Source organism: Amantichitinum ursilacus (assembly GCF_001294205.1).
Lineage (GTDB): Bacteria > Pseudomonadota > Gammaproteobacteria > Burkholderiales > Chitinibacteraceae > Amantichitinum > Amantichitinum ursilacus.
This window is the reverse complement of record NZ_LAQT01000035.1, coordinates 1-50,487: the sequence shown is the minus strand read 5'-3', so window position 1 is coordinate 50,487 and position 50,487 is coordinate 1. Positions and strand designations below refer to the sequence as shown.

41 protein-coding genes and 2 tRNA genes are annotated in these 50,487 nt (G+C 60.6%); 15 read left to right on the top strand and 28 right to left on the bottom strand.

Features of this window, described 5'->3' with window-relative positions; translation table 11 throughout:
* Window positions 1-258: 258 nt before the first annotated feature.
* The 11 genes from WG78_RS19250 to WG78_RS19200 all read right to left on the bottom strand — a co-directional run bounded on the left by WG78_RS19250 (window position 259) and on the right by WG78_RS19200 (window position 12,722).
* Complete coding sequence (locus WG78_RS19250) at window positions 259-1,314, bottom strand: alkane 1-monooxygenase (protein ID WP_152969306.1); 1,056 nt, start codon at window positions 1,312-1,314, stop codon at window positions 259-261.
* Between the two features lie 212 nt (window positions 1,315-1,526).
* Entirely contained in the window at window positions 1,527-2,675 is a 1,149-nt protein-coding gene (dgoD, locus tag WG78_RS19245; protein WP_053939463.1) for a galactonate dehydratase, read from the bottom strand.
* Window positions 2,672-3,304, bottom strand: a complete 633-nt coding sequence (locus WG78_RS19240) for a 2-dehydro-3-deoxy-6-phosphogalactonate aldolase (protein WP_053939469.1) — start codon at window positions 3,302-3,304, stop codon at window positions 2,672-2,674. The genes dgoD and WG78_RS19240 overlap by 4 nt, the downstream gene beginning before the upstream one ends.
* Window positions 3,305-3,320: 16 nt before the next feature.
* The gene (locus WG78_RS19235; protein ID WP_053939462.1) at window positions 3,321-4,085 is read right to left on the bottom strand and encodes an SDR family oxidoreductase; all 765 of its coding nucleotides are present in this window, start codon (window positions 4,083-4,085) and stop codon (window positions 3,321-3,323) included.
* A complete protein-coding gene (locus WG78_RS19230; protein WP_053939461.1) occupies window positions 4,082-4,999 on the bottom strand; it encodes an aldose 1-epimerase in 918 nt (305 codons plus the stop codon). Before WG78_RS19230 ends, WG78_RS19235 begins: the two co-directional genes overlap by 4 nt.
* Entirely contained in the window at window positions 4,999-5,904 is a 906-nt protein-coding gene (locus tag WG78_RS19225) for an SMP-30/gluconolactonase/LRE family protein (RefSeq protein WP_053939460.1), read from the bottom strand. Before WG78_RS19225 ends, WG78_RS19230 begins: the two co-directional genes overlap by 1 nt.
* Before the next feature lie 30 nt (window positions 5,905-5,934).
* Complete coding sequence (locus tag WG78_RS19220) at window positions 5,935-6,708, bottom strand: SDR family NAD(P)-dependent oxidoreductase (protein WP_053939459.1); 774 nt, start codon at window positions 6,706-6,708, stop codon at window positions 5,935-5,937.
* 689 nt (window positions 6,709-7,397) lie between these two features.
* Window positions 7,398-8,441 carry an L-arabinose ABC transporter permease AraH gene (gene araH / locus WG78_RS19215; protein WP_053939458.1) on the bottom strand — a complete coding sequence of 348 codons (1,044 nt, stop codon included), beginning with the start codon at window positions 8,439-8,441 and terminating at the stop codon, window positions 7,398-7,400.
* 32 nt (window positions 8,442-8,473) lie between these two features.
* The gene (araG, locus tag WG78_RS19210; RefSeq protein WP_053939457.1) at window positions 8,474-10,000 is read right to left on the bottom strand and encodes an L-arabinose ABC transporter ATP-binding protein AraG; all 1,527 of its coding nucleotides are present in this window, start codon (window positions 9,998-10,000) and stop codon (window positions 8,474-8,476) included.
* A 564-nt stretch (window positions 10,001-10,564) separates the two neighbouring features.
* Window positions 10,565-11,560 (bottom strand): arabinose ABC transporter substrate-binding protein, encoded by a 996-nt coding sequence (locus tag WG78_RS19205; RefSeq protein WP_053939456.1) that lies wholly within the window; start codon window positions 11,558-11,560, stop codon window positions 10,565-10,567.
* Between the two features lie 163 nt (window positions 11,561-11,723).
* On the bottom strand, window positions 11,724-12,722 hold the full coding sequence (locus tag WG78_RS19200) for a 2-dehydro-3-deoxygalactonokinase (RefSeq protein ID WP_053939455.1): 999 nt from the start codon (window positions 12,720-12,722) through the stop codon (window positions 11,724-11,726).
* 105 nt (window positions 12,723-12,827) lie between these two features.
* Between WG78_RS19200 and gcvA the strand changes: the two genes are divergently transcribed.
* Complete coding sequence (gene gcvA, locus WG78_RS19195; RefSeq protein WP_053939454.1) at window positions 12,828-13,715, top strand: transcriptional regulator GcvA; 888 nt, start codon at window positions 12,828-12,830, stop codon at window positions 13,713-13,715.
* Between the two features lie 282 nt (window positions 13,716-13,997).
* Complete coding sequence (locus tag WG78_RS19190; RefSeq protein WP_053939453.1) at window positions 13,998-14,183, top strand: hypothetical protein; 186 nt, start codon at window positions 13,998-14,000, stop codon at window positions 14,181-14,183.
* Between the two features lie 403 nt (window positions 14,184-14,586).
* Here the strand turns inward: WG78_RS19190 and WG78_RS19185 are convergent, their stop codons facing one another.
* Window positions 14,587-14,895, bottom strand: a complete 309-nt coding sequence (locus WG78_RS19185; protein ID WP_053939452.1) for a hypothetical protein — start codon at window positions 14,893-14,895, stop codon at window positions 14,587-14,589.
* Between the two features lie 129 nt (window positions 14,896-15,024).
* On the opposite strand from WG78_RS19185, the gene WG78_RS19180 reads away from it, so the two are divergent.
* On the top strand, window positions 15,025-16,038 hold the full coding sequence (locus tag WG78_RS19180) for a LysR family transcriptional regulator (RefSeq protein WP_053939451.1): 1,014 nt from the start codon (window positions 15,025-15,027) through the stop codon (window positions 16,036-16,038).
* Between the two features lie 25 nt (window positions 16,039-16,063).
* Here the strand turns inward: WG78_RS19180 and WG78_RS19175 are convergent, their stop codons facing one another.
* Complete coding sequence (locus WG78_RS19175; RefSeq protein ID WP_053939450.1) at window positions 16,064-16,990, bottom strand: hypothetical protein; 927 nt, start codon at window positions 16,988-16,990, stop codon at window positions 16,064-16,066.
* Window positions 16,991-17,176: 186 nt separating this feature from the next.
* Between WG78_RS19175 and WG78_RS19170 the strand changes: the two genes are divergently transcribed.
* From WG78_RS19170 to WG78_RS19165, 3 genes are all read left to right on the top strand, one after another.
* On the top strand, window positions 17,177-18,115 hold the full coding sequence (locus tag WG78_RS19170) for a transporter (protein WP_236692083.1): 939 nt from the start codon (window positions 17,177-17,179) through the stop codon (window positions 18,113-18,115).
* A 482-nt stretch (window positions 18,116-18,597) separates the two neighbouring features.
* Window positions 18,598-18,726 carry a hypothetical protein gene (locus tag WG78_RS23290; RefSeq protein WP_269082676.1) on the top strand — a complete coding sequence of 43 codons (129 nt, stop codon included), beginning with the start codon at window positions 18,598-18,600 and terminating at the stop codon, window positions 18,724-18,726.
* A gap of 115 nt (window positions 18,727-18,841) precedes the next feature.
* Window positions 18,842-19,441, top strand: coding sequence for a cytochrome b (locus tag WG78_RS19165; RefSeq protein WP_083459405.1), 600 nt, complete (start codon window positions 18,842-18,844; stop codon window positions 19,439-19,441).
* A gap of 3 nt (window positions 19,442-19,444) precedes the next feature.
* On the opposite strand, the gene WG78_RS19160 is transcribed toward WG78_RS19165, so the two are convergent.
* The 4 genes from WG78_RS19160 to WG78_RS19145 form a co-directional block, all read right to left on the bottom strand.
* The gene (locus tag WG78_RS19160; protein WP_053939448.1) at window positions 19,445-19,954 is read right to left on the bottom strand and encodes a GNAT family N-acetyltransferase; all 510 of its coding nucleotides are present in this window, start codon (window positions 19,952-19,954) and stop codon (window positions 19,445-19,447) included.
* Window positions 19,955-20,098: 144 nt separating this feature from the next.
* Complete coding sequence (locus tag WG78_RS19155) at window positions 20,099-20,515, bottom strand: PRC-barrel domain-containing protein (protein WP_053939447.1); 417 nt, start codon at window positions 20,513-20,515, stop codon at window positions 20,099-20,101.
* 140 nt (window positions 20,516-20,655) lie between these two features.
* Complete coding sequence (locus WG78_RS19150; RefSeq protein ID WP_053939446.1) at window positions 20,656-22,449, bottom strand: methyl-accepting chemotaxis protein; 1,794 nt, start codon at window positions 22,447-22,449, stop codon at window positions 20,656-20,658.
* 394 nt (window positions 22,450-22,843) lie between these two features.
* Window positions 22,844-23,809 carry a quinone oxidoreductase family protein gene (locus WG78_RS19145; RefSeq protein ID WP_053939445.1) on the bottom strand — a complete coding sequence of 322 codons (966 nt, stop codon included), beginning with the start codon at window positions 23,807-23,809 and terminating at the stop codon, window positions 22,844-22,846.
* A gap of 108 nt (window positions 23,810-23,917) precedes the next feature.
* Between WG78_RS19145 and WG78_RS19140 the strand changes: the two genes are divergently transcribed.
* Entirely contained in the window at window positions 23,918-24,775 is an 858-nt protein-coding gene (locus WG78_RS19140) for a LysR family transcriptional regulator (RefSeq protein WP_053939444.1), read from the top strand.
* Window positions 24,776-24,785: 10 nt separating this feature from the next.
* Here the strand turns inward: WG78_RS19140 and WG78_RS19135 are convergent, their stop codons facing one another.
* Window positions 24,786-26,408, bottom strand: a complete 1,623-nt coding sequence (locus WG78_RS19135; RefSeq protein WP_053939443.1) for a tetratricopeptide repeat-containing response regulator — start codon at window positions 26,406-26,408, stop codon at window positions 24,786-24,788.
* 449 nt (window positions 26,409-26,857) lie between these two features.
* On the opposite strand from WG78_RS19135, the gene WG78_RS19130 reads away from it, so the two are divergent.
* The 4 genes from WG78_RS19130 (at window position 26,858) to WG78_RS19115 (ending at window position 32,020) form a co-directional block, all read left to right on the top strand.
* Complete coding sequence (locus WG78_RS19130; protein ID WP_053939442.1) at window positions 26,858-27,382, top strand: fimbrial protein; 525 nt, start codon at window positions 26,858-26,860, stop codon at window positions 27,380-27,382.
* 123 nt (window positions 27,383-27,505) lie between these two features.
* Entirely contained in the window at window positions 27,506-28,171 is a 666-nt protein-coding gene (locus WG78_RS19125; RefSeq protein ID WP_161805157.1) for a fimbrial biogenesis chaperone, read from the top strand.
* Window positions 28,172-28,217: 46 nt separating this feature from the next.
* Window positions 28,218-30,830: a fimbria/pilus outer membrane usher protein gene (locus WG78_RS19120; RefSeq protein ID WP_083459403.1), complete on the top strand. Its 2,613-nt coding sequence runs from the start codon at window positions 28,218-28,220 to the stop codon at window positions 30,828-30,830.
* A 50-nt stretch (window positions 30,831-30,880) separates the two neighbouring features.
* Window positions 30,881-32,020: a fimbrial protein gene (locus WG78_RS19115; RefSeq protein WP_053939439.1), complete on the top strand. Its 1,140-nt coding sequence runs from the start codon at window positions 30,881-30,883 to the stop codon at window positions 32,018-32,020.
* 80 nt (window positions 32,021-32,100) lie between these two features.
* Here WG78_RS19115 and WG78_RS19110 read toward each other — a convergent pair whose 3' ends face one another.
* The 5 genes from WG78_RS19110 to WG78_RS19090 all read right to left on the bottom strand — a co-directional run bounded on the left by WG78_RS19110 (window position 32,101) and on the right by WG78_RS19090 (window position 38,084).
* Window positions 32,101-33,642: a DHA2 family efflux MFS transporter permease subunit gene (locus WG78_RS19110; protein ID WP_053939438.1), complete on the bottom strand. Its 1,542-nt coding sequence runs from the start codon at window positions 33,640-33,642 to the stop codon at window positions 32,101-32,103.
* A gap of 5 nt (window positions 33,643-33,647) precedes the next feature.
* A complete protein-coding gene (locus tag WG78_RS19105; RefSeq protein ID WP_053939437.1) occupies window positions 33,648-34,826 on the bottom strand; it encodes an HlyD family secretion protein in 1,179 nt (392 codons plus the stop codon).
* 64 nt (window positions 34,827-34,890) lie between these two features.
* Window positions 34,891-36,375: an efflux transporter outer membrane subunit gene (locus tag WG78_RS19100; RefSeq protein WP_201782492.1), complete on the bottom strand. Its 1,485-nt coding sequence runs from the start codon at window positions 36,373-36,375 to the stop codon at window positions 34,891-34,893.
* Entirely contained in the window at window positions 36,376-36,819 is a 444-nt protein-coding gene (locus tag WG78_RS19095) for a MarR family winged helix-turn-helix transcriptional regulator (protein WP_152969305.1), read from the bottom strand.
* 356 nt (window positions 36,820-37,175) lie between these two features.
* A complete protein-coding gene (locus WG78_RS19090) occupies window positions 37,176-38,084 on the bottom strand; it encodes a recombination-associated protein RdgC (protein ID WP_053939436.1) in 909 nt (302 codons plus the stop codon).
* Window positions 38,085-38,237: 153 nt separating this feature from the next.
* Between WG78_RS19090 and trxC the strand changes: the two genes are divergently transcribed.
* Window positions 38,238-38,660 carry a thioredoxin TrxC gene (trxC, locus tag WG78_RS19085; protein ID WP_053939435.1) on the top strand — a complete coding sequence of 141 codons (423 nt, stop codon included), beginning with the start codon at window positions 38,238-38,240 and terminating at the stop codon, window positions 38,658-38,660.
* A gap of 113 nt (window positions 38,661-38,773) precedes the next feature.
* On the opposite strand, the gene pbpG is transcribed toward trxC, so the two are convergent.
* A complete protein-coding gene (pbpG, locus tag WG78_RS19080) occupies window positions 38,774-39,802 on the bottom strand; it encodes a D-alanyl-D-alanine endopeptidase (protein ID WP_083459408.1) in 1,029 nt (342 codons plus the stop codon).
* A 222-nt stretch (window positions 39,803-40,024) separates the two neighbouring features.
* Between pbpG and phaC the strand changes: the two genes are divergently transcribed.
* The 3 genes from phaC (at window position 40,025) to WG78_RS19065 (ending at window position 44,118) form a co-directional block, all read left to right on the top strand.
* Window positions 40,025-41,749: a class I poly(R)-hydroxyalkanoic acid synthase gene (gene phaC, locus WG78_RS19075; RefSeq protein WP_053939434.1), complete on the top strand. Its 1,725-nt coding sequence runs from the start codon at window positions 40,025-40,027 to the stop codon at window positions 41,747-41,749.
* 165 nt (window positions 41,750-41,914) lie between these two features.
* The gene (locus WG78_RS19070) at window positions 41,915-43,096 is read left to right on the top strand and encodes an acetyl-CoA C-acetyltransferase (protein WP_053939433.1); all 1,182 of its coding nucleotides are present in this window, start codon (window positions 41,915-41,917) and stop codon (window positions 43,094-43,096) included.
* A 185-nt stretch (window positions 43,097-43,281) separates the two neighbouring features.
* Entirely contained in the window at window positions 43,282-44,118 is an 837-nt protein-coding gene (locus tag WG78_RS19065; protein ID WP_053939432.1) for a sulfurtransferase, read from the top strand.
* Between the two features lie 327 nt (window positions 44,119-44,445).
* On the opposite strand, the gene hrpA is transcribed toward WG78_RS19065, so the two are convergent.
* The 4 genes from hrpA to WG78_RS19045 form a co-directional block, all read right to left on the bottom strand.
* Window positions 44,446-48,336: an ATP-dependent RNA helicase HrpA gene (gene hrpA / locus WG78_RS19060; RefSeq protein WP_053939431.1), complete on the bottom strand. Its 3,891-nt coding sequence runs from the start codon at window positions 48,334-48,336 to the stop codon at window positions 44,446-44,448.
* A 225-nt stretch (window positions 48,337-48,561) separates the two neighbouring features.
* Complete coding sequence (locus WG78_RS19055) at window positions 48,562-49,710, bottom strand: PAS domain-containing protein (protein ID WP_161805156.1); 1,149 nt, start codon at window positions 49,708-49,710, stop codon at window positions 48,562-48,564.
* 375 nt (window positions 49,711-50,085) lie between these two features.
* Window positions 50,086-50,162, bottom strand: a tRNA-Asp gene (locus tag WG78_RS19050).
* A gap of 36 nt (window positions 50,163-50,198) precedes the next feature.
* Window positions 50,199-50,275 (bottom strand) — tRNA-Val (locus tag WG78_RS19045).
* Window positions 50,276-50,487 lie beyond the last annotated feature (212 nt).

The following is a 50,487-nucleotide window of genomic DNA, read 5'->3' as shown; positions in this document are numbered from 1 at the left end:
CGTGCTCCCGGGCACCCCCGGGTATCAAAACATGCGCCGCAGGCTCAAGCGGTTAAAGGCCCGTTCGCCAAAGCCAAAGCCAAAGCCAGAGCCAGAGCCAGAGCCAGAGCCAGAGCCAGAGCCAGAGCCAGAGCCAGAGCCAGAGCCAGAGCCAGAGCCAGAGCCAGAGCCAGAGCCAACACTACAGCCCCAACAAACCCCCACCTCTAACACCCACCCAGCCCCAACACCCCCAAACAACGCCGCCCCGCCAACCCACTACGCCGACAAAACCCCCCGCTGCGTCGACACATTGTGATAATGCCGATCCAGCCGCGGATGCATCACCCGAAACCACGCCACCGGCACCAGCGCCAGCAAAATCATCATCGGATAGCTCCCCGGCAGCATCGGCGATTCGGCCTGGTCGCCCAGCGTGGCAAAGGGTGCGCCCGGGCGGACGTGGTGGTCGGCGTGGCGTTGCAGTTCAAACATCAGATAGTTGCTCAGCCGGAAATTGCTGCTCCAGCTATGCGCCGCCGTGGCGCGCTCAAAGCCGCCGTCGGCGCGTTGCGCCCGCATCAGGCCGTAATGCTCGATGTATTGCACCGCTTCCAGCAACGAAAACCCCACCACCGCCTGCACGATAAACGTCATCGCGCCGGCCAGGCCGGCAAAGTAATATGCCGCCGCCAGCAAGCCCACGCTGATGGTTACGCCCAGCAGCACTTCATTGCGCCAGTGCCAATCGGGCAAGCGCAGCTTCATCAGTCGTTGGGATTCGTGCTGCCATGCGCAGCGAAAGCTGCCGGTCACCGCCTGCCGCCAGAAGCGATAAAAAGTCTGGCCGCGCCGCGCCGTGCACGGGTCATGCGGCGTGCCCAGCCAGACGTGATGGCCGTGCAGATGTTCGACGTGGTAATGACCGTAGCAGGACGTCCACACCAGCAAGCGCGACAGTTTGCGCTGCAGCCAGCCAGGGCTATGGCCCAGTTCGTGCGATGCGGCCAGGCCCACGCCCGCCTGGATGCCCAGCGCCAGCGTATTGCCCACCCATTCCAGCGCCGTCCAGTGCCGCGCCGACAGCACGCCGATCACCAGCACGCCCACGCATAACGGTACAAACGCTTCGAGGATATATTGCGAGCCCGAGCTTTCCACATGGTGCGGCAAGCGCGGGGCGCGGCCCACCAGCCAGTCGCCCAGCGGCAGCAGTACAAAGGCAAACAGCGGCAGGCTAAAGCTGGCGATGCCGCCGGCCAGCATGCCAAACAGGGCCAGCAGAGGCAGTAGCCACGACAGCATGTAAAGGACAGAAATGGGGCGAGTGGTCACGCGCGCTCCGGCAGATTCTTGTTGTGTTGTGGGTCACAACAATATCAAGAGCGCGTTGGCTGCAAGCTGTAAGACAGCCAGGCGGATAAAAGCGGCGATAACTGGCACAAAATCGCCGGTATCACCGCGTATCACACCGTGTCAGGGTCTATCAGAAAATGCTAATGGCATTTCAAACGCTGCTGCAGCCTCGCTTTACACCCCGGTGCAACTCACCATTCCGCCACGCTGCCATCCGCATGCCGCCACAGCGGATTACGCCAGTCCGGGGCATTTTTGCTGCGCTCAATGATCAGCGCTTCATCCAGTTCCACGCCCAGGCCCGGCTTGGTAAACGGCTTGATATGGCCGTTCTCCAGCGCGAAGTCGGCTTTGTTCAGCACGTAATCCAGCACTTCGCCGCCCTTGTTGTAGTGGATGCCCATGCTCTGTTCCTGGATAAATGCATTCCACGACACAAAGTCCACCTGCAGGCACGCCGCCAGCGCAATCGGCCCCAGCGGGCAATGCGGCGCTAGTGCCACGTCGTAGGCTTCGGCCATGCTGGCGATTTTCATGCATTCGGTAATGCCGCCCGCGTGCGACAAATCGGGCTGCAGAATCGACAAGCCGCCCGCCGCCAAGACATTCTTGAATTCGAAGCGCGAATACATCCGCTCGCCGGCCGCCAGCGGAATATGCGTTTGCGCCGCCAGTTTGGGGTAGTACTCGGCTTGTTCGGCCAGCACCGGTTCTTCAATAAACAGCGGCCGGTACGGCTCTAGTTCCTTGATCAGCACGCGCGCCATCGGCGCGGTAACGCGGCCATGAAAATCAAGGCCGAACTCGATCTTGTTGCCAAACGCCTCGCGGATTTCCGCCACTTTGCGCACGGCCGCATCAATGGCGCGGCTGTTGTCGATGACGGCCAGTTCTTCGCAGCCATTCATCTTGAAGGTGTCAAAGCCCACATCCACACGCGCCTGGATATCGCGAATGATGTCCGCGGGCCGGTCGCCGCCCACCCAGCTATAGGTTTTGACGCGATCACGCACCAGCCCACCCAGCAACTGGTATACCGGCACACCCAGCGCTTTGCCTTTGATATCCCACAGCGCCTGGTCAATGCCGGCAATCGCGCTCATCAAGATGCCGCCGCCGCGATAAAAGCCCGCGCGGTACAGCACTTGCCACAAATCATTGATGCGCGCCGGGTCTTGCCCGATCAGGTATTCGCTCATTTCGTGCACGGCGGCTTCCACCGTTTTGGCGCGGCCTTCCAGCACCGGCTCGCCCCAGCCGACGATGCCTTCGTCGGTTTCAATCTTCAAAAACATCCAGCGCGGCGGTACACGGTAGGTGGTGATGCGGGTAATTTTCATGGTCGAGTGATGTCCCCGGTGGCGGCCTGATAAGCCGCAATAAAGTCACGCGCCTGGCTGCTGGTGCGGCTGACCGGCTGGCCCGGCTTGTACAGATCGCTGCCCAGCCCAGCGCCAATGCAACCGGCGCGCAGATAGTCTTTCAGGTTAAGCGGCGTAACGCCGCCCACAGCCATCACCGGCGTGCCAGCGGGCAATACGGCGCGCACGGCCTTGATGTAATCGGGGCCGAACGAACCGGCCGGAAACACCTTCAGCGTGTGCGCGCCTGCCTCCAGCGCGGCAAAGCATTCCGTGGGCGTGGCCACGCCTGCAGCCACAACCTGGCCCAGCTCAACGGCGCGGCGAATCACGGCCGGATTGGTGTTGGGCGTCACGATCAGCTTGCCGCCCAGTTCGGCCAGTTGCTCCACATACTGCGGCTGCAACACCGTACCGCCGCCAATCAACGCTTGCTCGCTGAATGCGGCCACCACGCTGCGCAGACTGATGGCCCAGTCGGGCGAATTAAGCGGAATCTCGATCGCGTCAAAGCCGGCGTCGATCAACGCACCGACGTGGTCCAGCGCTTCGGGCGGCGTAATGCCGCGCAGGATGGCGATCAGGGGCAGGGCGGTGGGCCAGGTCATGGCGGTCCTTTGCGGGTTATTCGTGATACAGCTGGCTGCGGCCGCCATCGATCAGGATGTCGGTGGCATTGATAAAACGCGCTTCGTCGCTGGCTAAAAACAGCGCGGTATACGCCACTTCTTCGGGCTCGCCGATGCGTTTGCACGGCAACAGATCGGTCTGGCGCTGGCGCTCGGCCGGGCTGAGCGTGGCCAGCCAGTCTTCGGCCAGCGGCGTCAGGATCAAACCCGGCGACACCGAATTAACGCGGATGCCTTGCGCCGCATATTGAATGCCCAGCGCTTTGGTCAGCCCAATCAAGCCATGCTTGGCCACGGGGTAGGGAAACGCGCCCGGAATAATCTTGTGGCCATGCACCGAGGCGATATTGACGATGTTGCCGTAGCCGCGCGCCAGCATGTGCGGCAGCAGCGCTTGCGCACAGTGCCACGCGCCTTTCAGGTCGACGGCAAAGCAGCGTTCCCACTCGTCGTCGGTTAGTTTGAGCGGGTCGTTAAAGACATTGATGCCCGCGTTATTGATCAGGATATCCACCTGGCCAAAGCGTTCCAGCGCCGCGTCGGCCATGCGCTTGACGCTGTCGGCGTCGGCCACGTCGGCCTCGGCGATCAGCGCGTTTTCCACGCCCACTTCGCCCAGCAAGGCGCGCGCGCGTTCGTCGCGCTGGCGCACATTGATGACCACTTTGGCGCCGTGCTGCGCAAACAAGCGCACGCAGGCCGCGCCGATGCCTTGCGCCGCACCGGTTACCAGCGCCACTTTGCCTTCCAGCCGCTTCATTGCCGTTCCTCCGTCGCATGCCATGCGTCATTGCGCACGGTGAACACATAGTCGCGCTGCAAGGTTTCACCTTGTTTGAGCACGGTTAATCCGTGCAGACCATCGGGCAAATTAAGTGCATTGACCGGGTGGTCGGCCGGTTCAACGCAAAAATAATCGCGGCCCGGTGGCGTATACAGCACGTAGTAATGGCTGTCGCACATCAGCTCCACGTGCAGCTCGCGCCGCGGCCAGAACACGGTGATCACGCCTTGCGCGCCGGTAAATGCATGATTGATGCGCGTGGTTTCCGGCAAGGCGCGCGGCAGGCGGTAATCGTATTCGCCGCTCACTGGCTGCAAACTGAGCGGCAGATCGTCTTCGGCCGCTTGCCACATCGCTTGCGCCGGCGCATGCAGCAACACATCGGGGCTCCGCGGAAAAAACGGATGCAGGCCCAGTCCAAACGGCAGCGTGGTTGGGCTTTGGTTGGTGACACTGACGTGGATGCGCAAACGCGGGCCATCCAGCGTATAGGTTTGTACGGCGTGATAGGCAAACGGGCCGGGGCCGGTATAGGTCTGGCTCACGCTGACCGAGGTGGCGTCTTGCGCCACCACCTGCCACGGCGCAAACGCGCCATGGCCATGGATGGGATAACGCTCATTGTCGCGCGTGCGCGGCACAGTAAAAGTCTGGCCCTCAAACTGGAACTGACCGTGGCCGATGCGGTTGGACCACGGCACCATGGTGTAGCAGGCCAGCGAATTGGGCTCGGCGTCGTCGGCGTCGGCGGCGCGGGCGCGGAAGATCGGCTGGGCCTGTTCGCCGTCCAGCCAGTCAAAGCGGGCAATGCCGCCCGCCAGTTGCGGCAAGACTTCCAGCAGAAACTGATCGTTTTTCAGCGTAACGGTGTGCAGCGTGGCCGATGGCATCAGACTTCTCCCAACCAGATGTTTTCGGGCAGGCCGCGCACGCCGGGAATCTCCAGCGCAAACACCGAACCGGCTTCGGGCTGTTGCGCCAGCGCGGCGTCATCCAGACCGGCGCGCGCGCTGGTAATAAACAACGTGTTTTGTTCCGGCCCGCCGAATGTGACGCAAGTGGGTTGCGCCACCGGCAGATGAATCTTGCGGTCGATGCTGCCATCGGGCGCGTAGCGCGTAACGCAGTGGCCCGCCCATTCGGCATTCCACAAATAGCCGGCGGCATCCACGGTGGAGCCATCGGGTTCGATGACGGTATCGCCCAGGTCGTGGAATACGCTGATTTCAGCAATCGCACCGGTCACGCTGTCGTAGGCGCACTGCATAATTTTGTGCTGCAGCGAATCGCACCAGTACAGCGTGCCGCCGTCCGGGCTGAAGGCCAGGCTGTTGGAAATGGCGATGGCGGGCAGCGCTAATTGCTGCAAACGGCTTTCGGTATCAAAGCGGTAGAAGTGGCCTTTGGCCTCGGCGCTGCGTTCGTGCATGGTGCCAAACACCAGGTTGCCCGCGCGGTCGACGCGGCCATCGTTGCAGCGCGTGCCCGGGGTTTCAGGTTCCACCGGCGTCAGGCGTTTGATGGCGCCGCTGGCGGTGTTAAACAGCGCCAGGCCCGCATCAAAGGCCACCAGCAGCACGTCATCATCCTGGGTAAAGGCAAAGCAGCACACGCGCTGCGGCGTGCTCCAGTAGCGATGCTGGCCGGTGCGCAAATCCAGCTGCCACAGTTCTTTGGCATGGATATTGGTCCACCACAGCAAGCCGCTTTGCGGATGCTGGATGATGCCCTCGGCCAGGTTGTACTGGCCCGCCGACAGACTTTGCAGCGCGTGATGATTGATCGGTGTATTCATGCGATGCCTTCCGTGTTTGCGCGGCGCGGATCAGGTCCAGCCGCCGTCGATAATGAAATCCTGGGCCGAGATCATGCAGCTGTCGTCGGCCGCCATAAACAAGGCCAGCGCCGCCACGTGTTCGGGCCGCACGCGGCCGGGCAGGGTCTGGCTGTGGTCGATTTCGCGCTCGCCGGCTTCGTCCACCCACAAGCGCAGTTGTTTTTCGGTCATGGTCCAGCCGGGCACCAGCGCGTTGACGCGGATATTGTGCGGGCCCAGTTCGCGCGCCAGGCTGCGGGTCAGGCCATGGATGGCGGCTTTGGCGGTGGCATAGGCGGGGTAGCCGGGCGCTTTGATCATCCAGCTGGTGCTGCCCAGGTTGATGATGGAACCGCCGCCCGCTTGTTGCATGCCGGGCGCGACGGCTTGCGCGGCAAAAAACTGATGGCGCAGGTTGATGTTCATGGCGTTATCCCAGAACTCGACCGTGACTTCTTCCACCGTGTGGCGCGCATCGTTGGCGGCGTTGTTGATCAACGCGGTGATCGGGCCATGCGCTTCGCGCGCGGCGGCGATGGCGGCCTGCAGCGCGCTGATGTCGGTCACGTCGCACTGGATAAACAGCGGGGTATGCAAAACCTGCTCGGACAATTGCGCCGCCAGCGTGCTGCCGGCATCGGCGTTGCGGCCGATAAACGCCACCCGCGCGCCCTGGCGGGCAAAGGCATCGACAAAGGCGCTGCCGATGCCGGTGGTGCCCCCGCTGATAAAGACGCTCTTGTCGACCAGGCTGGGGTAAGTCGCAAACAGGTTCGCGTTCATCCGGCACTCCCGAGGCGTGAAAAGCCGCCCGGAAGGGGCGGCACGCCGGTTAATCTACGCTGCGTTTGAAACGCCGAGGATCAGGTGTAGCCCTGGGCTCCGCCCAGCCGCACACTATGCTCCGCGCCGTTTCAGATAGGGTGGGACTCGGCGTCCCCGTCTGGACCCACCCTATGGGCAGCCCCATTTCTTATAGGGTGGGTCATGACCCACCCTTCAAAGCCACAAAGAAGAACGCAACGTTCGCGGGTCTCATCGGCGGCTTTGAGCGGTGGGTCACGACCCACCCATGGACAGCGCCATTTCCTATAGGGTGGGTCATGACCCACCCTCCAAAGCCATCAAGAAGAACGCAATGATCGCGGGTCTCATCGGCGGCTTTGAGCGGCGGTCACGACCCACCCTATGGACAGCGCCATTTCTTATAGGGTGGGTCACGACCCACCCTATGCACCGCCATTTCTTATAGGGTGGGTTATGACCCACCCTCCAAAGCCACAAAGAAGAACGCAACGATCGCGGGTCTCATCGGCGGCTTTGAGCGGTGGGTCACGACCCACTCTATGGACAGCGCCATTTTTTATAGGGTGGGTCATGACCCACCCTCCGAAGCCATCAAAAAGAACGCAATGTTCGCGGGTCTCATCAGCGGCTTTGAGCGGTGGGTCACGACCCACCCTATGCGTTCATCAAGACGTCTTGCCGCGGTTCTTCAGTTGGTCGATCAGCACGGCCACAAACAGGATGGCGGCGCGCACTTCGTATTGGTAGAACGCGTCGATGTTCTTCAGGTTCATGGCGTTTTGCACCATGCCCATGATCAGCACGCCGACTACTACGCCGCTGATGGTGGCGCGGCCGCCGGCCAGCGATACGCCGCCCAGCACGCACGCCGCAATCACGTCCAGCTCAAAGCCCTGGCCCGCGTTGGGCTGGCCGCTGGTAATCCGCGACGCCAGGATAATGCCGGCCAGCGCCGTCACCACGCCCTGGATCAGAAAGATGTAGATGCGCGTGCGATCCACCGCCACACCGGCCAGGCGCGCTGCGTCGGGGTTGCCACCGATGGCCAGCGTGTTGCGGCCGTACACGGTTTTGTTGAGCATCACGCCAAACACAACAACGCAGCCTATCCAGAACAACACCGGGATCGGCATACCAAACAGATCGTTATTGCCCAGATTAAAAAACGCTTCGTTGCTGATACCGACGGCCTGGCCGTGCGAGGCAATAAAGCCCAGCCCGCGCACCGCGCCCATCGTGACCAGCGTGGCAATCAGCGCGTTGATGCGTAGCTTTGCGATGGTAAAGCCGTTGAACAGGCCAATGGCCGCGCCCGCCAGCAAGCTGCCGCCCACGCCCAGCACAATGCTGCCGGTGGAGTTGATGATCATGGCGCACAGCACGCCGGCAAAAGCGATGGTGGAGCCGACCGACAAGTCAAAGTCGCGCGAGGCCAGGCAGAACATCATGGTGCAGGCCACCATGCCGATCTGCGACACCGACAGCGCCAGACCCTTCATGTTGGTAAACGAGAAAAAGTACTCAACGTTGAACGACAGCACCACAAACAGCACCAGAAAAATCAGGATGATGCTGTAGTCGCTGGCGAACTTGATCAGCTTTTGCTGGCCTGCGCTGCGGCCCGGAGGCGGCGGTGCGGACGGTGGGTTGGCGGACGCGCTGGTCGGCTCGGCCGGCAGCGGTTGTACCTGAGTGGGCGTGGTTTGCATGGCTAGTCCTCTGCGGGGCGTTAATCGGGTTGTTACGCCGTCACCGGCGCGGCGGCCGGGGTGGGGGCGCTGACGGGCAGGGCCAGCGTCAGTACGTTGCGTTCATTGGCGTCAGTGCGGTTCAGCTCGCCGGTAATGCGGCCCTGGCACATGGTGATGATGCGATCGGACACGCCCAGTACTTCAGGCAGTTCGCTCGACACCATGATCACGGCCACGCCTTTTTCGGCCAGGCCGTACAGCACCTGATAAATCTCGTTTTTGGCGCCCACGTCGATCCCGCGCGTGGGTTCGTCGATGATCAGCACGCGCAAATCCTGCTCGGCCAGCCAGCGCGCCAGAATGGCTTTTTGCTGGTTACCGCCCGACAAAAAGCGGATTTCCTGATGGCGGCTGGGGGTCTTGATGCGCAACAGCTTGATATAGCCTTCGGCGGTGCCCGCTTCGGCGCTGTCATTCACAAAGAAATGCGCGCGCCGATAGTGTCGGCGGCAGCTGATATTGATGTTTTCCGACACCGAGCGGCCCGGCACGATGCCTTCTTGCTTGCGGTCTTCCGGGCACAGCACCAGGCCGGAATGGATGGCCTGGCTGATGCTGGTGATATTGCCCTTGATGCCGTCCAGTTCCACCGTGCCGGTGGCGCGCACGTCGGCGCCATAAATCAGGCGCATCAGTTCACTGCGACCCGCGCCGACCAGGCCAAAGAAGCCAAGGATTTCGCCTTTACGCACCGAGAAGGTGGCGGGCGTCGGCACTTTTTTGCCGCTGAGGTTCTGCACGGTCATTGCCACCTCGCCCAGGGCGCGTGGCTTGTAATCAAAGATGTCCTTGATCTCGCGCCCGACCATGCCTTGTACCAGCTGGTCGCGCGTGATCTGGCTTAGATCATGGTGTTCGGCCACTTTGCGGCCATCACGGAAAATGGTGCAGCCGTCGCACAGTTCGAAGATTTCTTCGAGCCGGTGCGAGATATAAATCAGCGCCTTACCGCGTGCCTTCAGGTCGCGGATCATGCGGAACAGGATTTCGCTTTCGCGGTGCGAGAGCGAGCTGGTGGGCTCATCCAGCGCAATCACGGTGGCGTCGCGCAGCACCGCCTTGCAGATTTCCACCATCTGGCGCTGGCCAATCGACAGATCAATCAGGCGCGCCAGCGGGTCGATATCCACGCCCAGACGCTGCAAGTTGTCACGTGTCCAGCGGATGGCTTCGCCGCGGCGCACAAACCCGAAGCGCGTGGGCAAATGACCCAGCAGCAGGTTTTCCATCACCGTCAGTTCGGGCACGTATTGCAATTCTTGATGGATGATGGCGATGCCGGCATCGATCGAATCACGGCTGCGGGTAAAGTGCCGCTCCGTGCCATCGAGCATCACCTGGCCACCATCGGGTATATATTCGCCGCCCAGGATCTTGAGCAGCGTGGACTTGCCCGCGCCGTTCTCACCGAGCAAGCCATGCACCTGGCCGCGGTCGACCGCAAAGCTGACATCCGACAGCGCTTTCACACCCGGGAAGGTCTTGGTGATCGATCTGAATTCGAGAAAATGCGACAAAGCGGGACTCCTTGCTTCAACTTGATTTCCGCTGCGATAGGGTGGGTCTGGACCCACCTTTCAAAGCCATAAAAAGAGCACTAACGATTGCGGGTTAACTCAGCGGCTTTGCGTATAGGTTTTTGCCGGGGACATCGAGGCCCGCCCCAAAACGCCGTCGCATAGGGTGGGTCGAGACCCACCTTGCAAAGCCATAAAAAAGAACACTAACGATCGCGGGTTTGTTCAGCGGCGTGGCGTTAAGCCAAAACCGGAGGGCCCAAACCACGCGAAACGCAAATAGCGCAAATCTGATCAGCGGCTTTGGGTGGTGGGTCTCGACCCACCCTATGCCGCGTGCTTTCCAGCGCCATCGTCAAGCCCGCGCTTTATTCCGGCGCCCCCAAATCCAGGCAGGCGCCAAAACAAGCAGACGGTTTTAAAACCACTGCCGCGTAGGGGCCGCTGCGGTGTGCCCAGGTTGAGGGCCGCCGGCGCGCAGGGAGCGTAAACGTACTTGGTTGTACGTGGGCATCCCAAGCACCGCCGGACCTCAAGATGGGTACGCCGCAGTGGCCCGAACCATTACTCCAGGCCCATTTCCTTGCGGACTTGCTGGATGTTGTCGCGGGTCATCAGCATACCGGTGGTAAACGTCACCTTCGGCGGTTCCTGGTTATGCGCAATCCAGTTGTACATGTTGACCGAGGTCTCGTAGCCGTGACGTTTCGGGCTGATCAGCACGGTGCCGAAGAAGCCGGTTTTTTCACCCTTCTTGAACTCGTTCAGCGCGGACTGGCTGCCGCCAATGCCGATACCGATCATGTCGTCAGCCTTGGCGCCATGGCCTTCCGCTGCACGCACCGCGCCCAGCACGGCTTCGTCGTTCAGACCAAACGCCAGCCAGTGTTTGTATTTCGGGTTTTGCGTGATCGCCACGTTGGCGGCGTTAAACGCAGCTTCGGTGTCGGTCTTGGCTTGCGGCGCGTTGATGATGTTGGCTTTCGGGAAGCCGCCTGCGGTCAGCGCAGCAATTGCGCCATCGGTACGCTCTTTGGCGGTGGGCAGCTGGTCATAGCTGATACGGATGGCGCCCACTTCTTCCGGCTTCCAGCCGCGTTTCTTGATTTCGGCCACCATGGCGGAGCCGACTTGCTCGCCAATCTTGTAAGCCGAAATACCCATGTGCGGCACCGATTCCAGCGGCTTGCCGCTGCCGTCCACAAAACGGTCATCGACGGTCATGATCTTCAGGCCAGCGGCTTTGGCGCGCGCTACCACAGCCGGTCCCAGCTTGACGTCCGGGGCGCAGATGATGAAGCCCTGAGCATGTTGCGCCGCCAGGTTGTCGATGGCAGCCAGCACCTGGTCGCCGCTCGGCACACCAATCTTGACCAGCGTAAAGCCCTTGTCTTTAGCGGCCTGGTCAGCAAATTTCCATTCGTCCTGGAACCACGGTTCTTCAGCTTGCTTGACCAGGAAACCGATCTTGACCGGATCAGCAGCGTGGACCAGGGCCGGGGCCATCATCGCGATGGACAAGCCCAGGGTGCTTAGTACCTTCTTCAATTGCAGCTTCATTTTTGTCGACTCCTTGTGTCCCGTGGGAAACGGGGTTGCTTTTTGACGATGCGGTACATCGTCGTGCCGTGCGGGCGCAGAAGACCCGCCGTTTTTCTTCGGTAATGCGACTACGCGTAAATCTGCTTCTGTTGTTGTTCGAGGTTGCGGCGGGCGGCCGCGCTCAAGCCAGTAGCCCGCGCGCCCGGGCGACTTCGATCGCGCCAAAGCCGGCCAGATTGGCTTGTTGTTCGTCGGTGGTGACCACGATGTCGCCCGAGAAAAAATCATCGTGCTTGACCAGCAGCGCCAGCGATTCGCGCAGCATGGCTTTGCCAGTCACCACAAATTGCGTACCCGGCGTCATGCGGAACGCGGAAGAATTTTTCAGCGTCAGCAAATCCGCGCCCAACACGGCGCCCAGCAGAAAGTTGGCGCGGGCGTTGCGCTCGTAAATGGTGAACTGATCGAGAATGCGCACGGTAAAACACGCGCGGCCCAGGCCGATCTTGCCGGCCGAACGCGCGCCAGCCAGCAGCATCTCGGTATCGATCTCGTCGGCAAAATCGCTATCGAGCGAGCCGGCGAGAATGGTGTTGTGGGTAATCACATGCAGCAGTTCGCCCGCCAGCGTGGTGACGCAGCCGCTGATGCAGCCGTTTTCATCCAGATGCACAAACTTGGAATGCGAACCGGGCAGCACGATGACGGTGGGCTTGTTGATGCCCAGACGTTGCACCAGGCCCATGGTTTCGACTTCTTCGCCGCGCATCATGTCCATCGCTTCGACGTTGTGCAGGCCGATGTTGTCGACGCGGTTACGCACACCCGGCACAAACCACACCGGCGGTTCGCACACTTCGGGGATATGCGCCTGCACCATGGCGGCGGCCAGTTCGTCGCGGCCGGCCGGGGCCAGCACATGCGGTACTTCGTGCAGGCCCACGTTGGAGGTAATCATGCCCGAGCCCAGCACCAGATCGATCTGGCCGATTTCCAGCCGTGCATCGCCCAGCGCGGCGGCGATGGTCTGGCGTACACCATTTTGCAGCGCCACCGGGCTACCGCTGATGGCGGTATCGCGCACACCCACCTGGCGCGCCGCCTGACACAGCGCCTGCTGGTCACGCCACACCGTCACGCGGGTGTTGGTGGTGCCTGTGTCGATGGTGAGGATATGCATGCGCTAAGGCCGGCGGTTGGGGTGAGCGCATTTAATCCTTGTGTAGCTGGCTGTGACAAACTACAAATTTATTTGCTATCGTTAAGAAAAATTTGATGAGTCCCTATGGCCCGACGTTTACCTCCACTTAACGCATTACGCATGTTTGAGGTTGCCGCCCGCTTGACCAGCTTTACGCAGGCGGCGCAGGAACTGCACGTGACCAATGCGGCGGTCAGCCACCAGATCAAGCAACTGGAAGAGTTTCTGGGGCTGCAGTTATTTGAGCGCAGGAATAATCAGCTATCGCTGACGATGGCCGGCGAAAGTTACTTACCGCGCGTGCGCGAGGCTTTCAGGGCCTTGCAGCAGGCCACCGACGCATTGCTGGATGACAAAACCACCACCTTGCGCGTGGCGGTGCCGCCCGCTTTAGGGACGAAATGGCTGGTACCGCGCTTGTACCGGTTTCTGAATCTGCACCCGGATGTGCGGGTAGAGGTGTCGTCCGATTTTGACCGCGATTACCAGCGCAACGACATCACCATTGACCATCGCCAGGTGGATGCACCTGACCTTGTGGTCGAAAGATTTACCTCAAGTACGGTGTTCCCTGTATGTAACCCGGCCACGGCGACTACGATCCGCAACACCCAGGATCTGGCCCGACAGACGCTATTGCACGAGCGCAGCCAGCAACGGCAATCGCATTTGCCCAACTGGCAACAGTGGCTGGAAGAGTCGGGCGCGGCGCAAATCGACGCCAGCCACGGGCCAGCCTTTTCAGATGCGCAAATGACCTTACAAGCGGCCATTGATGGCCAGGGCATCGCGCTAGGGCAACAGATATTGGTGGAATACGATATCGCCGCGGGCCGGCTGGTGCGGCCGCTGGCCAAAGAGGTGTCGCTGCGCGTGCCGTATTACCTGATCTTTCCGCAGCACGCGGCGCAAAGCCATGCGTTTGCGGTGTTCCGGCAATGGCTGATGGATGAGGCAAAGCGAAGCGGGTAGAGGCGTACACTGCGATTTTTGGCCAGGCGGGCAGATAAAATGACAGACCAAACGATGCAGACAAACCTTGATGTACAGCCCGTGCAGCCTTGGCAGGCGTTTTATACGCTGTGTGAGGCGTGCGGCGCAGAGATTGATTTTCTCGATCAACGGGACGGCTTGATGATCGAGCTGCGAGATGCTGCCTTATCGACGGACTAGCCCATCCGCCCGGCGGCGGTTGTGCAATGCAGCATGATGGCTAGAATTCAGCAAACGGTCGTTTTAATGCCGGGAGCCAAGATGAATAGCCGAGTCCGCGAACCTGAATTGCTGGAAGACAGCGCCAATGGTGGCCAATGGAGCGCTTTGGTATTGCGCTGCAGCACGCTGGAAGCCGATGCCGCCGCCGCGTTTTTTCTGGATGCGCGCAATGCGCCGCTGCCTTTGGGTCTGGCTGACCAGAGCCTGGGCCTACAAACCTGTTGATCTGCCGCTATCCATAGGGTGGGTCAAGACCCACCAATCAAAGCCGAAGATCAAGCCGCAACGCTTTGCTGCGCCACTTTGATCGGTGGGTCGCGACGGGGACGCCGAGTCCCACCCTATGGTTGATTACGCAAAAGCGCGGTTGCGCTGTCCGTCCGCGTTAATCAACCCACTTCTATATATAAAGGCAGCCTTGGCTGCCTTTTTCTTTCTTGTAATTTAACAATACAAACCACACTATCCATTACGCGTGTAACAGCTTTGCCGGTCGCGCGGCGCGCTGCGACCAGGGCCAACATGCGCCAGCAAGCGCGGCGCGGCCCGGTGATTGAGCTGCCCGCCCATAAAAAGGGCCGCTCGAAAGCGGCCCTGGTCTGCAGTGCGAGGATCACCCGCAAAGCAATTACAGCGTGGTCGGTGCTACAGCGCGGAACGCGTATTGCGTCATGCCGGATACAGCCGAAGTTTTTTGCGGTGCAGCCTTCGGCGTAGCGACTTGCGTGGCCGGCGCAGCAGCCGGTACGGTGGCCGGGGTCACGGCGCGGAAAGCGTAATCCGCTTTGCCCGGGCCGGTGCTGGCGTCGCTCGATTGTTCGATCGGGTGAGTAGCGCGTTGTGCGTACTGCGCCAGACCGTCAGCGGCTTGGGCGGCGCCCAGTACACCGGCAAAAGCAAACGTGACCACAGCGATGTTGGTTGCAAACTTGTTCATGATGGTGCTCCTTTGTCTTGTTTTGGTGCCGTTATGCATACGGCATCGATGCACTGCATCATATTGACGCGACATATATTGATAAATATCAATACCGGATATTGTTTGTTTCCTCTGGGTTAACAAAGTATGGATACATTGCTGAGCATGAAGGTGTTCAACCAGGTGGCCAGCCTGGGTAGTTTTGTCGCGGCGGCCGAGCGCATGGGTCTGTCCACGGCCATGGTCAGCAAGCATGTCAAACATCTGGAAACCCATCTGGGCGTGCGTTTGCTTAATCGCACCACGCGCAAGCTCAGCCTGACCGGGCCTGGTGGCGTGTACTTTGAACGCTGTCAGCAAGCCATTCATGATCTGGAAGACGCCGAGGAAATGCTCAGCCAGGCCTCGGCCAGCCCGCGCGGCACGCTTAAATTAAGTGCGCCATCGGCCTTCAGCACCAACTATCTGGCGCCGGTACTCAGCGACTATTACGCGCGCTATCCGCATATGAAGGTCGACCTGGCGCTCACCGACAAGGTGATCGATCTGGTGGAAGAGGGCTTTGATATGGGCATCCGGATTTCCGCCTCGCCGCATCCGACGTTGGTGGCGCGTCGGCTTAGCCCGATCAATTTATTGTTTGTGGCGTCGCCCGCTTACCTGGCCGCGCATGGCGCGCCGAAGAAACCATCCGATCTGGTCGACCATCACTGTATTACCTACACCTACAGCAACAATGGCAACGCGTGGGTGTTTGACGGGCCAGATGGCAAATATTCGATTTCGATTGATCCGCGCTTACGCGTCAACAATGGCGAAATGGCGGTGCAAGCCGCGTTGAGCGGCTTGGGCATTACCTTGCAGCCCACCATTCTGATCGAAGAACACATCCACGCGGGCCGGCTGGTGCCGGTGTTGCTGGAATATCCGCGCCCGCCGATTTACGTGTATGCGGTCTACCCGAGTCGTGCCTTTGTCTCGGCCAAATTACGCACCTTTATCGATTTGCTGGTGGAGCACTTTGGCGACAATCCGCCGTGGGAAGAAGGCCCGCTGCGCACCTATATCGAGAGCAAAAGCCGCGCGCGTTCGCAGCCGCGTACCACCGCCGGACGCGAACATCCCGAAGCCCCCGCCACCACGCGCCCAGGCCTCGGCTAAATTTGTCGCGCCAGCTCCTTCGCGGTTATTGCGCTGAGCCGTCGATCACGCCAGGCGCTACCGGCTGCGGTGGCGCGGGAATCCGTTGCACCGCCACGGTCTGGTCGGCCGCGGGTTGCGCCAGATCGGGCTTGGCGCCGTTGCCACGCAATACAATCAATTTCTGCAGCAAATCAAACCAGAATGGCGCGCCAAACATTGCGGCCAGCGCCGTCACGCCCCAGCCGCACAGCATCAGCAAAATCGTGCCGACGTGGTGGATAGATGCCAGGCGCGTGTCGGTCCAGCCCAGCGGCAAATTGCTCAAGTTCTGGATGGCCTGCACCGCGTTATCGGCGCTGGCGTTCTGATACAACTCGGGCTTGATGCTGCCGTTGGTCCACAGCGTATGAAACAGATACAGGCTATCCACGTTGAGCACGGCCGCCAGCGTCAGCGCCACAAAAAACGTGATGATTTGCTGGCGCTGTTTATAGCGACCACTAACGCGTTCCATGCTGTGATCAAACCATTGCGCCAGGCCCGCCACCACCCGTGCCTCTTCGCCTTGCGCCTCACGCAATACACCCGCCAGAAAGGTGCGTAATTGCGGATCGGCAATGGTGTCGGTCAGATCGGCCACCGCGTTTTGTTGCTGGCTCTGGCGCAGGATATCGAGCAGCGCGCTGGCAAACTGGCGCGACGGAATATACGCCGGCTTGTATTTAAGCTCGGCCGCCGTGGTGGCCTTGCCGTCGCCCAACGGATTGACGCGCGCATGGTTGTACAGCGCCAGCGCCAGGCCGCCCATTTGCGGGTCGTTCAGCATGTCTTTGACGGCATCCAGCAAGGTGTTGGCGCGTAATTTAAAGAAGCTGGCGATGGCTTCGTTGACGCTGCTGACAATCAGACTGACCGAAAAATAGCAGAACGCCATACCGGCGATGACTTCGAGTACCGTGCTGCCAAACATGGGAAAACTCCGAGAGCCTGTTGCGCGCGAGCATACCATTGCGCCCGCGCGACGGCAGCAGCGCCCGGCTGTAACATAGCTGTCTTTTGTCGCCGGTAGCCTCGCCGCATGCTGCTCAATACCGCCCAACCTTACGCCATAGAATCCGCAGGCCTGGTCTGTGGGTTTTTATGCTTGCCCGACGCGATGCCGCATTCTGTGGATGCCGCCGAGGCGCTGGCGTGGCTGGCGCTGCCGCCGGAGCAAACCGAGGGCTTTATCTGGCTGCACCTCAACTTGTCGCAGGCCTCAACCGAACGCTGGATCCGCGAGCATCTGTCGCTGCCCGAGGCGTTTCATGAATCGCTGCATCAGGCCAGCCGCTCTTCACGCGTGGAGCAAGAAGGCGACGCGCTGCTGGCGGTGATGAACGATGTGCTGTTCGAGTTTTCGTTTGAAGCCACCGATATTTCCACGCTGTGGGTTAGCCTGGAAAGCCGCCTGGTGGTCAGCGCGCGCACGCGACCGTTGCGCTCGATCGATCGTTTGCGCGATGCAGTCAAGAAGGGCGAAATCCTGCGTTCGCCGGTGGATTTGATGGTGCGGTTGCTCAGTCTGCAGGTGAAAGTGCTGGAGCAAATCGTGCGTGATGCGGTGATCGAGGTCGACAATATCGAAGACCGCCTGCTGGCTGAACGGCTGCAGAATCGCCGCGTTAACCTGGGCGCCCTGCGCCGGGTGATGGTGCGGTTGCAACGGCTGCTGGCACCGGAACCGGCGGCGCTATTTCGCTTGCTGAACAAGCCGCCGCATTGGGTGGCGGAGCAGGACGTGGTCGACCTGCGCCAGTCCACCGAAGAATTTGCCGCGGTGCTTAACGATATGAGCGCGCTGCAAGAGCGCATCAAACTGCTGCAGGAAGAGATTGCCGCCCGCATCAACGAGCAGGATAACCGCAGCCTGTTTGTGCTGACCGTGGTCACTGTGCTGGCGCTGCCGTTCAATATCATCGCCGGCTTGCTGGGCATGAACGTGGGCGGCATCCCGCTGGCGCAACACGCGCATGGCTTCTGGATTGTGGTGGCCATCGTCGCCGTCTTTACCGCCACCGTGGCGTTCTTCGCGCTGAAACGCTGGCGTAGCTGAGCATTGACACGCGATGCCCAATTGATGCGCTAGAACGGCGCATAGGGTGGGTCTGGACCCACCATTCAAAGCCCTCAACAAAAACGCCCACGTTTCCTTTTTTTCTCTGACCACTATGACGGGTGCGTCTGAACCGACCATTCAAAGCCATCAACAAAAACGCCAACGTTTCCTTTTTTCTCTGGCCACTTTGAGTGGTGGTTCTGGACCTGTCATTCAAAGCCATCAACAAAAACGCGAGCGTTCCTTTTTTCTCTGACCACTTTGAGCGGTGGGTCTAGACCCACCCTATTGGGTTTACGGTTGCAAGAATAATCCCTTACGAATTCCAACAGGGTTGTCAGTTTTCTGCTTTCAGATTACACGCTAAGCCACTGTATTTATTGAGTATTTTTTACCAGGAGCCGTCCTGGTACACAGCCTTGGGCAGACACGCGAAGATGCGCCTCATTGCATCCCGCCTTCTCTTCAAGGACATCGCCATGCTGTTCAAACCTCATCGTGCCAAAAGCTTTAAAGCCAGCCGTACCCCGGTGCGCCGTCGTCTGGCCGCGCCCGCAGTACAGCGCCAGCCTTTGCCCGCGCTGGCCTGGCGTAAACGCGCCGAGTGATCGGTCCGATTTGTTGGCTATTCAGAATCCGGCTCGCCTTGATCCTTATTGATTCCTGTTGATTTGCAACTGTGTGGCCACGCCAGCGGCGCCGCCCCGTTGCTGGAGTATTGCCATGAATATCGCAAATACACAGACTGCTTTCGCCCCGATCAACCACACCCTGTGCGCCGATTGCGGCCAGTGCGCCGCCGCGCCGGTGGCCGCGCCCAAACGTTATGACGCGCTATCGCGCACGCTGCATTGGGTGTTTGCCGTGGCCATCATCTACGCCAGCGTGGCGGGCTATTCGATGCACATCGTCACCAATCCGACGCTGCATTCGTTTTTGTCGCAAATGAATATGTCGCTGGCCACGGTGCTGATCATGTTGTTTCCAGTGCGACTGATCTGGAAACTGCTGCGCACCGAACCCGCACCGATCGCCAGCATCCCCAGCAAGCAGCAAAAGATTGCGCACATTGCCCACAACGTGCTGTACGGGCTGATTGCGTGGGTGTTGATTACCGGTTTTGTGATGGTGCCGCACGGCTACAACCTGTTCTGGACCATTCCGATCAGCACGCCGTTTGAAGAAGGCCCGGTTACGCACGCGTTTAATGTCGCGCATCGCATCGGTTGCATGACGTTGGCCAGCATGGTGTTGCTGCATGTGGCTGCCGCGCTGAAGCATCAGTTTGTGTCGCGCAATGGCGTGCTGGACCGGATGCTGTGAGCGTTACAGCGCGATGCTGTAAAAATTGAGCGGGTGGTCGATATTCGGGATTTCGATCACGCGCTCAAACGCAAAGCCGACACGCTGCAACAGCCGGCCCGACGCGGTGTGATTCTGATCAGTAATCGCCACCACGCGCCGCAGGTTTTTTACGTCGCGGCCCCACGCCAGCCAGGCTTGGGCCGCCTCGCTGGCGTAACCCTGGCCTTCGAATTCAGGCAATAGCGCATAGCCGAGATCGACATCATCAAGGCCCGCGCGCTTGATCAACCCGCTCATGCCCAGCAAGGCGCCATCTTCGCTGCGCACCATCACCCACAAACCAAAGCCGCTGGCGGCGTACATCGCCAACGGACCGTCGTTGATATAACGCTGCGCGTCGGCCTCGTTGCGTACGTTTTTATCGCCAATAAACTGCAGCCAGCCGGGGCTGTTGAGTAGTTGCACGATAAAGGCGGCGTCATCAAGGGTAATGGGGCGCAGGGTCAGGCGTTCGGACTGGAAAGGGGTCATGGCAGAAGCAGGCGGTCACGTCGAAAGACGCCCATGGTGCGACCGGATGCGGGCCGCTGACAAGCCAACGGCGCAGCTCCTTGCCAGAGTCTGCGCCGTTATGCGTTCCCACTTATCAGTTAACCAGGACTCCGCGGTGGCGGATTAGCTGGATTTCTTCGGCTGCTTTTCGTATTCAAACTTCGGCAGCGCCTTCAGGGCGTCCTTGCTGGCGCCGGTCAGCACAAACTTGCCGTCGTTGGTGGTGAACTGGTCGACCGGAATGGCCACGTCATGACGCGCCACGCCAAGGAAACCGCCCACGCCGATCACGGCAAACGACAGCGATTTGTCGGGGGCTACAATCACGTCTTCAACCTTACCGATCTTTTCGTTCTGGTCGTTGTAGACATCCTTGCCCAGCACGCTCTTCTTGACGCTCCAGCCGTTAACAACCAACTGTTCTTGTTCAACCGTCACGCCCAGCGTGCTGCGGCCAGCAACGGCGGCAGAGGCGGGCAGGGCAGCGCCCAGGGTGGAAGCAAACAAAGCGGCAATCACGGCAGTTTTCTTGAGGGACATAAACAGTACTCCTTGTGTTTTGTGCCTCCAGTATTGCTGCGCCGCAGCGTGGCCAGTAGCCTCATCTGGCCGAGTTGCCTGTAGGCCATCCAGGCTTGCGCTGTCCGGGCCGCTCCGATCCGCCGATTGTTGGCGGGTGCTCAGCCCAGCAGCTGGCTGGCGTCCAGGCCAAGGCGCAAATTGCCCCAATGCCGTGCGCTGATATAAATCGGCAAATCCACTTCCGTCATGATTTCGCCCGTATCCCGCATATAGGTTTGCAATAAAAAGCGTTGGGTATTGGCGGCGGCGCGTTTGCCCGAGGCATCACTAAACATGCGCTTATTGCGACTGGTGCGCAGATCGCTGTCGGCATTGCCGGTGGGCGCTTTGGAAAACCAGCTATTGTTGACCGGGCAAAATGCCTGGGTATTCAACATAAAGGCCACTTTGCCGCCTTTGACGTCGTGGACCAGCTTGTCGCATTCGGGTTGGCATTGCTCGGCCAGCGCGTCGATATAGGCGGCGTTATATTGCTGCGGCTTGGTGCCGGCAATCGGCGTTAGCGCGTTATCAAACAAATTGATGCCGCGATCGGCCAGGCTTTGCATGCGCGTCTGGATCACGTCGCGCGCTTTCATGGCGCGATTGATGGCGGCATCCAGATCGCCGTGGCCCAGTACAAAGGTGCCGATCATTTCTTGCACCCGTTCAGTCAATTTGGCCAGATCGCGCGTGGCGGTGGAGGCGTGTTGCATGCGCCCGCTAATTGATTCGGCATCGGCATGGATTTGCGCCACGCGCCGATTGGTGCCGGCATTGCTGTCCGATACCGCCTGCAAATGCTCGGCAATATCGGTCAGGCTGCGGCTGGTGGTTTCAAAGTCGCCCACCATGGTGCTGAAGTGTTCGCAGGCATTGATAATGCCGCTGCGGGTGCTGTCGGTGCTTTGATTAATGCGCTGGGTATGCACGTGGATATTGTCGACCTGGCTGAGCATCGAATCCATATTGCCGCCGATTTCTTCAGTGGCGACACGCACTTTCTCGGCCAGTTTGCGCACTTCATCGGCCACCACGGCAAAGCCGCGGCCCGATTCGCCCGCGCGCGCGGCTTCAATGGCGGCATTCAAGGCCAGCAAATTGGTTTGATCCGAGATTTCCTTGATAAACCCGACAATTGATTTAATGCCGACCGAGCGATCTTTAAGCTCGGTTACCACTTTATTAAAGTCATCCAGCAAGGCGGTAATGCCGCTGATGCTGGCGCTGGCCGCGCGCAGTTCGGCGGTGGAGGAGCGAGCCAGCTCCAGGTTTTGTTCGGTGCTGTCGGCAATGCTGCGGGTTTCGTGCGAGACGGTATCGACATTGGCAGCCGCTGTGTTGCTTTCGTCCTGCACTTCTTGCGCAAAGCGCGCCTGATTGGCGGTGCTGGCGCTGGAATCATCCACATTCTTTAACAAGCGCGTGGATTCCACCGCAATCTTGACGGTAAGCGATTGGACGGCGGCAATCATCTCGCGTTGGCGTTGCAGAAAGCGGTTATAGCTGTTGGCCAGATGATGGATTTCGTCGTGCGTCATGGTGGCCATATCGCGCGACAAATCACCGGTGCCGCTATTGGCTTCGTCCAGCGCGGAAATCATTTTTTTTAACGGGCGCACCACCAGATAGCGCAAATACCAGACCATGAATGCGGTCAGCGCAAATGAAGCAATGCCGATCCATAAGGCCAGTTGCTGCAGGTTATGCACCTTGCCCTGAATGGCGGCGCTGGCGGCGGCGCTGACTTGCTGGCGCTGCAATTCTCCCAGGATATCCTGGCCGCTGGACCACGCCACATAAACAAACGCCAGCTGCAATAGCACCAGCACAAACAGGCTGGCGAATTTGCGGCTAAGCGTGTTGAAAACCATTTTTTCAAGCTCGTTATAAGCTTGTTTTAAAAAATCCATCGTTGCTCCAGTGCTCGTGCGGTTGGGCTGGTCGACGTTCGAATATAAGCGCGCGATTATGTTTGAGAGCCACGGTCATTGAAAGGGCTTACAGCGCTTTTTGCGCAATTCGCGGCGGTTATCACACATTGCGCAGTTTTTTTCGCAAAGCCTTGGTCCAGCCCCGATGCCGCTTGCAGCTCAATGACCCCCACGCCACGGTTGGACGCGTCTTATCTGGATTTATAGCCAATGTGCGCGAGCTGAGCGCAGCGGCTTTTAATTAGCGCGCACTGAAGTTGAATAAGGCGTTAACGCGATTAACAGACGAAACAAACCCAAAATAAAAGGCGGGATTTAATCCCGCCTTGCTGTTTTAACCGACCGGATGATTAATCCGCGCCGCCATTTACCCTCACAGGGTCAAAATCACACTGCCCGTGGTTTTACCGTTTTCCAGATCGCGATGAGCCTGCGCTGCATCAGCCAAGGCATAACGCTGGCCGATCGGGTTGTGTAATCCAGACTGCAGTTCGTTGAGCAGAATTTGCGCGCCCGCGTAATACCACTCGGGCTGGGTGGCGAAGGCGAGCACGCTGGGTTTGGCCAGTGCAATCGGCCCCATTTTGCTGATATCCACCGGCGCTACTGCGCCACCGGCCTGGCCGATATTGGCCACCACGCCGAATGGCCGCACCGCGCCGAACGTAGCGGGCAGGATAGGACCGCCGATGCCATCCACCGCCAGATGCACGCCCACGCCGTCAGCCAGCGCGCGCACTTGCTGCGGCCAGTCGGGCTGGCTGTGCAGCAACACGGTCTGCGCGCCCGCTGCGTGGGCGATGTTGGCTTTGGCCTCACTGCTGACGGTGCCGATCACCTGCGCGCCTTTGCGCACGGCCCAGCGCGTCAGCAACTGGCCCAAACCACCGGCTGCGGCATGCACCAGCAACCAGTCGCCAGGCTGCAACGCGTACACGCGGTGCAACAACATATAGGCGGTAAGCCCGCGCAGCATGCTGCCGCCGGCGGTGGCGTCATCCACGCCGTCTGGAATCGCAATCAACGCGCTGGCGGGCAGCACACGTTCTTCGGCATAACCGCCCATGGGCGCGCCCATATACGCCACGCGCTGGCCGACTTGCCAGCCGTCGACGCCCGCGCCGACGCTCTCGATGACGCCCGCGCCTTCGAAGCCTGCTACGGCTGGGTACTGCGCCAACGGATATTGGCCTTGGCGGAAATACACATCGACAAAATTGACCCCCGCCACACGCTGGCGAATGCCGACCTGGCCGGGGCCGGGCGCGGGGACGGTTTGATCAATCAGATGCAAGACTTCAGGCGCGCCGGGCGCGCTGATGACGATGGCGGCAGACATTGAAAGCTCCTGGGTGGCTAGGGGATGGAAACGTCTGCCATTAGAACCGTGTAGCCCAGGTGCATATAGTCACCTGATCTGCTCAAGGCATGTGCAATACTGCGCAAGATGAACTGGCAAGATATCCAATACTTTTGCGCTTATGCGCGCAGTGGCTCGCTCTCGGCGGCGGCGCGTGAATTTGGCGTTGATCATGTAACAGTGGGGCGACGCATCGCCGCGCTGGAGCAGGCATTGGCCTTGCGGCTGGTGGATCGCTTGCCGCGCAGCACCGTGCTGACGGACGCCGGTCGCGCCTTCGCCCAGCAAGCCGCTGGCATGGCCGACCAGGCGCAGGCGCTAACGCGGCAGGCGCGCAATCTGCAGGCCAACAGCCGCGCCACGGTACGCATCAGCGCGCCGCCTGCGGTGGCCAGTTGGCTGCTGGCGCCGCACGTGGCGCCGTTCTGCCTGCAGCAGCCTGAGATCAAACTGGTGTTAAGCGGCGTGGCGGCCACCGTGGCGCTTGATCGCGGCGAGGCCGATATCGCCGTGCGCATGACGCGACCCAACGAGCCGGATCTGATTGCGCAACGCGTGGGTATGATGCGGTTTGCGCTGTACAGTCACGCCGATTACGCCAGCACGCCCGTCGAGCAATGGCAATTTATTGGCTACGACGCCGCATTGGACAACACCACGCAGCAACGCTGGCTGCATCAGATTGCGCAAGGCAAAGCGTTGGTGTTTGAAGCGAGCGATTTATCGTCGCAGATGGCGGCAGTGCGCGGCGGCCTGGGCGTGGCGGCCTTGCCACGGTTTGTCGGTGATTCTGACCCGGCGCTGCAGCGCCTGCCCGCGCCCGTGGCTGCGCCCGAGCGCGAAATGTGGTTGGTCACTTATCCCGATCTATATCGTGCCGCGCCGATCCGGGCGGTGATGGCGATGCTGGCGCACGCCGTTGGCCAGGCGTGCCCGTTGGATTAGCGCGACAGGGCTATAGCGTGCGATCCAGTCCCAGATCTTCGCGCAATTTAAACAGCACATCGTGGCCAATTGAGCCGTGCAATCGCGCCAGAAACTGATCGGCCAGATGCAGCAAACGCCGCTTTTCCACCGCATCCACGCCGCCGGTTTGCAGATAGCGATTAAGCGCATGAGCGGCCGATAGCATCAGGCGACTGTTGTGCGTGCGCTCCGCCGCTTCCACCAGCAAACCGACCGATTCGCCCACCGCATTGCGCATCATCAATTGCACGCCGCGGTTGTTCAGGTCGATTACATCCTGGCCGATGCGCTGGATAAAGTCCTTCCAGCCCGGGCGCAGATTGGCGGCGCTTTCCAGCACGCCCGAGGTCTGGCGCGTGGTGATAAAGCGCTGCGCCACCGCCTGCAGCCAGCGCCATGGCGGCACGCCGGGAGCAGGGCGCTCGCCATCGACTGTGGGCGGACAGACCATATCGGCAGTCATGATCAGGTTTACCGCCAGTTCCAGCGTAAATTCGGGATGGCTTAAAAACGGCTCGACCTTGTTCAGCTCGTCGGCTTTGCCGCCAAAGATGGCGGCGGCCAATATGCCGACCACCTGGCTGTTGACGCCCGCATCCCGTCGCGCCACGTCGGCCAGTGTGCGCAGATATTTGTCGGCATCGGCGGCGGCATTGCCCCGTTTGGCTGCCAGCGCCAGTTGCAATACGGTTTCAGGCGCCAGCGCGCTGCTGTTGCCGCCACAGGCCACGGCTTTTTCCAACAGGCTGCGCGCCTTGTCCGATTGGCCCAGCATATTGGCCAGGTTGCCAGCCTTTTGTAGGCGAGACACATTGTTGGGCGAAATGGTCAGGCATTTTTCGAACACCCCCATGGCGTCTTCCAACCGACCTTCCGCCAGATAGGAATTGGCCAGTTCTTCGTACGCATCTACATAATTGGCGTGCTCGCTGATGGCGGTATTCAGCAGCGTATGCGCCTGTTCCTTGCGGCCCTGGCGGTTGAACACCTTGGCCAGACCCAGCCGCGCCCACGGCACCACGCGCTTGTTCAGGATTTCTTCGTACAGCATGCGCGCGTCGTCCAGCCGGCCCGCTTCCAGCAGCAGACTGGATAACAAGCGCAACAAATCATTGCGATATGAGGCCTCGGCGCGCGGCAGCAGCTCACGCGCAAAGTCGATGGCGGCGCTGATGTTGCCTTCGCTGATGTGGTCGTACAGCGGCTTGAGCGCTTGCTTGCGATCCCACGCGCTGCGCAGCCGATCCGACAATTTGGCGCCGGTAAACGGCTTGAGCAGATAGTCATCCGGACCCACTTCGGCCACCGCCACCACACGCTCGTACGAGGCTTCGGCGGTGATCATGAACCAGATGGTGGACAGCGGCAGCTCGCCGGTGCGGCGCAGTTCTTCCAGCAGCTCCTGGCCATTCATGCCGCCGCCAAAGTCGTAGTCGCACAACACGACGTCGTAATTGCCGTTTTTAAGCCGCCGCCGCGTCTCGCCCACGCTGCTGGCCACATCAACCCGGGTAATGCCGATGGTGGACAGCGTCAGCCGCAACGATTGCCGCACGGTGGGCGAATCGTCGGCAGCTAAAACGCGGGCTTCTGCGAGCGCAGTGGTGGCCATGGGGACGGGCTCAATGCATCGTAATGGGTTGAACGACAATTTAGCTCAGGTTACAGCGCCGGCAAGCATTTTTGCGCGCATCGGCGGGAGAGGCGCAGTGGCTGGCCGCAGTTTGTAAGCTAACGTATTAAGTTTTGCTGATGCAGATTCTGCCCGGACTTGGCGATCGCGACGAGATAGCGCGGGACGGGTGTGGCTTATGCCACACGCATTCAAGCTGAACGGTTGGATTTGCGCCGCGCCGGGCAGCGCCCTGTGCGCGTTCTGCCACTGCCATAACAGTGAGTATTGGTACCGCCTATAGCCGTGAACACCGTCACAGGCGCGCGCAGCCGAAATAAGAAGCGTCCTATGCGGAGCCGGTCCGCCGCCGTGGTCTGATTTAACGCGCCGCTAGCCGGGTTCAGCGGCTTCTTATTTATTTCTCAATTCTCTGGTGGATCGTCCTCATGAAAAAAAAGTTTGAACGTGTTGCTCAATCAGCAATTGCAATTGCGGCATTGTGTGTCAGTGGTTACGGCTTTGCCTTTGACGGTACCGTTAATTTCAAAGGCTCGGTAGTGGATTCAGCATGTTCGGTCAGTGTGGCGACGCAAAACCAGAATGTTGAATTTGGCGCAGTGGCCAAGTCCGGATTTACCGGCGTGAATACCGGCACGGCAATGAAGAAGTTTCCGATTACGCTCGAAAACTGTTCCATCGTCACTTACAAAAAAGTGACCGTGCGTTTTGATGGCGTGCAAGACGGCGATTATCTGAAACTGACCGAAGAAGCCGATAAAGCCACGGGCGTGGCGGTGCAATTGCTCAATCCCGACGGCACCCCGCTGGCATTGGGCTATGACTCGGCCGTGTCCACACTGGTCGCGGGCACCAACACCATTAACTACGCCGCGCGCTATGTGCAGAACGCCGCTGCCGTTACCGTGGGCTTTGCCAATGCCCAGGCGCAATTTACGGTGACTTACCAGTAACTTGGTCCGTTTTGCCGCGCCGGGGGCCACGCTGCGCTTCCGGCGCTTTTTTGATTTGAGGAAGCCGTATCCATGCGCCCAGGTCGCCGTTGTATTGCTGTTTTGTCGTTGCTTGGCGGGTTAATGTTTTCGATATCCGCTTATGCCGGAATTTCGGTCGGCAGTACGCGCGTTATTTTTGACGCCAGCCAATCCGCATTGGCGGTGCCGATTCAGAATGGCGATAACCGGCCTTATCTGGTGCAATCGTGGGTGGATGATCAATCCGGGCAAAAAGCGCCATTCCTGGTTACACCGCCTTTAGTGCGCGTCGATGCTAAAAAAAGCATGACGCTAAAGATTATTTCCACCGGCGCCATGGCATTACCGCAAGATCGCGAATCGGTGTTTTATCTGAATGTAAAAGAAATACCGCCTAAAGCCGAAACTGAAAACGTTTTGCAATTGGCGATTCGAACCCGCATTAAATTTTTTTATCGCCCTGCGCAATTGCAAGGCACAGCCGCGGATGCGCCTGCGCAATTGCAATGGCGTATTGCGCCGGACGAACAGGGCAGGCTGGCGCTGGAAGTGAGCAACCCCTCGGCCTACGCCGTTACCGTGGTTGATGCCAGCGCCAATGGCGCGCCGCTGCGTAACGACATGGTGCTGCCGCAAAGCAAGCTGCGTTATCCCTTGCCCGCTGCCGCAGGCGATGCCGTGGCGGTGAGCTTTAGCGCCATGAATGATTTTGGTGGCGTAACGGCGCCCATCACGCTGCAAGCCCGCCGCGCCGCGACCACGCCATGAGCGCCTTTCCCCCGAGCATGGCGCGCTTTTTTGAGAGCCCTCCGCTGTGACATTTCCCCAAGCTTTAGCGCTGCGCGCGCCGCGTCGATTGCGGCTGTTATCGGCCCTGATATTGACGCTGGCCAGCGCCACGCTCTGGGCGGCCGACCCAGCACCCAACGCCGTGGCCTTGCCGCGCGCTGCTCCCGCCCGCGCCACCGGCTTTGACGCGGGCTTTCTGCAATTGGGCAATCCGGATGATCAAAGCCGCGTGGATATCTCTGCCTTTGCCGAGCGCAATGTGGTGCAGGCGGGTCTTTATCGCGCCGAAATCTGGGTTAACGGCACGCGCGTTGGCTTTGCCGATCTGCAATTTGTCGCCGCCGCCGATGCAAGCGCCGACGCCACGCCGTGCCTTAGCCCGGCCATGCTGCAGGAATGGGGCATTGATGTGCACAGCGCCGCCTTCGTCGCGGCCGGGCCACAGCGCTGCGTGGATTTGCCCGCGCTGGTGCCGCAAGCCAGCGTCAGCTTTGACATGCTGCAACAGCGGCTGGATATCGGCGTACCGCAGGTAGCGATGTGGCGACCGCCGCGGGGCGCGGTGACCGCAGCGCAATGGGATGCGGGTGAGACGGCGCAGCTGCTGGATTACAGCATGAATGTGACGACGGGCAGCGCCAACCATGTGCGCAATGACGCGGCCTATGGCGCGGTGCGCGCCGGGCTGAATGTGGGCCCATGGCGCCTGCGTTCCACGCTGAATGTGCAAAGCGGCTCCAACCAGAACACGACGGTGCAAGCCGTCGACAACTATCTGCAACGCGATGTCGCGCCGCTGCAAGGCCGGCTGACGCTGGGCCAGGCGGCCACGTCGTCGGATATTTTTGATGGCATCGCCTTTACCGGGGTGCAGCTGGCCTCAGACGACAGCATGTTGCCCGACGATCAACAAGGCTATGCGCCGGTGGTGCGCGGCGTGGCGCAAACCAATGCGCGCGTCACCATCCGCCAACGCGGCTTTGATCTGTATAGCGGACTGGTCGCGCCGGGCCCGTTTGCCATCGACAATCTGCCCAACGCCACCACGGGCGATCTGGAAGTGATCATCACCGAGGCTGATGGCCGCGAGACGCGCTTTATTGCGCCATTTGCCTCATTGCCGGTGATGGTGCGCGAAGGCGGCACGCGCTATAGCGCCACGCTGGGCAAATATCGCGATGCCGGGGGTGGCAGCGGCCCAACCTTTGGCCAGGCCACGCTCACTCGCGGCCTGTTGTTTGATTTCACGCTGTTTGGCGGCTTGCTGGGCGCACATATCTATCAGGCGGGCGTGCTGGGCGTGGGCAAAAATCTGGGTGAATTTGGCGCGGTCTCGGCCGACGTCAGCGCGTCGCATACCCGGCGTGATCCGCAATGGGGCCGGTACGTACCGCCCTTGCAGGCTGGCGATACGCTCAGCGGCCAGTCTTATCGCGTGTTGTACGGCAAGGTGTTTGCCAACGGCCTCAACCTGCGCGTGGCGGGCATGCGTTATTCCACGGCGGGCTATCGCACTTTTGGCGAAGCGGTGGCCGAACAGAACGCGGCGCAAATGGCCGAGCGCCTGGATTATCTGCGTGTAACTGGCGCGCGCAAAAGCCAGGTGCAAGGTAGCCTCAGCCAGCCGTTGGGCCGCTATGGCTCGATCTATGCGTCGATCTCGCAGCAAATCTATTATTCCGGCCCGCGCAATCTGTCGGCGCAGGTGGGCTATAGCGCAACGCTGGGCCCTTATGCGCTGGGCGTGTATTACAGCCAGGGCCGCAGCGCCGGTAACGAAACCACGCGCCAGATCAGCGCCAACCTGTCGATTCCGTTTGGCCCGGGCCCACGCAATGCGATGGTGACGGCCAGCGTCACGCACGACAGCGTAACCGGCATGGCTGAGCAGCTGGGCGTTAATGGCACGGCGCTGGCGGACCGCAGTCTGGCTTATGCGCTCAATGCGCAATACGGATCGCGCAGCGGCCATGGCGACGGCAATGTCAGCTATTCGGGCCGTTATGCCACGCTGGGCGGCAATGTCAGCGCGGGCGAGGGTTATCACCAGACCGGCGTTAGCCTGAGCGGCAGTATGGCCTTGCATCAGGGCGGCATCACCCTCGGCCAGTCGCTGGGCGATACCGCGGCGCTGATCGATACCCATGGCGCGCCCGACGTGGCGGTCAGCTCGCTTCCTGGTGTGCGTACTGATGAACATGGCTACGCCATCGTGCCCAATCTGTCGGCCTATCGCGCCAACCGTATCGAACTGGATCCGGCCGCGCGCAACCGCGACGACACGGTGGAAATGCAGGACACCGTCAAAACCGTGGTGCCCACGCGCGGCGCACTGGCCAAAGTCAGCTTTGACAGCCGTATCGGCAGCAAGGCGTTGCTGACGCTGACCGATGCTGCTGGCCTGCCGCTGCCGTTTGGGGCGCAAGTGGTCGACGCGCGCGGACGTGATGCCGGTGTGGTGGGCGAGCACGGCGAAACCTATGTCACCGGCCTGGCCGCCAGCGGTGAACTGGCGGTGCGCTGGGGCGCGCGCGGCAGTCATCAATGCGTGGCCCGCTATCAGCTGGACAGTAGCGCCGCCATGGTGGCGCAACTGCAAACCGCGGCCGCCCGCTGTGTGCCGGTGGCCGCGCCATGAACCCTCGTGCTTATGCCCGACCCGCACCCTGCGCAGGTCAAGGAGACCCGATGTCTTTGTTTCAATCGAGGCTGATCAGCCCGGCGTTGGCCGCGTGGCGCAAACGCCTGATGTTGCTGGGCGTATTGCTGCTGACGCTGTTGCCCGCGCTGGCCCAGGCCGCCTGCGTGAATGCATCCGGGCGCTACAACACCCTGCTGAATGTGGTGGCGCGCTCGGTGCGCGTGCAGGCGGATCTGGCCGAGGGCGCCAGCCTGGGGGCGTGGTCCAGCACTGCGGTGGCCAGCGGCGCGCAACGCAGTATCAATTACGGCCTGATCAACTGCACGGGCGGTGGTGGCAGCTTTGGCTGGATGGGCGATGCGGTGGCGGGTGCGGGCGGCGTCTACCCCACCGGCGTGCCGGGCATCGGCATCCGCTTCCGCTTGAGCGGCATTCTGGTTGATCAGGCGCATGGCGTGGTGATGCCGGTATCGCTGGAAAGCGGCGGCGCACGTATTCCGTTGGCGGACGGCAAATATCTGGGCAATACCGTGCCGTGGATTTTTACCTATACCCTGGTCAAGACCGGCCCGATCGCACTGAATGCGGTCAAACCGTACGCCACCTTCAATCTGGCCAGCGCGGGTCTGGAAAATGTCTGGGTGGGTGGCGATGGCGATACGGTGCAGGGCGGGGCGGCCAGTCGTTATGTGCCCTTCAGTTTGTCCGCGCCGGGTGATTGGGCATTGGTGCCCGCCACCTGCTTTGTGACCACGCCGGTGATGACCGTGCCGCTTAATTCGGCCTTGCTGCGTTTTTTTCAGAATAACGAGCAGAACATCGGACTGACGCCATTCAATGTCGGGCTGACGTGCCCCGGCGGTGCGCAGAGTCTGAAGCGCGTGTCGATGTTGCTGAGCGATAACGTCAAGCTGGGCAACAGCAGCAATACGCTGGCGCTGACGCTGGATTCCACGGCCAGCGGCGTGGGCATCCAGGTGTTATGGCAGGGCGCGCCGGTGCAGTTTCAGGCGGACCCCACCGACACCACCGGCACCACACCGGCATCGACGCTGGCGGTGGGCACGATCAGCGGCGGCAGCTTCAATATTCCGCTCAGCGCGCGCTATATCGCCACGGAGGGCAATGAGAATGTCGAAGTCGGCACCGTTAACGCCCGCATGACGCTCACGGTGTATTACGACTAAGCCACGCCGTCGCGGCATAAAAAAAGGCATCCATCCGGATGCCTTTTTTGTTGGCGCGATAACAGCAACCGTGCCGCCAATCAGTGACCGCCTGCCGCCGCCGCGCTGGCGCCGCCACCCTTGGGTGCAAACGGTGGCTTGGCAAAATACACCACAAAGATCAGCGACAAGAACAGCACGCCCAGCATGTTGAAGTAGTCGATGGTGGACATCATCATTGCCTGGCTTTGCACAATGCGGTCCATCACCGCCGCGCCTTGCGTCACGTTGCCGTGGCCCAGTTGCGTCATCGCCTGTTGCGTGGCTGGATCGTACACCGAGATATGTTCGGTCAAGCGTGCATGGTGCTCGGTGCCGCGGCGTTGCCAGATCCACGTGGTCAGCGAAGCGGCAAAGCTGCCGCCCAGCGTACGCAAGAACGTGGCCAGGCCCGAACCGGCCGAGATTTCATGCGGTTGCAGATCCGACAACACAATCGACAGCACCGGCATAAAGTAGAACGCCACGCCCAGACCCATCAGCAACTGCACCAGCGCCACGGTGTGGAAATCGATATCGGTGGTAAACGCGCCACGCCAGAACGACGTGGTGGCCAGCACCACAAACGAGATCGACGCCAGCAAGCGCAAATCAAAGCGCGGTGCGTATTTGCCCACCACCGGCGTCAGGATGACCGGCAGCACGCCAATCGGCGCGGTGGCCAGACCGGCCCACACCGACGTGTAACCCAGCTGCGTTTGCAACCACAACGGTAGCAGCAAGCTCATGCCAAAGAACCCGGCATAACCCAGCACCAGCGTGATGGTGCCAAAGCGGAAATTGCGATGGCGAAACAGCTTGAGGTTAACGATCGGGTCTTTGTCGGTCAGCTCCCAGATCAGGAATACCGTCAGCGCAATCGCCGCAACAATCGCCAGCCAGATAATGAAGGTGGACGAGAACCAGTCCAGATCATTGCCCTTATCCAGCAGGATTTGCAGCGCGCCCACGCCGATAATCAGCGTGACCAGGCCAACATAATCCATGCGCGGTTTTTCCAGTCGCTCGGGCCGGCCCTTCATCTGGCCCGATACCACCCACGAGGCAAAGATCCCGATCGGCACGTTGATAAAGAAAATCCACGGCCACGAATAATTGTCGGTAATCCAGCCGCCCAGAATGGGCCCGGCAATCGGCGCCACCACGGTAATCATCGCCAGCAAGGCCAAGGCCTGGCCGCGCTTATTGGCCGGGTAGATCGAGATCAGCAACGCTTGCGTGATGGGATACATCGGGCCCGCTACCGCGCCTTGCAGCGCGCGGAAACCCACCAGCATGCCCATGCTCTGCGCAATCCCGCACAAGAACGACGCCAGCGAGAACAGCAGCGTGGCCCACACAAACGGCTTTACTTCGCCATAGCGGCGGGTCAGAAAGCCGGTCAGCGGCAGCGCAATGGCGTTGCTGACCGCAAACGACGTGATGACCCACGCGCTCTGATCCGAGCTCACGCCCAGATTGCCCGCGATGGTGGGCAAGCTGACGTTGGCGATGGTGGTGTCCAGCACCTGCATAAAGGTGGCCAGACACAGGCCGATGGTGGCCAGCGCCTGGTTGGGCGGACGAAACGTCGGATGGCTCATGACGATTACTTCTTGGCGACAGTGGTGGGCAGATTGCTGTGGATCACATCGGCGATCAGTTGGTCTGCGGCAGCCAGTTGTTGCTTGTAGATGTCGGTGGTAAAGACCGGCGTGGTGGCGGCAGTTTGCGACAGCGCCGGGCCATCCTGGTTATGCAGTTCCACATCGACCGCCATCGACAGACCGATGCGCAGCGGATGCGCTTCCAGTTCTTTCGGGTCGAGCGTGATGCGCACCGGAATCCGTTGCACGATCTTGATCCAGTTGCCGGTGGCGTTTTGCGCCGGCAGCAGACTGAACGCACTGCCGGTACCCACGCCCAGGCTTTCCACCTTGCCGTGATATTCCACGCCACTGCCATACAGATCGGCCTTCAGCGTCACCGGTTGGCCAATGCGCATGTGTTGCAGCTGGGTTTCTTTAAAGTTGGCTTCCACCCACACCTGGTTGAGCGGCACCACGGCCATCAGCGGCGTGCCCGGTTGCACACGTTGGCCCACTTGCACGGTACGTTGCGCCACATAGCCAGTGACCGGCGCTTGCAGATTGGTACGCACGTCATCCAGATACGCCGAGCGCAGCTTGGCGGCAGCGGCTTGCACGTCCGGATGGCTGGCGACGACGGTATCTTCCACCAGCACCTTGCTGGTGCTGAGCTGGCCTTCGTAGGAAGCAACCGCCGATTGCGCGGTGGCCAGCGCGTCTTGCGCGTGGCTCAGTTCTTCGGCCGAAATCGCGCCGGTTTTAGCCAGTGCCAGACGGCGGTCGTAATCCTGCTTCGCTTTTTGCAGCGAGATATTCTGGGCCGCTACTTGCGCTTGCAGGCTGTTGACGTTGCTGAACAAACCGCGCACCTGGCGCACGGTTCGGGCCAGGTTGGCTTTGGCTTGTTCCATGGCGACATGCGCATCGCTCGGGTCCAGCGCCACCAGTTGCTGGCCTACTTTCACCAGGGCGCCATTGTCCGCGCCGATGCTGGTGACAGTGCCCGGCACCTGCGGCGTAATCTGCACCACGTTGCCTTGCACATAAGCATCGTCGGTGTCTTCATTCCAGCGGCCGACGGTGTAATACCAGAACGCCCACGCCACAGCGCCGATCACCACAATCAGGGCCACCAGGCGCAGCAGGAAAGTACGGCGCGACGGCTTTTGCGGCGCGGCTTGCTGTTGTTCGTTGCTCATCTTTTATGTCCTCAAGCTAGCTGAGTTCGGCCAAGCCGAAATGTCTTGTCTTTGTATGCGGCGTTTATTGGGCGCTGGCGACGCTGCTGGCGTCGACCTGGCCGGGGAGCGCGCCATCGGCGTCAAAACCCCCGCCGAGCGCCTGCACCAACAACACCGAGGCATCTATCTGCTGCGCATTCAGCGCGGCCAGACGCATTTCGCCCGAATACAGTTGTTGTTCCACGGTCAACGCATCCACGTAGTTGCCCAGCCCGCCGTGATAGCGCTGCATGGCCAGATCAAACGCTTCGCGCGCAATGCGGATGCTGTCTTGCTGTTGCGCCACCTGTTTTTGCAGCGATTTGAGCGCGCTGATCTGCGCGGCCACATCGTGCACGGCGTTCACCAACGTCAGGTTGTACTGCGCCACGGCCACGTCGTATTGCGCGTCTTTGCCGGCCAGGTTGTTGCGCAGACGGCCGCCATCAAAAATCGGCAACGTAATGGCCGGGGCCAGTTGCGCGTAACGGCTTTCCCAATGCGGCAAATCGCCCAGACCCAACGAGGCCAGGCCAACGGCGGCGCTCAGGTTGAAGTCGGGATAAAACTTCGCCTTGGCGGCTTTGATATCCTGGCTGGCGCTTTCCACACGCCAGCGCGCGGCCACCACATCGGCGCGACGGCCGAGCAGATTGGCGGGCAGGGTATTGGGCAGCGCCAGTCGGGCGGGCTCGATTACGTGCGGGCGGCCCAGTTGGTCGGCGCGATCAGGGCTGGCGCCGACCAATGCAGCCAGTTCGAGGCGCGCATCGTCGATTTGCTGTTGCGCCGATTCAATCTGTTGCTGCGCGGCGGGCACAGCGGCCTGCGCTTGCTTGGATTGCAACTGGCTATCGATGCCGGCGTCCACACGTTGCTTGACCAGGCCCAGCAGATCTTGCGAGCGCTTCAGTTCGGAGCGGGCCACATCCTGCAGCGACCACGCATAACCCAGTTGCGCATAAGTGCGCGCGATATTGCCGGACAGCGTAATGCGCGCTTGTTGCGCATCGACTGCGGCGGCGCGCGCCTGACCGGCGGCGGCTTCCCATGCGGCGCGTTCGCCACCCCACAGATCGAAGTCGTAGCTGAACTTCAGCGACACCATCTTCAGTGCGGCGTAGCTATCGCCATACGGCGGCGGCAGCACGGTGCCGGGAATGCGGATACCGGAATAGGCGGCAGCGGCGTCCAGGCGCGGCGCGCGGGCGGCATCGGCAGCGCCCGCTTGCGCCAGCGCAGCGCGGTTGCGCGCGTCGGCGACTTCCAGATTGGGGTTGTTCTGCAGCGCCTCGCTGATCAGCGCGTCCAGTTGCGCGTCGTTGAGGCTATGCCACCAGTCCTGCGCGGGCCAGACGCTGGCATCCGTGGCGTTTTTGCCCACCACGCTGCTGGCGTCACGCAGGTTGGCGCGGGTGTCCAGACCCTTCATATTGGCGCAGCCCGCCAGAATCGACGCGGCCAGCACCGTAAGCAACGCGGGGCTACGCCAGCGCGCTGCAGCGGTTTCAACGGCTTGGGGGATCACTTATTTGCTCTCCAGCGTATTGCGCACACGCTTTAACAAAGACACCAGTTGATCTTGCTCGGCGTCATTCAGATCAGAGACGGCCACGGCCATCGAGGCCTCGCCACAGGCCTGCATGGTGGCCCACAGCGCCTGGCCGGCTTCGGTCAGCGAAATCTGCAGTGCGCGGCGGTCTTCCTGATGCGGTTGGCGGCGCAGATAGCCTTTTTCTTCCAGCTTATCCAGCAGCCGGGTCATCGCGCCCGCGTCGTGGTCGATAGCGCGCGCCAGTTCGGTGGCGGTCTGCACACCGTGATAGGCCAGCCGCTTGAGCACCAGATACTGGCTCAGGTTCAACTCAAGGCCACTTTGCGCCAGCTTGTGTTCGAACAGATGAAACATGCCGTCACGTACCTGACGGACCAGAACGCCCAGATTTTCTTCTGGGGGTTGGGAGATGGACATGAGCAAACCCTTCGCGAAATTCTCAAATTCTCAAAATTACGCGGCGATCATAGATTTCGACCGATATAGTTGTCAAAGCAATCATCATTTTGTTGATCAACCGGTTTCGGGTAGTCAATTCCTAAATCATTGAAGTGCTTAAGATTTACGGAATTGGCCAGTAGACGAACGGTCGGTTGGAGTTACTAGTCGATCGACTACATCGCGCAAACCCGCATTCCCACAAGGGTTTTGCGGTTATCCAACGCGCGAGGGCCGCAGGCGGTTGTCAGGGTAAGGCGGATTATTTACAGACGTTGCGGCAAAAAAAATGCCCGCTGAAACCAGCGGGCATTCGGTAGTACGCAACTATTGGATCAGGCAGGCATCTCTTCGCCCAACGCAGTAATCAACGTGGGCACCAACTGGCGCAGCTCGCCCAGCAGCAAGGTCAGGCCGGCGTTAAACAGCGCTTCCTTGTCGGCGGCGTCGCTGTCTTTCAGTTCTTCTTCCAGCGTATCCATCATGGCCAGGCGTTTCAGCTCCAGTTTTTCGGTCAACTGGAAGGCCACGCGGTCTTGCCACGACACGGCAATCTTGGTGACCAGTTTGCCGGCGGACAAATGCATCTGGATTTCGTCGCCCGACAAAGGCTGGCGCACCAGTCGCGCAATCGCGCCGTCATCGGCCGGCACGCGCAGTTCCACATCCTGGCCCAGATCAAAGTCACCGGCGTCACCGCTTTCCAGCCACAACGTCATGGCGGTCTGCGGCGTGGTCTGCGTTTGCAACAAGCGGGTGGGCAGGCTGCCCAGGCTTTCGCGCAGCAAGGACAGCAATTCTTCGGCCTTGCTGGCGCTGGCGCTTTCCACCAACACCAGACCGGCTTGTAGATCGATCAGCGCGCGTTGGGTGCGGCTGCGGGTAAACGCGCGCGGAATCAGCTCGTCGACGATGCGTTCGCGGATTTCCTTGGCTTCGCGCTTGCCCACCTTGCGGTTTTCGCGCGCTTCGATCTCGGCCACGCGCGCATCGGCGGCGTTTTTGATTACGGCGCCGGGCAACAATTTGTCTTCGGTCTTCAGCATGACCAGCACGGCGTCCTGCCATGGATAGGCATATTGCTCGGGCGCATGCGCCGCGGGCGCAATCCAGCCTTGCGACATCAGGTCGCTGCTGCCACATGGCACAAACGGACGCTTTTCGAGGGCACTGCTGATGTTTTGCGCAGTCAATGCGTGATCAGGGGCCAAACGATAGATTTGCAGATTACGGAACCAGAGCATACGCAGGACTCGACAGATAGATAGAGCGGGGGGCGATTGTACCGGCCCGAAGAGGGGAAGGGAACGTGCCAGACTTGTGTTGCGTCGTCTGGTTTGTAACCATGTTGGCCCAACAGCAAAAACAAGGCCCGGCGCGGCCGATGGAGGATCACCATGCAGATCGCATGCCCGCATTGCCAGACGCAAAATCGCGTGGAAGACACGCGGCTGGCGGAAGAGCCCAACTGTGGTGCCTGTCATAAACCGTTGCTCAGCGGCGCGCCGCTGGCGGTGGATGAGGCGCAGTTCCAGACGCTGATCAAGACCCTGGCGCGCCCGATCATTGTGGATTGCTGGGCCACCTGGTGCGGCCCGTGCCAGTCGTTTGCGCCAGCCTACGCCAGCGCGGCCGAGCACTTTGCCGGCAAGGCGACGTTTTTGAAGGTGGATACCGACCAACAGCAGAATCTGTCAGGCGCGCTACGGATCCGCAGCATTCCCACCATTCTGGTGTTTGAAGGCGGACGCGAGATTGATCGGGTGAATGGGGCGATGTCGTCGGGGCAGTTCAAGGCGTGGCTGACGCAGTTCTTCTAAAACAATAATAGGGTGGGTCAAGACCCACCAACCAAAGCCATGCGTCCGGACATCAATGTCCGGTTATGCCACTCTGGTTGGTGGGTCACGACCCACCCTATGCTTGCCGTGCTTTAGCTACGTGCCAGCGCGACCGGGCTGGTTTCCAGCCATTTCTTCACGCGGTTGGCGTCGCCAATGCGGGTGTATTTACCGGTCGAATCCAGCAGCACAATCACCACCGGCGTACCGCTGATGGTGGCTTCCATCACCAGACAGTGGCCCGCTTCGTTGATAAAGCCAGTCTTGGTCAGCCCGATGTCCCAACGGTCTTCTTTCACCAACGGGTTGGTGTTATGAAAAGACATCGTGCGGCCATTCAGGTTGGACGTGAACTCGTATTGCGACGACGTGGTGAACTCGTGGATTTCCGGATAAGTGCGCGCGGTTTTCACCATCGTCACCAGATCACGCGCGGTCGACACGTTTTGCGGCGTCAGGCCGGTCGGATCGTAAAAGTGCGTGCTGTGCATGCCCAGCGCTTCGGCTTTCTCGTTCATCTTGGTGATAAACAATGCCTTGCCGCCGGGATAGGTGCGCGCCAACGCCGCCGCGGCACGGTTTTCCGACGACATCAGCGCCAACAGCATCACTTCGGCGCGCGTTAGCCGCGTGCCCACGGTCAGGCGTGAACTGGTGTTCTTCAGCGTATCGACATCTTCTTCGCTGATAGTAATGAACTCGTTCATCGGCAGATGCGCGTCCAGCGTCACCATCGCGGTCATCAGCTTGCTGATCGACGCAATCGGGGTGACGTTGTCCGGATTCTTTTGATAAACCACGTCGCCGTTGTTTTCGTTAAGAATCAGCACCGCCGCCGACTGCACGCCTGGGTTATCCAGCGACGACAAGGCCATGGCGGGCTGCACGCGCACACCGCGACGGGCTTGTGCAATGGCGCGACGGCTGACGGAGCCTTTAGGCGACGGCGTCAGCGTGGTTTCAACACGCGCGACAGATTTCTTCGACGTTTTGGTCGACTTTTTAGCGCTGGCTTGCGCTGTGGTTTTGTGCTTGTGATGCGTTGCTGCATGTGCACCGGGGGCCATGGCCAGAGCCGCCGCAGTCAGCAACGAGATAATCAGGGGGTTGAGAGGACGCATGGTCGGTCTCCAGAATGCGTGGGCCATTTCGATCAGATTGCGCGTCATGGTAAATGAGAAGAGTAAGAAAGTCATGCCAAATCAAGCAGTACTGCGCGATTTGCAAAGCTTCACGTTAAAAAATTTCACCGAACTTGCAGCAAAAACGGCGTTTTCGTATGCTGGTTCACCTCACCAGTCTGGTGCGGTTTTCCTGTGTTTGGCTCTGTTGCGAGGCCCCGCGTGTCTGATTCCTCCTCTTTTGATGCGTTTTATCAGCAGCTGGCCGCCAGCCAGCAACAGCTCTGGCAGCAATGGATCGACGCTGCAGCCGGTACGACCGACGGTCGCTCGGCCGCCGAAAACTCCCCTCAAAACAACACCCTGACCGCCGATTGGCCCGCATTGCAAGCGCAATGGCTGCAAGACCAGATGACCTTATGGGCCACTTATCTGCGCGGCGCGCCCGCCGAACCGCTGATTGAGCCCGAAGCCGGCGACCGTCGTTTTGCCGCGCCCGAGTGGAATGCCGCGCCGTTTTCGTTCATCAAGCAAAACTATCTTCTTACAGCCCGGTTACTAAACACGCTGGCTAGCGCCAACGGCAGCGGTGACGCCGCCGCCCGTTCCCGCCAGGCGTATTTCACGCGGCAACTGACCGATGCGCTGAGCCCGGCCAATTTTGCGTTCAGTAATCCAGAAGTGTTAAAGCTGGCCGCCGAAACCGAAGGCGCCAGCCTGCAGGCAGGGATGCAGAAACTGGCCGATGACGTGCGCAAAGGCACCATCACCATGACCGACGAATCCGCGTTTGAAGTGGGCCGTAATCTGGCCACCACCGAAGGCGCGGTGGTGTTCGAAAACGACGTGTTCCAGTTGCTGCAGTACCAACCTTTGATGAGCAAAGTCAGCGAAGTTCCATTGCTGATCGTGCCGCCGTGCGTCAACAAGTTCTACATCATGGATTTGCAGCCTTCCAATTCGATGGTGCGCTGGTGCGTGGCGCAGGGGCAGACGGTGTTTCTGGTGTCGTGGCGCTCCATTCCGGCCGAGTTGGGCCATCTGCAATGGGACGATTATGTTGAGGACGGCATCATCAAAGCCGCCGAAGTGGTGCGCGCCATCAGCAAAAAACCCAAGCTGAATGTGCTGTCGTTCTGCATTGGCGGCGTGCTGGTGGCCACGGCCATCCCGGTGTTGCAGGCGCGCGGACACGACTGGATTGCGTCGCTGACGCTGATGGCCGCGATGCTTGACCATGCCGACCCCGGCGATATCCAGCACTTTATCGACTGGAATCTGGTGGGCCAGCGCGAAGCGCAACTGGCGGCGGGCGCGGGCGGCATCGTGTCGGGCAAAGAACTGTCGCGCACGTTTGCCTCGCTGCGCGCCAATGATCTGGTCTGGCATTACGTGGTGCACAACTATCTAAAAGGCAAAACGCCGCCGCCGTTTGATTTGCTGTACTGGAACAACGACGGCGCCGATCTGGCCATGCCGATGCACACGTTCTTTCTCAAGAATATGTATCTACAAAACAATCTTACCCATCCGGGCTCGTTCGAGATTTGCGGCGTGCCAATTGATCTGCGCGAGATCAAAGTGCCCACCTACATTTTTGCCGCGCGCGAAGACCATATCGTGCCGTGGCAAACCGCGTGGCAAAGCACGCAATTGCTGGGGGGGGCGACGCGCTTTGTGCTGGGCGCTTCCGGCCATATCGCGGGAACCATCAATCCGCCTGCAGCCAATAAACGCAGCTACTGGACGCGCGACACCGCTGTTGATGACGTGCAGCAGTGGCTGGACGGCGCACAGCAACACGCGGGCAGTTGGTGGAGCGACTGGATGGCGTGGCTGCAGCCGTTTACCGGCAAGACGGTGGCGGCGCGCAAAACGCTGGGCAACGCTGACTTCAAACCGATCGAGCCCGCACCGGGGCGTTATGTGAAAGCCAAAGCGGCGTGACGCTCAAACCGGCGCACGCAGAAGCGCGCCGCCACCCGCCGCCACGGACCGTTTGAAACGATTAGCGGCCCTGCGCCTGTTGCAGCGCAGCAGGCACAATCAGCCGCACTGTAACAACCGGACGCGCCAACAACGTATTGGCGCGCCGATCCTCTGGAGAATTCGATGCAAGAAATCGCAATCGTTGCGGCTGGCCGTACCGCCATCGGCAATTTTGGTGGCGCTCTGGCCAGTGTCAGCGCGCCGGACCTCGGTGCAACCGTCATCAAAGGGCTGCTGCAACGCAGCGGTATCAGCGCTGATCAGATCAGCGAAGTCATGATGGGCAATGTGCTGACCGCCGGGCTGGGCCAGAACCCGGCGCGCCAGGCGTCGCGCAAGGCGGGTGTGCCGGATGCGGTGCCGGGCCTGACGGTGAACCAGGTGTGTGGTTCCGGCCTGAAAGCGGTGGCGCTGGGCGTGCAGTCCATCCTGGCGGGCGACAACCAGATTGTGATTGCCGGCGGCCAGGAAAACATGAGCGCCGCGCCGCATCTGTTGCCCGGCAGCCGCGATGGTTTCCGCATGGGCAATGCCACGCTGGTGGACAGCATGGTGTACGACGGCCTGACCGATGTTTATCACCAGTACCACATGGGCGTAACTGCCGAGAATATTGCGCGCAAATACGGCATCAGCCGCGCCGAGCAGGACGAACTGGCCGCCACCTCGCAAATGCGCGCCGCCGCTGCGCGCGAAGCCGGCCGCTTTGCCGACGAGATCATCGCCGTGCCCGTACCGCAACGCAAAGGCGATCCGATCGCGTTTCTGGAGGACGAATTTATCCGCCCCGGTACTACCGTCGAAACTTTGGCCAGACTGCGCCCGGCGTTTGATAAAGAAGGCACGGTGACGGCGGGCAATGCGTCTGGCATCAACGATGGTGCAGCTGGCGTGATCTTGATGAGCCGCGAACGCGCCGCGGAGTTGGGCCTGCCGATCCTGGCGATCATCCGCGCGGCCGCTTCGGCGGGGGTCGATCCGGCGTTGATGGGCATGGGCCCGGTGCCCGCCACGCAGCGTGCTTTGGCGCGCGCCGGTTGGTCGCTGGACAGCCTTGATCTGATCGAAGGCAACGAAGCGTTTGCCGCGCAGGCGCTGGGTGTAGCGCGTGAACTGCGTTGGGATATGCAGCGCGTTAACGTCAATGGCGGCGCGATTGCGCTGGGCCATCCGATTGGCGCTTCCGGCGCGCGCGTGTTGGTGACTTTGCTGCACGAAATGGCGCGACGCGATGCACAGCGCGGCCTGGCCACGCTGTGTATTGGTGGTGGCATGGGCGTGGCGTTGGCGGTGGAGCGCGTCTGACCTTGCCACGCCGCCCGGCCCGGGTCGGCAACGTTTGCGCCCACACGGTGCAAGGCGGCCTGCACCACGTCGGGGCGATACAAAAAAACCTTGCGCTTAGTCCGTGCGGCCTGCGCTAATCCGGGTTATAACGTGCGGGGCGTCGGGGCATTAGCCCCCGAGCCCCCCAACCGGAGCCCGATGACATGTCCCCACTGATGACCGTGGCCGAACTTGCCAGCGTACTGACCGATCCCGACGTGGTCGTGGTCGATTGCCGTAATGATCTGTTGGCCCCCGATGAGGGCCGGGCCGCCTGGCAAGCGGGCCATATTCCCAACGCCATTTATTTGCACGTGGACGACGATTTGTCCGGCCCGCGCAATGGCCACAACGGCCGGCATCCGCTGCCCGCGCCGTTATGGCTGGCGGCGCGCCTGGGTAGTCTGGGCATCGGCAACAATAGTCGCGTGGTGGCGTACGACGCTTCCGGCGGCATGTACGCCGCGCGCCTGTGGTGGCTGTTGGGCTGGCTGGGGCACGACAACGTGCAGGTGCTGGATGGTGGTTTCCAGGCTTGGCAAGCGGCCGGCAAACCCATCAGCGAAGAACGTCCGGTGCCGTTGGCGGCCGTGTTTGTGCCGCATGTGCGCGCCGCCCGCGTGGTGAGCGCCACCCAGATCATGGGCAATATGCGTGAATCGGCGTTTCAGGTGGTCGATGCGCGCAGCCCATCGCGCTTTAAAGGCGAGGGCGAGACCATCGACCCGGTCGGCGGACATATTCCTGGCGCGCTCAACCGCTTTTATGCCGACAACCTGATTGATGGGCGCTTCAAGTCGCCGGAACAATTGCAGCAGGAATGGCGCGCTTTGCTTGGCGCGATTCCGCCCGCCGATGTGGTGCATCAGTGCGGTTCGGGCGTGACGGCCTGTCATAACCTGCTGGCAATGGCCGTGGCCGGCTTCAACGGCGGCCGCCTGTATGCCGGATCATGGAGCGAATGGGTCGCCGACCCCGCCCGCCCGGTCGCCACGCAATAATCCGCGCAAGGCTCATAGGGTGGGTCACGACCCACCACCCAAAGCCATCAACAAAAACGCCTCGATGGCGGGTCTTATCAGCGGCTTTGATGGGTGGGTCATGACCCACCCTATGCATGGCGGAGAAATGACGCAACGTGGCCCTTTCAGCGGCGCACCAGGTCGTCCCATACCTCATAACCCGCGCAAGGCTCATAGGGTGGGTCACGACCCACCACCCAAAGCCATCAACAAAAACGCCTCGATGGCGGGTCTTATCATCGGCTTTGATGGGTGGGTCATGACCCACCCTATGCATGGCGGATAAATCACGCAGCATGGTCTCTTTCAGCGGCGGACCAGGTCGTCCCAGACTTTGTTCAGCCGCTTCAGCGAAATCGGATACGGCGTGCGCAGTTCTTGCGCAAACAAGCTGATGCGCCATTCCTCGATCATCCAGCGCACCGGCAGCAGTGGGGCGGTGTCACGGCCGTCGCGTTGCCATTTTTCCAGCTCGGCCTGATAGCGCGCCTCAAAGGCAGTCACTTCGTCCGCACGTTGAGCATCGCGGGTCGGATTGGCGCTGCGTTTTTCCAGCCGCAGTTTGATCGCGCGCAGATACAACGGCACGCGCGGCAGATGTTCCCACGGCGTGCCGGACATAAAGCCCGGATACACCAGCCGCGCCAGTTGCGCTTTCAGTTCGTGTGCAATCGGGCCCGGCTTGTTGGCTAATGGCGCGACAGCGGTGTATTCCGCCGTGATATCGGTCAGCGCCCGCACCGCGCCATCACGCACCGAAGGCAGCCGCACCTTGGCGCGCGTCTTCTGCTCATCAAACGCTTTTTTAGTACGCGGTGCTTCGTCGTCACCAAGGAAAGCCCGGTTGCAGATGCAATCGACCAGGTCGTCCATCAGCATGTCGCTATTGCCCAGGCCGCGTAGCTGGATGGCCAGTTGCTGGAAGCCCGGTACTGCCTTGGGCAACTGCTTGACGTGTTCTTTCAGCTCCAGCTTCATCAGCTGGATGACGCCCGGCCGGTGCGCCGCTTCGGCCGCGAATTCGGTATCGAATACGCGAATGGCGCAGCTTTCCTCTTCCGCGACCAGCGCCGGATAACCGGTGATATTGCGGCCCTGGCGCTTGAAGGTGAGTTTGGCTGGCAGATCGCCAAAATCCCATTTGGTGATGCCGCTTTTCTCGATTTCCGGACCGGCTTCGTCGCCGCTTTCACGGAAGGTGAGCTGCGCCGCTTCGCCCAACTGATTGCGGATGGCGATCAGATCGCGGCCTTGCGCCAGTTCTTGGCCCGCATCATCCACAATGCGGAAGTTCATGCGTAAATGCGCCGGCAGTTCAGCCGCGGCAAAGTCATCTTCGCTGATGCCATGGCCGGTGCCACGCGTGGCGGCGTGCGCCAGTTGCGGCAACAGCGGCGCTTCGCGGTCGGCCTTATCCAGTTCGGTGAGCATGCGCGTGGCAAATTCCGGCACCGGCACGCACAAACGGCGGATCGGCTTGGGCAGGGCCTTGATCAGCAAAGTGATTTTCTCGCGCAGCATGCCCGGCACCAGCCAGTCAAAAATGCTGGCATTTACGCGATTAAGCTGGTGCAGCGGCAAGGTCAGCGTGACGCCATCGAGCGCATGGCCGGGCTCAAAGCGATATGCCAGCGGCAAACGCGCTTCGGCCAGTTTGAAATAGGTGGGGAACTGCTCCAGCGTGACGCTGCCCGCCGCCTGCGTCATCAGATCATCGCGATCCAGAAGCAGCAGTTTGGGGTCGGCTTTCTCGGCCTCTTTACGCCAGGCCTCAAAGCCCGCGCCGTTAACCACCTCGGCCGGAATGCGCGCATCAAAAAAGCGGAACAGTACTTCGTCATCCACCAGAAAATCCTGGCGGCGCGCTTTGTGTTCCAGTTCTTCAATTTCCAGCAGCAGCTCAAAATTGTGTTCGTAATAGCGCGCTTTGGTGTTGTAGTTAAAGCGCACCAGACCTTCACGGATAAAGATTTCGCGCGCCTCGGTCGGGTTGATGGCGCCGTAATGCACCTTGCGTCGCGGCACAATCGGCAAGCCGTATAGCGTCACGCGCTCGCTGGCCGTCACTTGCGCCAGGTCTTTCTCCCAATGCGGCTCAAAATACTGGCGCTTGACCAGATGGCTGGCCAGCCGCTCCACCCACAGCGGCTCAATCGCTGCCACGCTGCGACCAAACAACTTGGTGGTCTCGACCAGATCGCCCGCCAGAATCCATTTCGGCCGCGCTTTCTTCAGGCCCGAACCGGGGAAAATCTGGAACTTGATCGCGCGTGCGCCCAGGTATTCATCGGCTTCGGGCTGCTTCATGCCGATATTGCCCAGCAAGCCGGTCAACAGGGCCTTGTGGATTTGTTCGTAAGTGCCGGGCTTTTCATTGAGACGCCATTCGAGGTCTTCAACGATATCTTCCAGTTGGCGATGCAGATCGCGCCATTCGCGCAGCCGCAAGTAAGACAAAAAGTGCTGATGGCACAGATTGAGCAGTTGGCGGTTGGATTGCTTGTTGGCCTGCGCTTCTTCGAAGAAGGCCCAGACTTTCAGGTACGACATGAAGTCCGATTTGTCATCGCTGAACCGCAGATGCGCGCGGTCGGCGGCATCGCGCGCTTCAAACGGACGCTCGCGCGGGTCTTGCAGACTCATCACGCTGGCGATAATCAGGATTTCTTTCAAGCAATGTTCCTGATGTCCGCCCAGTAGCATGCGGCCCAGTTTGGGGTCGACCGGCAAACGCGCCAGTTGCTTGCCGATCGGCGTTAGCACATCGCCATCGTCCACCGCGCCCAGTTCGCGCAATTGCTGGTAACCGTCGGCGATCAATTTGCCGGACGGGGCTTCCAGAAACGGAAATTCATCTACGCGGCCCAGCTTGAGCGCGGCCATACGCAAGATCACCGCCGCCAGCGACGAGCGCACGATTTCGGGATCGGTAAACGCAGGGCGCGCGTTGAAATCGGTCTCCTCATACAAGCGCACGCAAATGCCTGAAGACACCCGGCCACAGCGGCCAGCACGTTGGCGTGCCGACGCTTGCGAGATTTTCTCGATCAGCAATTGTTCGACTTTGGCGCGCGGCGAATAGCGGTTGATCCGCGCCAGCCCCGAATCGATCACGTAACGAATACCCGGCACGGTCAGCGAGGTTTCCGCCACGTTGGTGGCCAGCACCACGCGGCGGCCGTTGGAGGCGCGAAAGATGCGTTGCTGTTCTTCGTTGGATAAACGCGCCAGCAGCGGCAGCACTTCGGCATCGCGCACTTTGGCTTTGCGAAACGCCTCGGCGGTCTCGCGGATTTCGCGCTCGCCGGGCAGAAACACCAGCACATCGCCGGGGCCATCGTGGCGCCACAATTGCTCGACCACGGTGACGACGGCTTCTTCCATTTCGATTTCGGCGGCGTCTTCATCGCTGGTTTCTGGCGCGTGATAGCGCACTTCCACCGGATAGGTGCGGCCCGACACTTCGATCACCGGCGCGCCAGAAAAATGATTGGCAAAGCGGTCGGCGTCGATGGTGGCCGAGGTGACGATGATTTTCAGATCGGGCCGGCGCGGCAGCAGTTGCTTGAGGTAGCCCAGCAGAAAATCGATATTGAGACTGCGCTCGTGCGCCTCGTCGATGATGATGGTGTCGTAGGCGCTCAGCGTGGGGTCGGACAGCGTTTCTGCCAGCAAAATGCCGTCGGTCATCAGCTTGATATAGCTGGCGTCGCTGGTCTTTTCGGTAAAGCGCACCTTGTAGCCCACTACGGCGCCAATCTCGGACTTCAGTTCTTGCGCAATACGCGTGGCCACGGTGCGCGCGGCCAGTCGCCGCGGTTGCGTGTGGCCGATCAAACCAAAGGTGCCACGGCCCAGCTCCAGACAGATTTTGGGCAATTGCGTGGTTTTGCCGGAGCCGGTTTCGCCACAGATGATCACCACCTGGTTGGCGGCAATTGCGGCGCGGATTTCGTCGCGCTTCTGGTTAACCGGCAGCGCTTCGTCAAATTCGGGTTTGGGTAGTTGATGCTGGCGGCGCTCGGCCTTTTGCAGGCTGCCGATCATGGCCTGGCCGATCTCGGCTAACGCCCGGTCTGCCGGCTTGCCCGAACGCAGCCGGTTGGCGGCGGCATGCAGGCGAGGGGCCAGCGCGGCACGGTCACGGGCCATGCACTGGTCAAGTTGCGCTTGCAGTTCGGCGAGGGAAGCGGACATAGAATAACCGGACGTAAAAGCGGCCGATTTTATCACGGATGGAATGCGAGGCTGGGGGCGTATAGGGTGGGTCTCGACCCACCACGCGAAGCCAACGACGAGCTCCACACAGGCTAGCGGTGTTTAATTTTCTGGCACTTACACGGAGAGATCGCGCCACACTGGCGCGCTTAACGGCTTTGGGGGGTGGGTCGAGACCCACCCTATGCTGCATTCTTGTCTGGGTTACGCCAGCACGACCAGGGTGCGGGTGCTGTCGTCTTCTTCGCCCACTTGCTGCACGGTGCAATCGTACTCAGCGTGGCCGCGCACAAAGCGGATGCGTTGCGGTACGCCCGGCTTGGGGCTGGCCAGCAGATCGCCGCCGTTGCTGGCGATGGCTTCCAGCGGGCGGCCCAGCAGGTCGGACGGCGGCGTGTTCAGCCGTTCGCACAGCGGGTTGTTCACAAATTCGATAATGCCGTTGCGCACCAACATAAACGGAATCGGCAGCGCATCGGCCACGCCGCTGGACAGCGGATCGGACGCGGCCAGTGCAGCTTCGGCGGCTTTAACGTGGGTGATATCAATCGCGATATTCAAGATATAGACATCGCCATCGCGCACCAGCGGTTGCTTGGTGATATCAAACCAGTGGGTGCGGCCGTTAGGCAGCGTCCAGTGATCAACCACGCGCACGGTGTCGCCGTTTTCCAGCACTTCGGTGTCGCCCACCGTAAACGGCAGTTGCGAGTCATGCGCTGCCAGGTGCGATTGCACCAGCAGTTCGTGGCCCAGCGTGGTTTGCGTGGCGCGGTTGACCAGCAAAAAGCGGCCATGTTTATCGCGCACAAAGATCAGGTTCGGGCTCGAATCAATAATCTGGTGCACAAACAGCTGCTGGTTAAACAAGGCTTCTTCGGTGGCCTTCATCTGCGTGACATCGCGGATGACGGCGATACATTCTTTGGTGGACAGCGGCAGCAGCCGCGCCTCGAACACGCGCAAGCCCGATTCATCGCCATTGCCCAGGCGATATTCAAACTGCTGCATGCTTTGCGCGCTTTGCACTGCAATCAGCGCTTCGAGGTACTGGCGCGACACGCGCGCCGGAAACAAGCCCGACAAGCGCACGTTATTGCCTTGCGCCACCGGATGGTGGGCCGCACAGGCTTCGTTAAGCGGGGTGACCACGCGATTGGCAAAATCGATGCGCCACACCACGTCGGGCAGCGATTCGGCAATCGGCAAGTTACGCAAATCTTCTTCGGGGGTAGCAGTGCTGGCGTCGTTGGGCGCGGCTTCGGCGGCTGGCGCGCCATTAACCATGGCCAGCCACAAGGTGCCGATAATCAGCCATGCGCCGATCAGCAACAGCGGCAGGCCCATTTCCATGCCGCCCCACCAATGCACAGCCGCAACACCGCCCAGGCTCACGCAGAGCGCAGACCCGACCATTAAAGGACGGAAGCGGGGTAGAGCGGCACGAGCGGCTGAAGACATGGTTTTATGATTGGGCCTGGAATTTTGGGACGAATTTGCGCCAGAGCGAGGGCTCGGGTCAAGTGCCAGGCGGCCTGGAAATGACGGGCGCAATGGCCTGCGGGGCAAACAATGACGTGCGCGCATTGTAACAATGCAAATGGCATACGTCAGTATTATCTATAGTGCTCAGAGGGATGTATGCGCTGCGGTGTGAACTACGCTGCAGAAATCTGCTTATATAAAGCAGTGGTACTGATGCAGCCCCGAGAGAACTGCCTGGGAAAGTGGCGGAGTGGACGGGACTCGAACCCGCGACCCCCGGCGTGACAGGCCGGTATTCTAACCAACTGAACTACCACTCCGCAGTGGTATGACTTGCGTACTACAGGTATGACGAATGGTGGGCGATGACGGGGTCGAACCGCCGACATCCTGCTTGTAAGGCAGGCGCTCTAACCAACTGAGCTAATCGCCCTCCGTCAAGAGGTGCGGATTAAAGCATATGCACCAATTAGCGTCAATCAGTTGTTTAAAAATTTTTAAACGGCCGATCAACATCGGGTTAATACACTTTAATACGATCTATTTGTTTGTCAGAAATGCAAAAACAAATAGAAGCCTTGCATAAATAGAAAAAGCCGCTTTATAAAAAAGCGGCTTTCCTGGAATGCTGGCGGAGTGGACGGG

Coding starts and splice junctions, on each gene's coding strand:
- WG78_RS19240 (WP_053939469.1), bottom strand. CDS start 3,304: ATGACCTGGCCCACCGCCCTGCCCCTGATCGCCATCCTGCGCGGCATT.
- WG78_RS19155 (WP_053939447.1), bottom strand. CDS start 20,515: ATGTCCCTCAAGAAAACTGCCGTGATTGCCGCTTTGTTTGCTTCCACC.
- WG78_RS19235 (WP_053939462.1), bottom strand. CDS start 4,085: ATGAAGCGGCTGGAAGGCAAAGTGGCGCTGGTAACCGGTGCGGCGCAA.
- WG78_RS19175 (WP_053939450.1), bottom strand. CDS start 16,990: ATGTTTGGCAGCACGGTACTCGAAGTCATCGCCGGTATGGCGTTCTGC.
- araH (WP_053939458.1), bottom strand. CDS start 8,441: ATGCAAACCACGCCCACTCAGGTACAACCGCTGCCGGCCGAGCCGACC.
- WG78_RS19165 (WP_083459405.1), top strand. CDS start 18,842: ATGAATATCGCAAATACACAGACTGCTTTCGCCCCGATCAACCACACC.
- WG78_RS19095 (WP_152969305.1), bottom strand. CDS start 36,819: ATGTCCATCTCCCAACCCCCAGAAGAAAATCTGGGCGTTCTGGTCCGT.
- WG78_RS19125 (WP_161805157.1), top strand. CDS start 27,506: ATGTTTTCGATATCCGCTTATGCCGGAATTTCGGTCGGCAGTACGCGC.
- WG78_RS19110 (WP_053939438.1), bottom strand. CDS start 33,642: ATGAGCCATCCGACGTTTCGTCCGCCCAACCAGGCGCTGGCCACCATC.
- WG78_RS19180 (WP_053939451.1), top strand. CDS start 15,025: ATGGATACATTGCTGAGCATGAAGGTGTTCAACCAGGTGGCCAGCCTG.
- WG78_RS19220 (WP_053939459.1), bottom strand. CDS start 6,708: ATGAACGCGAACCTGTTTGCGACTTACCCCAGCCTGGTCGACAAGAGC.
- WG78_RS19185 (WP_053939452.1), bottom strand. CDS start 14,895: ATGAACAAGTTTGCAACCAACATCGCTGTGGTCACGTTTGCTTTTGCC.
- hrpA (WP_053939431.1), bottom strand. CDS start 48,336: ATGTCCGCTTCCCTCGCCGAACTGCAAGCGCAACTTGACCAGTGCATG.
- gcvA (WP_053939454.1), top strand. CDS start 12,828: ATGGCCCGACGTTTACCTCCACTTAACGCATTACGCATGTTTGAGGTT.
- WG78_RS19065 (WP_053939432.1), top strand. CDS start 43,282: ATGTCCCCACTGATGACCGTGGCCGAACTTGCCAGCGTACTGACCGAT.
- WG78_RS19170 (WP_236692083.1), top strand. CDS start 17,177: ATGCCGCATTCTGTGGATGCCGCCGAGGCGCTGGCGTGGCTGGCGCTG.
- WG78_RS19130 (WP_053939442.1), top strand. CDS start 26,858: ATGAAAAAAAAGTTTGAACGTGTTGCTCAATCAGCAATTGCAATTGCG.
- WG78_RS19225 (WP_053939460.1), bottom strand. CDS start 5,904: ATGAATACACCGATCAATCATCACGCGCTGCAAAGTCTGTCGGCGGGC.
- WG78_RS19105 (WP_053939437.1), bottom strand. CDS start 34,826: ATGAGCAACGAACAACAGCAAGCCGCGCCGCAAAAGCCGTCGCGCCGT.
- WG78_RS19200 (WP_053939455.1), bottom strand. CDS start 12,722: ATGCATATCCTCACCATCGACACAGGCACCACCAACACCCGCGTGACG.
- WG78_RS19115 (WP_053939439.1), top strand. CDS start 30,881: ATGTCTTTGTTTCAATCGAGGCTGATCAGCCCGGCGTTGGCCGCGTGG.
- WG78_RS23290 (WP_269082676.1), top strand. CDS start 18,598: ATGCTGTTCAAACCTCATCGTGCCAAAAGCTTTAAAGCCAGCCGTACC.
- WG78_RS19145 (WP_053939445.1), bottom strand. CDS start 23,809: ATGTCTGCCGCCATCGTCATCAGCGCGCCCGGCGCGCCTGAAGTCTTG.
- WG78_RS19150 (WP_053939446.1), bottom strand. CDS start 22,449: ATGGATTTTTTAAAACAAGCTTATAACGAGCTTGAAAAAATGGTTTTC.
- dgoD (WP_053939463.1), bottom strand. CDS start 2,675: ATGAAAATTACCCGCATCACCACCTACCGTGTACCGCCGCGCTGGATG.
- WG78_RS19160 (WP_053939448.1), bottom strand. CDS start 19,954: ATGACCCCTTTCCAGTCCGAACGCCTGACCCTGCGCCCCATTACCCTT.
- WG78_RS19090 (WP_053939436.1), bottom strand. CDS start 38,084: ATGCTCTGGTTCCGTAATCTGCAAATCTATCGTTTGGCCCCTGATCAC.
- WG78_RS19205 (WP_053939456.1), bottom strand. CDS start 11,560: ATGAAGCTGCAATTGAAGAAGGTACTAAGCACCCTGGGCTTGTCCATC.
- WG78_RS19190 (WP_053939453.1), top strand. CDS start 13,998: ATGAATAGCCGAGTCCGCGAACCTGAATTGCTGGAAGACAGCGCCAAT.
- pbpG (WP_083459408.1), bottom strand. CDS start 39,802: ATGCGTCCTCTCAACCCCCTGATTATCTCGTTGCTGACTGCGGCGGCT.
- WG78_RS19135 (WP_053939443.1), bottom strand. CDS start 26,408: ATGGCCACCACTGCGCTCGCAGAAGCCCGCGTTTTAGCTGCCGACGAT.
- WG78_RS19055 (WP_161805156.1), bottom strand. CDS start 49,710: ATGGAAATGGGCCTGCCGCTGTTGCTGATCGGCGCATGGCTGATTATC.
- WG78_RS19230 (WP_053939461.1), bottom strand. CDS start 4,999: ATGCCATCGGCCACGCTGCACACCGTTACGCTGAAAAACGATCAGTTT.
- WG78_RS19140 (WP_053939444.1), top strand. CDS start 23,918: ATGAACTGGCAAGATATCCAATACTTTTGCGCTTATGCGCGCAGTGGC.
- trxC (WP_053939435.1), top strand. CDS start 38,238: ATGCAGATCGCATGCCCGCATTGCCAGACGCAAAATCGCGTGGAAGAC.
- WG78_RS19070 (WP_053939433.1), top strand. CDS start 41,915: ATGCAAGAAATCGCAATCGTTGCGGCTGGCCGTACCGCCATCGGCAAT.